General features: G+C 54.7%; 52 protein-coding genes, 1 tRNA gene, 1 pseudogene and 1 riboswitch (1 of these 55 running past the window's edge). Of the genes and pseudogenes, 16 read left to right on the forward strand and 38 right to left on the reverse strand.

What is annotated here, in order from left to right:
• The 3 genes and pseudogenes from ACP5OT_RS14100 to ACP5OT_RS14110 all read left to right on the forward strand — a co-directional run.
• Positions 1-237: pseudogene (locus ACP5OT_RS14100) on the forward strand (hypothetical protein); the annotation flags it as partial.
• A gap of 27 nt (positions 238-264) precedes the next feature.
• A complete protein-coding gene (gene hisIE / locus ACP5OT_RS14105; RefSeq protein ID WP_424677308.1) occupies positions 265-882 on the forward strand; it encodes a bifunctional phosphoribosyl-AMP cyclohydrolase/phosphoribosyl-ATP diphosphatase HisIE in 618 nt (205 codons plus the stop codon).
• Positions 883-907: 25 nt separating this feature from the next.
• Positions 908-2,908: a response regulator gene (locus tag ACP5OT_RS14110; RefSeq protein ID WP_424677307.1), complete on the forward strand. Its 2,001-nt coding sequence runs from the start codon at positions 908-910 to the stop codon at positions 2,906-2,908.
• A 25-nt stretch (positions 2,909-2,933) separates the two neighbouring features.
• Here ACP5OT_RS14110 and rimM read toward each other — a convergent pair whose 3' ends face one another.
• From rimM to ACP5OT_RS14160, 10 genes are all read right to left on the reverse strand, one after another.
• A complete protein-coding gene (rimM, locus tag ACP5OT_RS14115; RefSeq protein WP_424677306.1) occupies positions 2,934-3,443 on the reverse strand; it encodes a ribosome maturation factor RimM in 510 nt (169 codons plus the stop codon).
• A gap of 119 nt (positions 3,444-3,562) precedes the next feature.
• Positions 3,563-3,790: a KH domain-containing protein gene (locus ACP5OT_RS14120; RefSeq protein WP_015941398.1), complete on the reverse strand. Its 228-nt coding sequence runs from the start codon at positions 3,788-3,790 to the stop codon at positions 3,563-3,565.
• 22 nt (positions 3,791-3,812) lie between these two features.
• On the reverse strand, positions 3,813-4,082 hold the full coding sequence (rpsP, locus tag ACP5OT_RS14125) for a 30S ribosomal protein S16 (RefSeq protein ID WP_287905384.1): 270 nt from the start codon (positions 4,080-4,082) through the stop codon (positions 3,813-3,815).
• 145 nt (positions 4,083-4,227) lie between these two features.
• Positions 4,228-5,580 carry a signal recognition particle protein gene (gene ffh / locus ACP5OT_RS14130; protein WP_424677305.1) on the reverse strand — a complete coding sequence of 451 codons (1,353 nt, stop codon included), beginning with the start codon at positions 5,578-5,580 and terminating at the stop codon, positions 4,228-4,230.
• A gap of 78 nt (positions 5,581-5,658) precedes the next feature.
• Positions 5,659-5,964, reverse strand: a complete 306-nt coding sequence (locus tag ACP5OT_RS14135; protein WP_424677304.1) for a hypothetical protein — start codon at positions 5,962-5,964, stop codon at positions 5,659-5,661.
• 12 nt (positions 5,965-5,976) lie between these two features.
• Positions 5,977-6,774: a hypothetical protein gene (locus ACP5OT_RS14140; RefSeq protein WP_424677303.1), complete on the reverse strand. Its 798-nt coding sequence runs from the start codon at positions 6,772-6,774 to the stop codon at positions 5,977-5,979.
• A 97-nt stretch (positions 6,775-6,871) separates the two neighbouring features.
• Complete coding sequence (locus tag ACP5OT_RS14145) at positions 6,872-7,255, reverse strand: hypothetical protein (protein WP_428111039.1); 384 nt, start codon at positions 7,253-7,255, stop codon at positions 6,872-6,874.
• The gene (locus ACP5OT_RS14150; RefSeq protein WP_428111037.1) at positions 7,221-7,934 is read right to left on the reverse strand and encodes a hypothetical protein; all 714 of its coding nucleotides are present in this window, start codon (positions 7,932-7,934) and stop codon (positions 7,221-7,223) included. The genes ACP5OT_RS14145 and ACP5OT_RS14150 overlap by 35 nt, the downstream gene beginning before the upstream one ends.
• Entirely contained in the window at positions 7,903-8,265 is a 363-nt protein-coding gene (locus ACP5OT_RS14155) for a hypothetical protein (protein WP_428132483.1), read from the reverse strand. The genes ACP5OT_RS14150 and ACP5OT_RS14155 overlap by 32 nt, the downstream gene beginning before the upstream one ends.
• 209 nt (positions 8,266-8,474) lie before the next feature.
• A complete protein-coding gene (locus tag ACP5OT_RS14160) occupies positions 8,475-8,699 on the reverse strand; it encodes a helix-turn-helix domain-containing protein (protein ID WP_428111035.1) in 225 nt (74 codons plus the stop codon).
• A 597-nt stretch (positions 8,700-9,296) separates the two neighbouring features.
• Here ACP5OT_RS14160 and ACP5OT_RS14165 point away from each other — a divergent pair.
• From ACP5OT_RS14165 to ACP5OT_RS14175, 3 genes are read left to right on the forward strand one after another with little or no spacing between them, the layout of a single operon-like run.
• Positions 9,297-11,258 carry a PAS domain S-box protein gene (locus ACP5OT_RS14165; RefSeq protein WP_428132486.1) on the forward strand — a complete coding sequence of 654 codons (1,962 nt, stop codon included), beginning with the start codon at positions 9,297-9,299 and terminating at the stop codon, positions 11,256-11,258.
• A 38-nt stretch (positions 11,259-11,296) separates the two neighbouring features.
• Complete coding sequence (locus tag ACP5OT_RS14170) at positions 11,297-13,744, forward strand: hypothetical protein (protein ID WP_424677299.1); 2,448 nt, start codon at positions 11,297-11,299, stop codon at positions 13,742-13,744.
• 27 nt (positions 13,745-13,771) lie between these two features.
• Entirely contained in the window at positions 13,772-14,311 is a 540-nt protein-coding gene (locus ACP5OT_RS14175) for a hypothetical protein (protein ID WP_424677298.1), read from the forward strand.
• A 71-nt stretch (positions 14,312-14,382) separates the two neighbouring features.
• On the opposite strand, the gene ftsH is transcribed toward ACP5OT_RS14175, so the two are convergent.
• The 7 genes from ftsH to ACP5OT_RS14210 form a co-directional block, all read right to left on the reverse strand.
• Entirely contained in the window at positions 14,383-16,353 is a 1,971-nt protein-coding gene (gene ftsH, locus ACP5OT_RS14180; protein ID WP_428111030.1) for an ATP-dependent zinc metalloprotease FtsH, read from the reverse strand.
• Positions 16,354-16,706: 353 nt separating this feature from the next.
• On the reverse strand, positions 16,707-17,249 hold the full coding sequence (gene hpt, locus ACP5OT_RS14185) for a hypoxanthine phosphoribosyltransferase (protein WP_424675821.1): 543 nt from the start codon (positions 17,247-17,249) through the stop codon (positions 16,707-16,709).
• Positions 17,250-17,261: 12 nt separating this feature from the next.
• Entirely contained in the window at positions 17,262-18,722 is a 1,461-nt protein-coding gene (gene tilS, locus ACP5OT_RS14190) for a tRNA lysidine(34) synthetase TilS (RefSeq protein WP_428132489.1), read from the reverse strand.
• A 14-nt stretch (positions 18,723-18,736) separates the two neighbouring features.
• A tRNA-Met gene (locus ACP5OT_RS14195) sits at positions 18,737-18,811 on the reverse strand.
• A gap of 35 nt (positions 18,812-18,846) precedes the next feature.
• Positions 18,847-20,388 (reverse strand): hypothetical protein, encoded by a 1,542-nt coding sequence (locus ACP5OT_RS14200; RefSeq protein ID WP_428132491.1) that lies wholly within the window; start codon positions 20,386-20,388, stop codon positions 18,847-18,849.
• A gap of 44 nt (positions 20,389-20,432) precedes the next feature.
• Complete coding sequence (locus ACP5OT_RS14205; protein WP_424675818.1) at positions 20,433-21,512, reverse strand: STAS domain-containing protein; 1,080 nt, start codon at positions 21,510-21,512, stop codon at positions 20,433-20,435.
• Between the two features lie 67 nt (positions 21,513-21,579).
• Entirely contained in the window at positions 21,580-22,608 is a 1,029-nt protein-coding gene (locus ACP5OT_RS14210) for an STAS domain-containing protein (protein WP_428111027.1), read from the reverse strand.
• Between the two features lie 399 nt (positions 22,609-23,007).
• On the opposite strand from ACP5OT_RS14210, the gene ACP5OT_RS14215 reads away from it, so the two are divergent.
• Positions 23,008-23,859, forward strand: coding sequence for a UbiA family prenyltransferase (locus ACP5OT_RS14215; protein WP_428132493.1), 852 nt, complete (start codon positions 23,008-23,010; stop codon positions 23,857-23,859).
• A 111-nt stretch (positions 23,860-23,970) separates the two neighbouring features.
• Here ACP5OT_RS14215 and ACP5OT_RS14220 read toward each other — a convergent pair whose 3' ends face one another.
• From ACP5OT_RS14220 to ACP5OT_RS14255, 8 genes are all read right to left on the reverse strand, one after another.
• A complete protein-coding gene (locus tag ACP5OT_RS14220) occupies positions 23,971-25,395 on the reverse strand; it encodes a glutamine synthetase family protein (protein ID WP_424675815.1) in 1,425 nt (474 codons plus the stop codon).
• A 194-nt stretch (positions 25,396-25,589) separates the two neighbouring features.
• The gene (locus ACP5OT_RS14225) at positions 25,590-26,021 is read right to left on the reverse strand and encodes a hypothetical protein (protein ID WP_428132495.1); all 432 of its coding nucleotides are present in this window, start codon (positions 26,019-26,021) and stop codon (positions 25,590-25,592) included.
• Positions 26,022-26,087: 66 nt separating this feature from the next.
• On the reverse strand, positions 26,088-26,522 hold the full coding sequence (locus tag ACP5OT_RS14230) for a c-type cytochrome (protein WP_424675813.1): 435 nt from the start codon (positions 26,520-26,522) through the stop codon (positions 26,088-26,090).
• Positions 26,523-26,626: 104 nt separating this feature from the next.
• Positions 26,627-27,196 carry a hypothetical protein gene (locus ACP5OT_RS14235; RefSeq protein ID WP_424675812.1) on the reverse strand — a complete coding sequence of 190 codons (570 nt, stop codon included), beginning with the start codon at positions 27,194-27,196 and terminating at the stop codon, positions 26,627-26,629.
• 118 nt (positions 27,197-27,314) lie between these two features.
• Complete coding sequence (locus ACP5OT_RS14240) at positions 27,315-27,689, reverse strand: 2Fe-2S iron-sulfur cluster-binding protein (RefSeq protein WP_424675811.1); 375 nt, start codon at positions 27,687-27,689, stop codon at positions 27,315-27,317.
• 170 nt (positions 27,690-27,859) lie between these two features.
• The gene (locus ACP5OT_RS14245; RefSeq protein ID WP_428132497.1) at positions 27,860-28,867 is read right to left on the reverse strand and encodes a CheR family methyltransferase; all 1,008 of its coding nucleotides are present in this window, start codon (positions 28,865-28,867) and stop codon (positions 27,860-27,862) included.
• Positions 28,868-29,194: 327 nt separating this feature from the next.
• On the reverse strand, positions 29,195-31,156 hold the full coding sequence (locus tag ACP5OT_RS14250) for a PAS domain S-box protein (RefSeq protein WP_428132499.1): 1,962 nt from the start codon (positions 31,154-31,156) through the stop codon (positions 29,195-29,197).
• A gap of 362 nt (positions 31,157-31,518) precedes the next feature.
• Positions 31,519-31,983: a CBS domain-containing protein gene (locus tag ACP5OT_RS14255; protein WP_424675807.1), complete on the reverse strand. Its 465-nt coding sequence runs from the start codon at positions 31,981-31,983 to the stop codon at positions 31,519-31,521.
• 278 nt (positions 31,984-32,261) lie between these two features.
• Here ACP5OT_RS14255 and ACP5OT_RS14260 point away from each other — a divergent pair, with 278 nt between their 5' ends.
• The 3 genes from ACP5OT_RS14260 (at position 32,262) to menC (ending at position 35,177) form a co-directional block, all read left to right on the forward strand.
• Complete coding sequence (locus tag ACP5OT_RS14260; protein WP_428132501.1) at positions 32,262-33,239, forward strand: glutaminyl-peptide cyclotransferase; 978 nt, start codon at positions 32,262-32,264, stop codon at positions 33,237-33,239.
• Positions 33,240-33,354: 115 nt separating this feature from the next.
• A complete protein-coding gene (locus ACP5OT_RS14265) occupies positions 33,355-34,068 on the forward strand; it encodes an FKBP-type peptidyl-prolyl cis-trans isomerase (RefSeq protein ID WP_424675805.1) in 714 nt (237 codons plus the stop codon).
• Positions 34,068-35,177 carry an o-succinylbenzoate synthase gene (gene menC / locus ACP5OT_RS14270; RefSeq protein ID WP_424675823.1) on the forward strand — a complete coding sequence of 370 codons (1,110 nt, stop codon included), beginning with the start codon at positions 34,068-34,070 and terminating at the stop codon, positions 35,175-35,177. The genes ACP5OT_RS14265 and menC overlap by 1 nt, the downstream gene beginning before the upstream one ends.
• Positions 35,178-35,266: 89 nt before the next feature.
• Here the strand turns inward: menC and ACP5OT_RS14275 are convergent, their stop codons facing one another.
• The 6 genes from ACP5OT_RS14275 to ribD all read right to left on the reverse strand — a co-directional run bounded on the left by ACP5OT_RS14275 (position 35,267) and on the right by ribD (position 40,506).
• Positions 35,267-35,980 (reverse strand): hypothetical protein, encoded by a 714-nt coding sequence (locus ACP5OT_RS14275; protein WP_424675804.1) that lies wholly within the window; start codon positions 35,978-35,980, stop codon positions 35,267-35,269.
• Positions 35,981-36,344: 364 nt separating this feature from the next.
• Positions 36,345-37,469: a glutamine-hydrolyzing carbamoyl-phosphate synthase small subunit gene (gene carA, locus ACP5OT_RS14280; protein ID WP_424675803.1), complete on the reverse strand. Its 1,125-nt coding sequence runs from the start codon at positions 37,467-37,469 to the stop codon at positions 36,345-36,347.
• A gap of 136 nt (positions 37,470-37,605) precedes the next feature.
• On the reverse strand, positions 37,606-38,103 hold the full coding sequence (gene ribH / locus ACP5OT_RS14285) for a 6,7-dimethyl-8-ribityllumazine synthase (protein WP_424675802.1): 498 nt from the start codon (positions 38,101-38,103) through the stop codon (positions 37,606-37,608).
• A 9-nt stretch (positions 38,104-38,112) separates the two neighbouring features.
• A complete protein-coding gene (gene ribB / locus ACP5OT_RS14290) occupies positions 38,113-38,757 on the reverse strand; it encodes a 3,4-dihydroxy-2-butanone-4-phosphate synthase (RefSeq protein WP_424675801.1) in 645 nt (214 codons plus the stop codon).
• Positions 38,738-39,349, reverse strand: coding sequence for a riboflavin synthase (locus ACP5OT_RS14295; RefSeq protein ID WP_424675800.1), 612 nt, complete (start codon positions 39,347-39,349; stop codon positions 38,738-38,740). Before ACP5OT_RS14295 ends, ribB begins: the two co-directional genes overlap by 20 nt.
• Positions 39,277-40,506: a bifunctional diaminohydroxyphosphoribosylaminopyrimidine deaminase/5-amino-6-(5-phosphoribosylamino)uracil reductase RibD gene (gene ribD, locus ACP5OT_RS14300; protein WP_424675799.1), complete on the reverse strand. Its 1,230-nt coding sequence runs from the start codon at positions 40,504-40,506 to the stop codon at positions 39,277-39,279. The genes ACP5OT_RS14295 and ribD overlap by 73 nt, the downstream gene beginning before the upstream one ends.
• A 173-nt stretch (positions 40,507-40,679) precedes the next feature.
• A riboswitch (FMN riboswitch) is annotated at positions 40,680-40,842 on the reverse strand.
• A gap of 68 nt (positions 40,843-40,910) precedes the next feature.
• Here ribD and ACP5OT_RS14305 point away from each other — a divergent pair.
• A complete protein-coding gene (locus ACP5OT_RS14305; RefSeq protein ID WP_428111017.1) occupies positions 40,911-42,014 on the forward strand; it encodes a glycosyltransferase in 1,104 nt (367 codons plus the stop codon).
• Between the two features lie 8 nt (positions 42,015-42,022).
• Here the strand turns inward: ACP5OT_RS14305 and ACP5OT_RS14310 are convergent, their stop codons facing one another.
• Entirely contained in the window at positions 42,023-42,574 is a 552-nt protein-coding gene (locus ACP5OT_RS14310; protein ID WP_424675797.1) for a DUF2064 domain-containing protein, read from the reverse strand.
• 239 nt (positions 42,575-42,813) lie between these two features.
• Here ACP5OT_RS14310 and nifJ point away from each other — a divergent pair, with 239 nt between their 5' ends.
• From nifJ to ACP5OT_RS14325, 3 genes are all read left to right on the forward strand, one after another.
• Positions 42,814-46,392, forward strand: coding sequence for a pyruvate:ferredoxin (flavodoxin) oxidoreductase (gene nifJ / locus ACP5OT_RS14315; RefSeq protein ID WP_428132505.1), 3,579 nt, complete (start codon positions 42,814-42,816; stop codon positions 46,390-46,392).
• Complete coding sequence (locus tag ACP5OT_RS14320; protein WP_428132507.1) at positions 46,389-47,456, forward strand: dihydroorotate dehydrogenase-like protein; 1,068 nt, start codon at positions 46,389-46,391, stop codon at positions 47,454-47,456. Before nifJ ends, ACP5OT_RS14320 begins: the two co-directional genes overlap by 4 nt.
• 325 nt (positions 47,457-47,781) lie before the next feature.
• Positions 47,782-48,204: a cupredoxin domain-containing protein gene (locus ACP5OT_RS14325; RefSeq protein ID WP_424675794.1), complete on the forward strand. Its 423-nt coding sequence runs from the start codon at positions 47,782-47,784 to the stop codon at positions 48,202-48,204.
• Positions 48,205-48,612: 408 nt separating this feature from the next.
• On the opposite strand, the gene ACP5OT_RS14330 is transcribed toward ACP5OT_RS14325, so the two are convergent.
• The 5 genes from ACP5OT_RS14330 to pufB all read right to left on the reverse strand — a co-directional run bounded on the left by ACP5OT_RS14330 (position 48,613) and on the right by pufB (position 52,854).
• Entirely contained in the window at positions 48,613-49,878 is a 1,266-nt protein-coding gene (locus tag ACP5OT_RS14330; RefSeq protein ID WP_424675793.1) for a geranylgeranyl diphosphate reductase, read from the reverse strand.
• 30 nt (positions 49,879-49,908) lie between these two features.
• A complete protein-coding gene (chlG, locus tag ACP5OT_RS14335) occupies positions 49,909-50,832 on the reverse strand; it encodes a chlorophyll synthase ChlG (protein ID WP_428132510.1) in 924 nt (307 codons plus the stop codon).
• Positions 50,833-51,000: 168 nt separating this feature from the next.
• Complete coding sequence (puf2C, locus tag ACP5OT_RS14340) at positions 51,001-52,245, reverse strand: cytochrome c-554 Puf2C (protein WP_428132512.1); 1,245 nt, start codon at positions 52,243-52,245, stop codon at positions 51,001-51,003.
• Between the two features lie 249 nt (positions 52,246-52,494).
• On the reverse strand, positions 52,495-52,665 hold the full coding sequence (gene pufA, locus ACP5OT_RS14345) for a light-harvesting antenna LH1, alpha subunit (RefSeq protein WP_424675790.1): 171 nt from the start codon (positions 52,663-52,665) through the stop codon (positions 52,495-52,497).
• Between the two features lie 27 nt (positions 52,666-52,692).
• The gene (gene pufB / locus ACP5OT_RS14350) at positions 52,693-52,854 is read right to left on the reverse strand and encodes a light-harvesting antenna LH1, beta subunit (RefSeq protein WP_012257957.1); all 162 of its coding nucleotides are present in this window, start codon (positions 52,852-52,854) and stop codon (positions 52,693-52,695) included.
• Between the two features lie 302 nt (positions 52,855-53,156).
• Between pufB and ACP5OT_RS14355 the strand changes: the two genes are divergently transcribed.
• Complete coding sequence (locus ACP5OT_RS14355; RefSeq protein ID WP_428111003.1) at positions 53,157-54,908, forward strand: ABC transporter ATP-binding protein; 1,752 nt, start codon at positions 53,157-53,159, stop codon at positions 54,906-54,908.
• Positions 54,909-54,955: 47 nt separating this feature from the next.
• Positions 54,956-56,734: an ABC transporter ATP-binding protein gene (locus ACP5OT_RS14360; RefSeq protein ID WP_428132515.1), complete on the forward strand. Its 1,779-nt coding sequence runs from the start codon at positions 54,956-54,958 to the stop codon at positions 56,732-56,734.
• Positions 56,735-56,744: 10 nt separating this feature from the next.
• Here ACP5OT_RS14360 and ACP5OT_RS14365 read toward each other — a convergent pair whose 3' ends face one another.
• Positions 56,745-57,671, reverse strand: the 3' portion of a protein-coding gene (locus tag ACP5OT_RS14365; protein ID WP_428110999.1) for a hybrid sensor histidine kinase/response regulator. It continues 252 nt past the right edge of the window; the window shows 927 of its 1,179 coding nt (coding positions 253-1,179); its start codon lies off the right edge, out of view; it ends in the stop codon at positions 56,745-56,747.

Genomic DNA, 57,671 nt, shown 5'->3' on the forward strand with positions numbered 1-57,671 from the left:
CGCACCCGCCCGGCACAGCGCACCCGCCCGGCACAGCGCACCCGCACGGCAGTGCGCACCCGCCCGGCACAGCGCACCCGCCCGGCACAGCGCACCCGCCCGGCACAGCGCACCCGCCCGGCACAGCGCACCCGCCCGGCACAGCGCACTGCCGGGCGCATCAACAGCAAGGCGTACTGCCACGCATATCAACAGGGTCGGTCACACGTTTACAATCATCGTACAGCGACACCATAACACGACACACAAGGACAGCAACCTAATATGGCACAGACAAACGAACAAAAATTACTACCGGTCATCGTACAACACGCACGTAGTAGCGAGGTACTGATGCTCGGCTATATGAACGAGGAAGCCCTCATCCTGACCCGCGAGAGTGGTTTCGTAACCTTCTACAGCCGCTCGCGCCAATGGTTATGGCGCAAAGGCGAAACGAGCGGCCACACTCTCCGCGTCGTCGAATTACGCCAAGATTGTGATGGTGACGCTTTATTGATCCTTGCAGAACCGGCCGGTCCGACATGCCATACGGGTCGGCCTAGTTGTTTTTTCCGCGATCTCGATGGTACCGAAATGGTCAACCCTGTACCGCCAGTCGCCATCTTGGCCCGACTTGCCGACCGGATTCGTGCCCGTCGTGATACCGATCCGGCCGAGTCATACACGGCAAAGCTATTGCACGGTGGCGTCGACCGGATCGGCAAAAAGATTGGGGAAGAAGCAGCCGAGGTGATTATCGCTGCAAAGAACGGAAATCCGGCTGAAGTCGCCTACGAGCTGGCCGATCTGATGTATCATTGTCTGGTGCTGCTTGAAAACCAAGGAATGTCAGCCGAAGCAGTGTGGGCCGAATTGGCACGTCGCTACGCTTCCTCGTAATCAACGGAGATTGCGGGCTAACGCTATGAATAGTTGGGCAGGGCGAGTATTAGTCGTAGACGATGATCCACAGTTGCGCGATCTGTGCCGGCAGACGCTAGCGCGGGCCGGGTTTGTTGTCACAACGGCGGCTAATGCCACATCAGCCCTCGCAGCACTAGATCACGCTCCTTTCGATCTTATCATGATCGACCTGGCGATGCCGGAGATTGATGGTCTACAACTGCTAGAGTTAATCCGTTTACGCGATATTAGCGTACCGGTCCTGATCGTTAGCGGTGTAGCATCGGTTGATCAGATCGCCTATGCGATGCGCCTCGGTGCGCGCGGCCTGTTGATCAAGCCGTTCCGTGCCCAAGAACTTGCCGATATAGCCCGCGAACTGGTAGCGAAACGGCAAGCAGTTCAAGTACGTGACCGGGTCGCAGCCCTGCGGCCTGTCTTGCAGATTAGTCAACATCTGCTCACCGAACTTGATCTCACCCGCCTGTACGCCTTAATTGTTGAGACGGTACGGGTTGAAGTGCGCGCCGAGCGTGCCTCGTTGATGTTACTCGAACCTGATGAGCAAACGCTGCGGATCGTCGCCTGCACCGGCTTGCCGACCACCGTCGGGATCGGATCGCTTATCTCGGTCGCTCACAGCTTGTCGGGATGGGTCATCCGCCACCGCCAGCCGTTGCTGATCGATGATCAGGTAATCGCATCGCCATGGTTTGCCGAGCTTCGTCAGTATCTCCTGGCCTCCGAATTGACAACGGCTCTGTCGGTACCGATTATGGCCGGTGAGCGGGTGTTGGGTGTCCTCAATGCAGCAAAAGCCACACCGCACGCAGCTTTTACGATTGCTGACCAAGAGTTGCTGCAATTACTGGCCGGACAAGCGGCCGTGGCCCTAGGAAACGCTCGCCTCTACGATAAAGTATCGCGTTCGGAAGCACGCTACCGTGCCTTGTTGCGCCATGCCAACGATGCAGTACTGTTGCTCGATAGTACCGGGACGATGGTACTGGATGCCAATCTCGCTTTAGGTCGTTTATCGGGGTATTCGAACGAGCAACTGTTACAGCTTGACCCAAACCAACTCCTACCGGCGCTCAGCCAACTCTTGGCTACGGCAGTGAACGGACGCCACGAGCAGAGTGAGATTGAAACCATTCTCTGTACCGCTTCCGGTCATGAGACGGCAGTAGCAGTGAGTGTGAGTGTCGTACCCGATGGCGATCAGCACCTCTTTCTCGTCATTGCCCGTGATATTAGCGAACGTCAGCGGATGGCCCGTGAGTTGGCTCAAGCCGAAAAGTTAGCCGCAATTGGCCGCTTGTCGGCCTCGATGGCGCACGAGATTAACAACCCGCTCCAAGCCCTCTCGAATACCATACGGTTGTTGCGTAATCCTGATCTGCCATCAGAACGCCGCGACCTCTACCTCTCTAAGGCCGCTCTTGAACTTGATGGCCTGATCCACCGTGTCCAACGCATTCTCGATCTCTCGCGCCCCAATCTCGACGGCCGCCGACCCGTTGATCTGAATCAAGTTATCAACGACGTTATTGCGAACTTCCGGTCAACATTGACAGCGCGGAACATCCATTATGTTGGAGATTTTACGTCAAGCTTACCATGGGTGACGGCGGTCATCGGACATCTCAAGCAGGTCTGCCAAACGCTCGTACAGAATGCGATTGAGGCAATGCCACACGGTGGCACTCTCCATATTCGCACCTATCTGCGACCACCCGATGGGGAGCCGGATCGAGCGCTCTTTTGGCGAGCCGGTGGTGGATCACACCAACCTCTCCCCGATCCGGCAGTGGTGTTGGAGATCAGCGATACCGGGATTGGCATTGCTCAAGAGGATGTTCCCAAAATCTTTGAACCCTTTTACTCCACCCGTTTCGACGGCTTGGGTCTCGGGCTTCCACTGTGCTACAGTATTGTGGACTTTCACGGTGGGGAATTGTGGGTCCGTTCTCAACCCGATCAGGGAACGACATTCCGGGTCATCTTACCCACTGCTCAGTAGTACCGTATCGGTGCATTCGCGAGCGTTAGTCAAGCAGACCATCAATTGGCCGAATCACCAACCGACGCTCGACCAGATCGATTGCGACGATAAAGTCACGCACCATCGGCACCAACGCATCAGCGTGACCACGACGTGCAATCACAGCGATTTCACCGGCACCGGTTTCTAGCACATCGCGTACCTCGCCAATCAGATCACCGGTATCGGTAACAGCAGCCAACCCGATGAGATCGTGATAGAAAAACTCATCTTCACCGAGTGGCGCGGCATCGGCCGCAGCAATATAGACCTCAGCCCCCCGCAGATTGGACGCCGCATCACGGTCGGTCACGCTCTGCAACTGGATAATCAGCAACCCCGGTTTATGCAAAAAGAGGCGTGTCACCTGATGCGGAATGCGCTTGGGGCCGATAAATACCGTGCGCAAATGACGGATCAGGTGTTCGGGATGACTTGAGATCGAGTGTAGTTTAATTTGACCCCGAACGCCAAATGGCGCACCGAGTACACCTATGTAGAGCAGATCATCCATTGATTCGTTGCATATTGAACGTTGTCAAACCACAAAGCGCGCAACAGTCAGCGCAGCAATATCAGCCCATGATAAAGCAACCGGCCGGACCATCGACCAGCCGGTTGCAAACCCGACAACTATTCGATATCGACGTGCACCCGTTTCTTCTGGCGCGCCGCAGCCACTCCCATCAAATCACGGATCGCCTTCGCGACCCGCCCGTTGCGACCGATGATCTTACCGGTCTCGTGAGGAGCAACGCTCAAATGGTACGTAGTGGTAAAACGACCGGTGCGCTCTTTGATGCGAACGGCTTCCGGTTTATCAACCAGATTACGGGCGATATATTCGAGGAGCGCTTTCATCAAGCTCCCTCCCAAACTTGGCTTACGACTCGGCAACAACCTTGCCCTGCTCGTCGAGAATATTAACCCGCTTGAGCAGCTTCACCACGACATCGGTCGGCTGAGCACCGACACCGAGCCAATAGCGGGCACGATCGGCCTTTACCTCCAACACCTTGGGTTGGCGGGTCGGCAGGTAATAGCCAATCGTCTCAATAAACTTACCATCGCGCGGCGAACGCGAATCGGCAACGACGATACGATAGCTGGGCTGCTTGGTCTTGCCGGTGCGGCGCAGACGAATTTTAACCATAGATCGTAGTATTCCTCACACTCAGACCAATCTTACACACTAGCCACATAGTATAACACAAATTGGCGTTGACGTTGCAATTGCAAAGCTGAGCGAGGAGTACCCTCCACCCGCCCTCCAAACTCCATCCTACACACAACCAACGCTAACGCAAGCGTCGGAGCAACTCATTCGGATCGATACCACCACGCCCCTTGCCGGCTTTGCCAGCGATCTGCTTCATCATGCGCTGCGTCTGTTGGAACTGCTTGATCAACTGGCTTACTTCTTCTTCGGAAGTGCCGCTACCGCGCGCAATCCGCTTGCGCCGGCTGCCCTTGATAATTTCCGGACGGCGCCGTTCTTCCGGCGTCATCGAGTAGATGATCGCCTCGACCCGCTTGACATGCCGCTCATCGAGCAATTCTTCGTTGCGGGCCAATTGGTTAAGGCCGGGGATCATCGCAATAATCTGTTGCAACGGCCCCAACTTGCGCATCTGATGGAGCGAAGTGAGGAAGTCTTCAAAATCGAACTCGCCCTTGCTCAGCCGCTTCTGCATCTTCTTCGCCTGCTCGGCGTCGTAAAGCTGCTCGGCTCGCTCGATCAACGAGAGTACATCGCCCATGCCAAGGATGCGCGACGCCAACCGGTCGGGGTGGAAAACCTCCAGCGTATTGCCGTCCACCTTCTCGCCGGTGGAGAGAAACTTGATCGGCACCCCTGTCACGGCGCGCACCGACAAGGCCGCACCACCACGGGCGTCGCCGTCCATCTTGGTCATCACCACACCGGTCAGCTTAACCCGCTGGTTGAACGTTTCGGCGACGCGCACTGCTTCTTGGCCGGTCATGGCGTCAACCACCAACAAGCGTTCGGTTGGATGCACACGCATCTCGATCTGCTCCAACTCTTGCATGAGTGGTTCGTCAATTTGTAACCGACCGGCGGTATCAATAATCACCACATTGAACAGCTCTTTACGCGCATGTTCAAGAGCGTGCTCGGCGATGTCGGGCGGGCTAGCCTGCGTGCCCTCACTGTAGACCGGAATATTCAACTGGCGACCAAGGGCCTGTAACTGCGTAATTGCTGCCGGACGATACACGTCGGCGGCGACTAACAGAACGCGCTTGCCCTTCTTGCGCAGGTGCAGGGCCAGTTTTGCCGCCAACGTCGTCTTACCGGTACCTTGCAAACCGACCAGCATAATCACCGTTGGGCCGGGATGCGCTTCTTGTAAAGGAACATGTTCGGTCCCCAACAGGTTGATCAGCTCTTGATGGACAATCTTGATCACCTGTTGATGTGGAGTCAGGCTCTTCGTTACCTCTTCGCCAATGGCTTTTTCGGTAACTTTCGCCACAAAATCTTTCACCACTCGAAAGTTAACGTCGGCTTCGAGCAGGGCTAAGCGCACCTGCTTCATCGCCTCGCGCACGTCATCTTCGGTGAGAACACCTTTGCTGCCGAGTTTCTGGAATACTGCCTGTAACCGATCGGAAAGACTTTCAAACATAGCCGATGCTCGTTTCGCTCTTTACCTGTACAACGCTATTTGCATTGTACGAGTGAAGAACGAGAACGTCAATTGTGACTATTTCAAAAAGAAGGTTGCGTAGAGACCAACCAGTAAGAAGAAACCAAACCACGCACCTAGCATACCGGTTGCGATTGCACCAAACCGCTCTACTCGTGGCGACGGTTGGGTATCGCCGTTGCCACCACCTGACCGGTAAAGAACGAGGACAAGGTAGCTTATCACCATCACACCTACCACCGTGGTAACGCTAAAAATCACGACTGAACCCCAATCGATGCGGTAGGGATACTCAGCGACTGAATAGCCAAACCTTGCCAAGGAAACGGCGCGGATCACTTCGCGAATCACACCAACACTCAAGAGGGTTCCAATCTACACCAAGAGTGAACGAGGCGCGTGCCGCAACGGCTGTTTGAGCACGAAGAAGTAGGCGGTTAGGCCTGTGCCAAGGGCCGGTAGAATAATCCCCAGCATAAGACCGATGCCAAAAGCTCTGCCTTCAGTCATAGCCCAAAGTAGCCCGGCAATTGCATAAAGCGGGCTAATCACTAACCCGAGTCGCCGGACAAGTTCGGCGACCCATTGCATAAACGCGGTATCGGCTTCATGGTGGCGGAAGTACCAGCCAAAAAGCATCAGCACAACAGCCAAACTGAGTCCGGCTTGCAACGGCAGTAAGAAGAACAGCCGGGGCAAGTTATAAGCGTGAAACACTATCCCGCGTGTGTCGACAATGCCGTTCGGAGCATACCATTCTAGCCAACGCTCCGGGCGAATCGAAACGGCAGCCAGCACGTGCATCACCCAACCGGCAAAAAAGAGAAGGATGAACGACCCAATTGCCGACCAAAGCAGCTTCCCGTCAGGGCTGCCTTTAAGATAAAACAAATACGCAAGGCTATAGCCACCCATCACGACAAAGATAAAGAGCACCGACCAGAAACCGGTGAGGGTATTGGCAGCGTACCAGCTCGGATCGTAAATGGTCTGGACAAAGAGTAACGGTGCAATCCCGGTCACGATCCCCAGACCAACTGCATTAGGTGTCAGACGAGCCGCGACCCGGGCCAGCCGGAGCCGGTTCGGAGTCGGAAAGAGGAAGCCCCAGATCGACAAGCTACTCGAATCGAGAGCCAACGTGACGAAAAAGATGTGCAACACCCACGTCACGACTAGCAATACCTGCAACACCGGTGGAAAGAATGGTGCCCCTTACGGATCACGCATCATCCGCATTATGTCACCGACGTTCATATCAACCTCCTCATTATTTGGCACTATAAGCGGCAGTTTGTGGATTACGTTGCTGTTGCTGATAAAAATACTCGAGATAGAGTGCCATAGAGGCACGTTCCTCATCGGTACCGACGACCGGATGCATATACGGGAAGCCACCGATTGCTTTCAAGTAGTTCTCGATCTTGTCAGCCGTCGTTAGGTTACGCCGCTCAAGCAAATTAACCAAGGAACGCAACGCTAGCCGCTGATTAAAAACGGTGATCGCCGTTTGATGGCTCACGTTATGGCACGAGGCACACTGTTGAATAACCAATGTTCGCCCGATGGCAACTTCACGTGAAGGTAAACCGGTTGTGATCGGTAGTACCGCAACCGCGTCAGGTTTCGGCAAAAACGGTAATGAACCCAGCATACCACGTTCGTTCAGCCCTTGTTCTTCGCGTTGAATGCCACGGGCCAGGAGATCGGCGAAGACCAGTATAACCGGCGATAATATCGGGTTTACGCATCACTTCCCGGGTACGTTCGGCACCGAAGATAGCACCAAAGAGTACCAGCATCGCACCAAGGGCGATCAATTGATGTTGACGGCGTGGCAACCACAATGCAAAGAGGAGGCCGGCAAACGTAGCTATCAATCCACCGCCAATTACCGTGTAGGTAATCGCGGGAATCGCCGGTGAACGCAGGATGATCTTCGCATGTTCTGGCAAGACCGGCTCAAACCAGAAGAACCAGATGCCGAACGCGACACCCAAACCGCCTAAACCCATTGCTGCTGCCCGGCGGATAATGTATTCACGGGCAAAGTATCTTTTCGGCAAGCCGGTCGAAATGAGTAATGCCCAGGCAGCAGTGATGGTAAACATCAATGAGAAACGGAGTAAAATCTGAGGCCAGAATGTAGGATTGAAAAAACCGTTGAGGCTGTTACCGGTTTCTAGCCACAGACCCGGTGTTAATTTAAATGAGAGGATACCAACGATAATCGTGAGGGTACCGGTTCCGCCAAGTGCTAAGATCCACGCCAGCCGTAAATGGGTACGTGGACTAACCCGATCAATAGTAGTAGGCGATAATTCCCACAACATCGATCAGGAACATGGACCATTCTGCACCCCAGTAGAAGACAAAATTGTGGATCAAGGCCGAGATACCACGTGGGTTAGCCGCCGTCGTGGTTTGCCAAATACCCATCCCGGCCATCGCGCCAAACACGTAGGCAAACACGAGCAAGCCAAGCGCACTGTGCTTCAGGTACACGTACAATTCTGGTCGCTGTTCGTATACCGCCCGTCGTTTAAGGTAGAGATTAAACCATGCCGCTGCGACTGTCAGGTGGGGAGCTAGTACGTGGAAGGCTGAAACAATCGCCACGTACATCGCCGAGTGGATGAAGCGACCTTCCCAAATCGGATACATACATCCTCCTTCGTGACAAACATCACGAACAACCTAGATCGAGTATACGTCCAGGAGGGTGATACATACGTTGCGCTAGCGCAACATTTCTCTCAGAAGCGGTAGCAATGCGTGGTGAGGAACGTTATGCATCGAACCGAGCGGTGATCGCCGCCCAATCAACCATGAGTTAGGTGGGCCGATGGGAAGGCGACAAGACCCTGTTGTTGCTATTGATGGAGCAAGCGACTGATCGTATAGTGACTGACCCCGATCAAGTCGGCCAGATCACGTTGTATGATCGGAATGGTAATCCATCCATCTGCTTGTGATACACAATGGTATTGGTCGGCTAGTCTACGCAGCGCGTGGGCCAATTGTTGTTCAACCGGTTCGGTAGCCAGTTCGAGAACTTGTTGTTGAAGATCTTCTCGCAATTTGGTTAAGATTTGCAAACTATTTTGCTACAACTTGAGAAGCCTCACAACCGATCCCTTTGGTTTGCCACACCTTCTATACTTGTCATAGCAAGCGTCGCACGCTGGCTTACCGCCGGATTGCTCGCTGCGCTCGCAATGACCGGAGGGGCCGCCGGCGGTGACAGAGCAAACGCTGCGCGCCATCCTCCGCTCCGTGTCATCGCAAGCGGAGCACGCCATCCTCCGCTCCTTGTCATGTCGATCGAAACGAGCCATCTTCCTCATGCTGAGCGAAACGAGCCATCGTCACCGCTGGGTCGGACCTCATCATGCCAAGCGGACACGCCGACTTGTCAGATTGCTCGCTGCGCTCGCAATGACCGGAGGGACCGCCGGGCTGTGTCATCCGTCGCACCTTGGGCAGCCATCCCCAACCTATGCACTATTGGTCTGAACGTGATCAGATATTTTTACGTTTGTAACGATCTTTTTCCTTGAATTGTGGTGTTATCTATGCTACACTTGCCTAAATACTGCCCCGCCTACGCAGTTTCGCCCCGTCGCATTTCCGTAGTACCATCATCCTCGTCAACAAACCGATCGTATTCTCACCCTATCATAGGAGCCGATAGTATGACTACGCCCGATCTGGCGATGCTACAAGCTGAGTGTGAACAATTGCGTGCTCAAGTAGCCGATCTGCAAAGCCAATTGCAGCGCTTTCAGCGTATAGTTGAGGATACCGATCAACTAATGACCGAAGTCGATGCTGCTGGTCGCTTTACCTACGTGAACGCGGCAGCCAAACACTATTTTGGTATGCCACCGGAAGCTTGTTTAGGCCGATTATCACTTGAATTTCTGCACCCCGAGGATCAAGCGCCGGCACGACAAGCGCTCATCGAGTGTGTGCAGCGTCATGAACGCATGCTGACAATTGAGAATCGGATCGTGCATCGGTCGGGGCAGATGATTCCGATGCTCTGGACAATCACGATTCATTACGATGAGCAGGGCCAGTTTGTCAGTGCCACCTCGATTGCCTCAGATATTACGAGCATCCAGCGTTTACGCTTTGAGCTGACCGAAAGTCGCACAATGTTGCAATTGGTGATCGACAACTTACCGCAAGCTGTCTTTTGGAAGGATCGAGACGGTCGTTTTCTTGGCTGTAATCACCGGTTTCTTATCGATGCCGGCTTGTCATCGACAGCAGAGGTTGTTGGTCGTACTGATTTTGATATGCCTTGGCACGAACAGGCCGCGGCTTACCGTACCGACGATCTGGCGGTCATGCAGAGTGGGCCGAAATACTATCTTGAGGAACCGCTCAATCGGCATGACGGAACGCCGATCTGGCTCCGGACCAGTAAGATACCGCTGCGTCGCAACGGTGACGTGATCGGGGTGTTGGGTATCTATGAAGATGTAACTGCGCTCAAACAGCAAGAAGAAGAGCTGCGTACTTTTAAATTGCTGGTTGAAAATGCACCTGATGGGATTGCGATTGCCGACCCTCAATTGAAGTTGCAGTATACCAACCCGGCGCTGGCGGCAATGCTAGGATACGAGACGTTGGTTGGCATGACCGTGCACGACATCTTTTATCAACCCGATCTCCCGCTATTGGAGCGGATCGCTGAACAGGTGATGCAGGGGCTGACACCGCGCGAGACCGTGCGTTATGTCAATCGTGACGGCAGTTTGATCACGGTGCAAGCTTCGGCACTAGCCCTCCGTGATCGTCACGGTAATTTGACCGGCTATGCGTCGATCAACCGCGATATTACTGAACAACTGCAAGCCGAAGAGGAGTTACGCCGTAGTGAGCGCCGGAACCGCGCTCTCCTTGAAGCAATGCCCGATCTGATGTTTGTACTTAGCACTGACGGTGTGTTCCTCGATTACAAAGTCGACCGTAGTGGGCGGCTAATGCTCCCACCTGAAGCCTTTCTGGGTCGGCACGTAGCCGAGGTATTGCCACCATACTTGGCCGAACGGGTCGTGTACCACATTGAACAGTTGCGTCTGACCGGTGAGATGCAGCAGTTCGAGTACCAGCTTGATCTTGGCGATCAGGTTGAAGAGTATGAAGCGCGCATGGTACTAAGCAACAATGATACCCTCATCCTTTCCCGTAACGTTACTGAACAGCGCCGGATAGAACGTGAGCGCACTGCGATGCAAGAGCAGATCATCGCCGCCCAACAGGCGACACTGCGCGAATTGAGTACACCGTTGATGCCGATTGCCAACGGCGTGGTAGTGATGCCATTGATCGGTGTGATTGACACAACACGGGCGCAGCAGATTATGGAGACGCTGCTGTATGGGGTTGCCGAACATCGGGCACAGGTAGCAATCATTGACATCACCGGCGTGAAGGTGGTTGATACGCAAGTCGCCGGGGCATTAATGCGCGCCGCCCAAGCGGCGCGAATGTTGGGAGCACAGGTGCTTTTGACCGGTATTAGTCCTGAAATAGCGCAAACCTTGGTCTATATTGGGGCTGAACTGCGTGATCTGGTGACGAAAGCAACGTTGCAAGAGGGGATTGATTACGCTTTGAAGCGACAGGTGGCAGTCCGGCGCTGAACAAGCATCCATCTCGCTTCTGGTATAATCCCTATAGTATGCAACCGCTAGAGATTCATACCGGCGTGCAGGTAACAGTAGCCGGGACAACCTATTCAAACAGCACACGGACGCTCATCGTCACGCCCGCCCTTCACCAACCTGAGGCGATGAACCGCGGGCAGTTGTTCGTGTTGTGTGAACCGGTTGGTCCGGTTGACCGCAGCGAACACGCTTGCCAGGTTGTTACTAAAGCGATCCGACAGACGTTTTATGAGTGTGAAGCAACGAGTGCTGCTTCAGCCCTGCGCCTGGCGATCATTGCCGCCAACAAAGCCTTGTACCAAGACAATATGCGGTGTGCGCCGGCCCAACGTATCACTGTCGGTATTACGGCCCTTGTCTTGCTCGGTAACGACCTCTTCATCGTCCAAATGCAACCAACACAGCTTTTTTTACGCTGTGGCGGCAAATTACGCGCTATCCCAACCCATCCAAGCTGGGATCCTGCACAAGTGAATGTAGCCCAAGTTGCCCTTACCGGTTCTTTGGGAGCAAGCCTCTTTGTCGAGCCGGAGTTTTTCCGCGCCGTCTTGCAACCGGGAGATGCGCTCCTCCTAAGCAGTAGTACGTTAGTGACGCGGTTCGATCCGCCAACAATGACTGCGTTGCTCGCTCAGGCCGATGTCAGCACGATATTGGCTACCGCTCAGGAACGGGCCACCGACGTATCGTCGATTGAATTACTGGCGTTGACGGTGCATGCACCTTCTCCTAAACCGATTGCCGTGCCTTCACCTACACCGACACACCGTTTGTTGCCTTGGTTCCACCGTGAGCCACCACCACCCCGCCCAACCGAACCGGACCCCGAACGGATTTTCACCCCGCCACCGCAACCGGCGCTTTCCCCGAATCCAATACCACGACCGGCGCCGATCGATCTTGGCGAGCCACTTGCCGAGCGGGTTGTTCGCCAACCGACACCCTTGCCACCTTCAAGCACGCTCGGTGAAGACCCACCACCATCACCGCCTATCGATCTTGGCGATCCTATCCCTGCTGCGTATCCGTATGGGGTACGCTATCGGTTACGTCCGCGCTACGAACAACATTGGTACGAACGATTGGCCTGGCCATGGCAGATACTGAGTGATTGGGTCCGTGAATGGCAACGCGAACGAAACTTACGCCGTAAAGCGCTAACAGTCAGTAGTTATGTACCACGAGGACGCGGGCTGACCTACCGCCGCACCAATCCCCCCTTTCCGTGGCCGCTGATACTTATCACCGTGCTGGTGGTGAGTGGTGTTATCCTCTACGGCATGAATCTTACGCGCAGCAATGAAGTCCAACTCGCGCTTGAGTATCTGACGGCTGCCGAAGAGCGTGTTGCCGCAGTACGTACTGCACCCGATGAAACGGCTGCGCGCGAAGCCTTACAAAGTGCCCAACAAGCTATCGAGATAGTCCGGACTAGCCCTGAAATAACGACCACCAACCCAGGGTTATGGCTGCGTTACAATGAACTCGAACGGGAGTATGAGCGGTTGCTTGCAGCGATTGACCGTATCTCGTTTATCGAGCCAACCGTATTGGCGAGCCATCCGTTACCCAATGGTATCTTCACAACTATCATCGTCCCACCGGCAATGAGTGGTGTGACCGACCCCGATCAGCTTGAAATGCTCCGTTACATCTATGCGCTCGACGGCAATCGTGAAGCAGGCCGGCTCTATCGCATCCCCCGCGATGGCGGCATACCAGAACCGTATCTCGAACCGGGCCAGATCATAGGTTCGGCGATTGTTGGTCCACTCCGGGCTGCTCTCTGGCGGATCGATCAGGTAGTTGCCATCGATCAGGCACTCAACGGTTTTGGTTACTATTTTCGCCAAAACAATACATGGAACTATTCAAAATTGGGTAGTTCGGAGATCTGGATAACTCCAGAACGTCTTGATGTGGAGGAGTACGCCGGTAACCTCTACGTATGGGGAGCTGAGCCCGGCGAGGTACTGAAATTTGCTTCGGGCCGCTACGGTGACACACCGGAATTTTGGCTCAACCCCGGTGTGACCCGCGATGCAACGGTGTTGTCGGCCATTGATATGGCAGTAGACGGCAGTATTTACTTGCTCCAACCCGACGGGACAGTCCTCGTTTTTAGTTTTGGTCAATTGGTTGGTCAAATCAAGCCGGATAATGTCTCACCACCAATTGCCGAAGTTACGCGGTTTATCATCACCGGTCCACCTGACGCCGGCTTCATCTTTATGCTCGAACCGGCTAATGAACGGATTTTGCAATTGGATAAGCGTACCGGTGCCTTGATTCAGCAAATCCACGTGCGCGATGGAACGGGAGTCGATCTCGGTCAACTGAGTGCGCTGAGCATTGATACAAGCGGTAGCCGCCCGATGCTCTATTTCGCCGGTGGCAACAGTATTGTGCGAGCAGAACTACCCTCACCACCACGTAGTTTCCGTGAGGCGTCGACACCGTAGACTCGATACGAACGCCGACCGATGCGTATGAAAACGTTTCATTATCTTTTCATCATATGGTCAGTCCTCCTCTGGCTGCTGGTCGGATGTGGAGCCGCAGCTTTGGAGGAAGATATTGGCTTGGGTGGTGTAACGCCGGAAGCTGTCGTCGAGAGCTTTCTCGAAGACGTAAATGCGGCTCTTACCGATCCATTGCTCAGCGAGGCGATGGCACGAAACGTGTGGGCCAATCGGCTGGCAAGCTATTTTGCGCCCGGCGAGCGCGCCGATCAGCGCCTCGTTATGCAGGAAATGCTCGATGGATTTGCACGTGCAAACACCCAGCCGGCACGTGGCAGCCGGGCCGAAGTAGTCATCACCTACGACCGCACGCGCGTGTTGCAAATAAGGGAGAATACGGCATTGGTCGACGTCGTCAATGCAATTATGACCGTGCGTTGGCGCGATAACGACGGTAATGTGGTTCTTGAACGCAGTGGTGCCTTGCTCCAACTGATCGGACGTGAAGCGAGTGGGTTGCCGGTCATTCGGGTCGATGGACGCTGGTATTTAACCGAGGCGGGATAACAAACGTACATTCATTCCAATGCAGAAGGGGCGGGATCGAACCCCGCCCCTACCAACGATAGCGATGCACATTACGCCGGCAACGGGCTTGGACCGCTCAAACCCATCTGCGGTGTATCCGGCTGTACCGGTCGATCCTCGGTACGGCCGTTCGGTATCGCATTACCGCTCTTACTCAGATCGAGAGTTAGCGGCTTCACCCGCCGAATCAACTCTTCGAGCTGCTCACCGTCAAGCGTCTCATACTCAATCAAGGCATTCGCCATATCATCGAGTACTGCCCGGTTCTGGAGTAGGATCTGCTGCGCCGTTTCGTAGGCTTCGCTTACGATCGCATGCACCTCTTCATCGATTTGGCGGGCAACCTCATCACCATAGTTGCGCTGCTCGCTAATCTCGCGACCAAGGAAGATCAGCTCTTCCTTCTCACCAAAGACGATCGGGCCGAGACGCTGGCTCATACCGTAGCGCGTCACCATCGCACGAGCGATACGGGTCACCTGAACCAGATCACCGGAGGCGCCGGTTGTCACCTCTTCGTTACCGAAAACAATCTCTTCAGCAACTCGTCCACCCAATGAAACAGCTAGTCGCGCTTTAAATTGCGAAACAGTGCGCAAATTGAGGCTATCCTCGTCAGGCAAGAAAAGTGTATAGCCACCTGCCTGACCACGCGGGATAATTGTCACTTTTTGCACCTTATCGGCTTTGGGCAAAGCAGCACCGACAATTGCATGTCCAGACTCGTGGTACGCCACCACCAGCTTCTGGCGATCGGTCATCACCCGCGAGCGACGCTCAGGACCACCGATAGCCACCCGCTCGACCGCATCTTGGAACTCGGCCATGCTAATCTTGCGCTTCGAGCGACGTGCTGCCAGAATTGCCGCTTCATTCACCACATTCATCAGGTCAGCACCAGAGAAACCGGGGGTCTGGCGGGCGAGAATCTCTAGATTCACATCCTCGGCCAGTGGCTTACCCTTAACGTGAACCTTCAGGATCTCGATCCGCCCACGCACATCGGGCGCATCGAGCACTACTTGGCGGTCAAAGCGGCCGGGGCGAACGAGCGCCGGATCGAGCACATCAGGTCGGTTCGTGGCAGCAATCACGATCACGTTGGTATTGGTATCGAACCCATCCATCTCAACCAGAATCTGGTTGAGTGTCTGTTCACGTTCGTCGTGTGACCCACCGAGACCGGCACCACGCTGACGACCGACAGCATCGATCTCATCAATGAAAACGATACAAGGTGCGTTACGCTTAGCCTGATCGAATAGATCGCGAACGCGAGAAGCACCAACACCGACGAACATCTCGACAAACTCGGAGCCGGAGATGCTGAAGAAAGGTACACCGGCCTCACCGGCAACCGCTCGCGAGAGCAGCGTTTTACCGGTACCGGGCGGGCCAACCATCAGTACACCGCGCGGAATGCGGGCGCCAAGAGCGGCGAACTTATCCGGGAACTTGAGAAACTCAACGATCTCGGCCAAGTCTTGCTTAGCCTCTTCCTGACCGGCAACATCGGCAAACGTAATGGTCGGCTTATCGCCGGCGAACATGCGTGCGCGGCTTTTACCGAACGACATCGCCTGATTGTTGCTTCCTTGGGCTTGGCGCATAAAGAAGACAAAAAAGCCGATCAGCAATAGGGTTGGCAAGAGGATCGTAAAGATACTCAGCAAACCGCCCCACGCCGGCGCTGGCTGCACAATAACGTTAATCGTGCGCTGCCCTTGTTCGTTGCGCAGCGGCACACCGTAATCGGCCAACAACCGCATCACGCTATCGGCCGACTCAAGCCGGGAGCGATATTTCTTGCCGTCATTGTAGGTAACGATAATCTGCTCGTCACCGGCTTGCGCCTGAATCTCGCGCACCAAGCCGGCTTGGGCATCGGCAATCACATCGGCGATGCCTTTCTCTTCCGTCTGGCTGGCCCCTGGACCAAGGTATTGGAAAAAGAGCGCAAGAGCCGCAACCAGAATGATCAGATAGACAAAACTATTTTTCAACCAACGGTTATCACCCATACATCTTCTTTCTAGAGGGGTTGCCTCACGATTGCATCTTGGTGTGATAACGAAATCAACCGATGCAGAGGAACAGTGCCCCGACTATCAAGGAGGCTCCGATTACAAAATGGCAGCATGCCCATGTGCATGCTTGCCGTATTGGAATTATAGCATCAGCCGATCGGCAGAGGCAAGGGAACAGATCACAGTCAAAATGTGATCTGGATCACATGCCTACGGATGCGCAGCCCGGTTGGTGAACAAACGTGTTCCGTTATCAGGAGCCGCATGGCTGTGCGGCGCTACAGTTTAGATATTCTGGCGCTTTACGACAGGAGCCGTAGCCGTTCGGCGCTACAGTTTGCGGCGGTTTACGATAGGTAGACTTCAGGGCGGAGGACACCGATAAACGGCAGATTGCGGTAGCGCTCGGCATAGTCGAGGCCATAGCCGACAACAAACGCATTGGGAATATCAAAACCGACATAATCAACCGGCACGTCAGCAGTGCGACGTTCGGGCTTGTTGAGCAGGGTGCAGATGCGTAAACTAGCCGGGTTGCGGCGCAACAATTGGGCACGCAGGTACGCCAGGGTCAATCCACTGTCGATAATATCTTCGACGATTAGCACATGGCGGTGCGAGATGTCGGTGTCGAGATCTTTCATCAGACGCACCACACCTGATGACTCGGTACTGGCCCCATAACTGGCGACGGCGATAAAATCTATCGCAAGGGGAAGATCGATGGCTCGAGCGAGATCGACCATAAACATCGCGCATCCCTTCAGGACCCCAACCAGCAACAGATCACCGATTGCACGATAGTCGTTGGTGATAGCGGTACCAAGTTCGGCAACGCGCTGTTTGATCTGCTCTTCGCTAATTAAGATATAGTCAATATCTTGGCGCATACTTACTCCTGGTCAGTTACGTTTGGGGCCAACCATTCCGATCCACATTGTAGCCTGATTCGGGTCGGCTGCGGCAACACCGGTCGCGACCCGCAATCCGACTAACCACAAGATCCGATCGGTCGCGTCTACCAGCACCGGCCAATGATCGCGCAGCACGCGCGGTAGATGGAGGTCAACGAAGATATCCTGCAAGCGACGACTACCGGGGGCACCTGCCGGACGCATCCGGTCGCCGGGACGACGCGAACGAAGGGTGAGCGGACCAACGGGTGGATGGGCGAGTGGCAACCACCAATGGTCCGGCATCGTTGGCGGATCGACCTGCACCACGCAATACCACCCGTTAGGCAGAAAAACCTTGCCGCTTGTCGGTAACAACATCGGTTCATAGACTTGAGGTGCTAGTGGCGGTTCAGCATCAGGCAAGGCAACGGTCACTGTCAATTGATCGCAGGTTAGAACGAGTTGTGGCGTCAGCCGCATCTGCCGACCTGCCTGCCCTTTGAGCATCTGTAGGGCAGCGTTGATCTGGGCCAAGCTTGGTTCTTCTGCGCCGAGTTCGGCGATTGCGCGTCGAAGCGCATAGCGCTGTAATGCCGGATGCAGTACCCGCAGCGCGGCGCGGTCGAAGGCAATGAGTCCGCGCCGCCGTTCGGCGATCAGCGTCGGCCACTGCACTGCGAGCATCTGCTGGATGTAATCGTAATCTTCGGCACAAATACGAGCGGTGCGGTTCAGCGCAGCGTAGATTTGTGGGTTTTCGGTAGCAAGTTGTGGTAGAAGCTGATGACGGATGCGAGCACGTAGATAGTGGAGATTACGGTTGGTCGGATCGTCGCGTGGGGTCAGGGCGTGCAGCTTACAGTAGTCGGCCAGCGTCGTGCGGCGAATCGTCAGCAATGGACGGAGCAGTGGCGGCCCAGAAGAGGGTACTACGCCGGCAGCAATCGCCGGCGCAGCCCATTCCGACCACACAACCCGCTCACGCATCCCGCGTAATCCAACCGGCCCGGCACCACGCAGAAGATGCATCAGCACCGTCTCTGCTTGATCATCGGCCTGATGCGCAACCAGGACAGCATCAACACCCTCGGCGATGGCAGTTCGCGCAAGGAAGGTATAGCGAACCATCCGCGCAGTGGCTGAAGTCGTACCGAGTGGTAAGTGCGCCTGCTCAATAACTGCGCGCAAGCCCCATTCAGCCGCGAGCGAGGCGACAAACGCCGCATCTGCTGCCGATTCGGCCCCGCGCAGGCCATGATCGAGATGGGCCACAATCGGAACAGGACCACCCTCGGCTTGTAGGGTAGTGAGCATATGCAGCAGGGCGAGCGAATCGCTACCCCCAGAGACAGCGACCAGCAAGCGAGCAGTAGCCTTCCCGACCCCTTCAGCGAGTAAGAACTGGCGTAGGTAGTTGATCATCGACATCCCTATTGTGGAAGCAAGGAATGCAAAGCCGGTGAGCATTGCTCACCGGCTATTGGTGCCGGAGGCGGGATTCGAACCCGCGACCTAACGATTATGAGCCGTTTGCTCTACCGCTGAGCTACCCCGGCACAGCTCCACAGTGTACCACTGAACCGGCGATTAGTCAAGGTTTCGCCGGTCGGATGAATCCAGCCAACGCTGCCAGCGGGAGCGCGGTACGCGGCAAGAAACCGTTGTGCCACAGACCGCCATGGTTTGCTTGTGTACAGAGCAACTCGAGTGGATGATCAATTGCCACCCCAGGATCGGCAAAACAGTTGCGACAGCGTAGATCGTGAACCCACAACGCTGCCATCAACGCACCGGTCGTTTCAGGAGCGAAAATCTCGACGCCGAAGAGGTGTGCACCATTGTAACCGGCTCTCAGCGCAGGATTCTTGATCACCGAGCGTGTCATCGTGGAAGGTGCGACATTGATCGAAACCCGCTGACCGCTAGCCCGCGCGATGATGGCACGCCACTGCTGAATCCGCTTGGCAAGGGCGTAGTTGGGACCTTGTTCAAGAAAGAGACAATCAACAATCCCGTACCGTTTGCCATTGATACTGGTGATCAGTTCACGGATATGCGGCTGTAACAACTGCCCGGCACTCAGGACACGTAAGATCGTGGCAGGTAGCTTTCCAAGTGGACGGGCCGCAGCAGCATTGGCCATCGCTGCTAGCGCGGTAGCTTCCGGTACGGCAAAGACATCGGTTGGGGTAGCCATTGTCATGAGCGTTGTATTGGGATAGGCCGCACTCACCGTCGCAACGATAACATCCATCGCTAAAACTACACGTACATGACGCTCACCGTCGAGGTAGGCAAGCGTCGCAATATCGAGTGGCCGCATCAACGACAGCAACCATGCTGCAACCTCCGGCGCGTGGGTGAGCAGATCAACCCCGGCTATCGAAAGCCACTGTTCAGGTGGAGCGTCGGCGGAAACCGGTTGCGAAACCGGTACAAATAGCTTTGCATTACCGGCTGAAACCAGCTCGATGATCCGTTGCCAGCGAGGCGGATCGGGAACATCGACTGCAATGATATTAGCTCGCCACCGGGCCAGCGCCGCCAACGGTCCGGCTTCCGAACCGGCGCCGAGCAAGACTAGTGTGCGGTCGGAGAGATCGAGCCATTCTGGGTGTTCCATTACCTCGATCAAGGCCCGAGCGCAACCGGGTTCGATAATCCCAGTACTTTCCCAATGGGCAATCTGTGCGTGCAGAGCTGCACCATGAAGCCATTGGCCGCGATAAGGGATAGCAAAAGGGGCGATAGTATCAGGCCCCCTACCGCGTAGCATTGCTGTAAAGAGGGTTGCCGGACGTGGATGCCGCATCGCCTCGATCAACGGCATCGCCATACCATCACGCACCCACTCGACCTGCTGCCAAGCCGCAGCGATCCCATCGGTAGCAATAGTCAATGCCTGCGTCGGATCGGTGATGGTAGCCGCCGTTAATGCGCGAAAATACCGCGGATAGGCACGGCGCCAGTTGGGTTCTTGGTTAAGAGCTGCCACCGTCTGTGCATCAATTCCACTCAACGCGGCCCTGATAATCGCCCGATTAGATTGGGTCGAGCTACGCTTTCCATCGGGTCCGGCAACGAACTGCAATCCCTCTGCTACCTGTACTGCCTGCAAGCTCAGATCACGCATATCACTCCCGCATATATTGCCAACGCATATCGCCGGTCGACGCTCTACGAACGCATCGCCAACGCTGCTTGCAACGTCGCCGCAGTACGAATCGCAGAGAGATCGGCGCCAAGACTCACAAGCGTCTGTGCGACTTCGGGGCGAACGCCGGCTAAAACCGTTACCGTTCCCATTAAACGTGCCGCTTGAGCAACCTGAAGCAAACCGGCGGCAGCGTGGGAGTCGATGATCGCCACTCCGGTCACATCGATCACCAGCACGCGGGCATTCGTCTGCTCAATGGCGGTGAGGGCTGCTTGCAGCAACTGCTGGATCCGCGTTTGATCAAGTTGACCGATGATCGGTGTCACCAGGGTCTCATCGTTAATCGGAATCATCGGCGCCGAGAGATTGATAATCTGCTGGTTAAGTTGTTGTTGAGCCGCGAGTGCCGCTTGCAATTGTGCCATCGTCGCCTGCTGCTCGGCAGTCAATCGCTCTAAGGCAGCAGTGCGTTCGATAACCCGCCGCTCGAGATCGGCATTTAGTTCGGCCAGCCGGCGATTAGCCGCTTCAGCTTGCTGACGTAGCTGACGCGCCTCCTCGAGGGCTGTTGCCAAACTACGCGCGCCGATGAACGTAATCAACGCACTGACGGTCAGTAAGACTGTTAAATGAGCAGCGGCCAGATCAAGCGAAATTATGGCACGCTGGCTAGATGGCAAGCTGAGGATAACACCACCAAGAGCCGCGAGCGCCAAACCGAGCACAACCCAGATCTGATTTGGTCGCAGAAGTACGCTGGCGAGCAAGATGCTTAGCAGCAAGTAGAAGAGATTAAAGGGCGAGTTAGGATTGAGAAACATCCCACTCAGCGCACCGATACCGCTCACCACAATCAGAACATATGAGCCGGCGGTGACAAACCCCTTGCGACCGAGCCATGCGGCGGTGGCAAAGACCAAAGTAGCCAAACCAAGATTGATAAAACGACCGGGGGTTGGTTGGAAGAGTGTCAGCAAGATCCCAATCGTCAGTAAAATCACGACAGTACCTAACGACAACGTAACGAGAATCTGACCACGACGCTGTTCGTCAGGTGTCCGAGCTTGCATAGTGATGAGGGGTGCAAGATATTTTATCATCAGTTTAACCTCCCAAATGGTTGGGATATTATATACCGTAGAAAACCGATTGGGAGACACGATAGAATCATATGGTAGCCAAGCGACGACTCAGCATGAGCGCCATTTGGGGGTTAGGAGCAGTTGTAATATCGGTCAAACCACTATTGAGATGAACGAGTGTCTGAGCCACAGCAGGACGAATGCCGCTGATAATAGTGCGTGCACCCAGCAAGCGAATCGCAGCAGCCGTATCGATCAGGGCCTTAGCGACGGCAGTATCAATGATGGTAATGCCGGTAATATCAATAATCACGGTATGAGCACGTTGTTCAGCGACCAAATCGAGAATGCGACGGCGCAACTGTTCGGCCCGACGGCTATCGAGATTACCAACGAGCGGAACCAACAATACCTGATCGTCAATCTTGAGCACCGGCAACTCGAGGGCAGCAACCAACTCGAGCAGACGCTGCTGTTCTTCCGCCCGCTGTGCAATCTCACACCGGGCAGTTTCAGCAACCTGTCGGGCAGCCTCAGCTTCAGCCGCACGTTGATCGGCAAGATCGAGAGCTTGCACCTGGGCCACAACAATCTGATCGAGAAAGGCCCAAATCGCGATCATCAGGGCAGCTAGACTACTCGCCTGTAAAAAGCGCAGTAATTCGAGCGGAATCGATTGTTGTTCAGTCGTTGGCCCAAGGATAACAATCGCTACAATCAAGAGCGCGCATGTGATCATCACTCCAATCGTAAACGCACGCCGTCCATGTAATCCGGCCAACAAAATGACGACAGCCAGAAACGGAGCAACAGCCAGCCGCAATTCGGGCATCCAAACGGCAATGACCATCTCATTGACGATGACAGCCAAGCTAAAGGGAAGAATAACTTGCCAGATGGGACATTCGTGAGTTAACAACCATAACGTCGCCAGACAACCCAAACCGGTAACCAGAGCAACGACAATAACCAGACCGATAACGAGATGTGTTGTAAGTACATACACGATCAGCGTTAATAGTATAGCAACAGCAGCAATGATGAGAGTGCTAAGCGCGATATTACGGATGATGCGGCGATAGAACCGATCAAGAAACGCTTGTGACGTACTCATCACCACCTCCTAAGTATGGATAACACCGACCACCCGCACTCATATACGTTTAACAATACCACACTACACTCGATTTTGACTGGCACGTGTGAATTATATTTTGCAAACGCACCTACGGGTGGTCAAAGACTTCGAAATAACCAATTATGCCATGGTGTGTCGTGAGACCAGTAATCTTTTTCGCTCTCGCATCAGCCGGCCAACTTTCGAAATAACCGATTATGCTACGGTGTGTCGTGAGAACCGATGTGAGTCGTTCTAACATTAATTTTGAACATGGAGCGGGGTTTATATATAATGTACGATACATCGTCGTAGGATTGCACTTCAGGAGAATAACCCATGCATCTCTCCACTACTACTCTACGATCAATCCCCGTCGCAAACTGGTTTCGCGTTTTGAAGCATGAAATCCATCTCTACTGGCGCTTCACCCGTTACGATATTTCAGCGACAGTTATTCCGGGGGTGGCATTCGCTTTAGCGGCATGGCACCAAGGCCAACCCAACTGGGCTGCTTTACCCGGTCTTATCGGGTGGGGAGTAGTGTACTTTTGGCTTTATTCCGTCTGTTTTTGTATTTCCAACCAATTGGCCGGCGAATCGGAGGATCGTCTTAACAAACCAGATCGCCCCTTAATCAGTGGACTGGTTTCACGTCAGGGTGCGATGGTCCGCTGGATTATCTTTATGGCCCTCTTCGCACTGGTAGGTTGGTACTTAGGTGTGCTTGAATGGACACTCCTTTGGCAAATAACGCTTACCCTCCACAATTTTGGACGTTTTGCGGGCCACTATTGGGGTAAGAACCTCTCGATGGTTTTTGGCGCGATTGCCCAATTGGCCGCAGCTTGGCAGATGGTACGACCGATTACGCCAGCAGCGTGGGTATGGTTGCTGGTACCTAGCATTACGCTGCTCTCGAATGCCTCACTCCAAGATTTACGCGATATTGACGGTGATCGAATGAACGGTCGCCGCACGATGCCAATCGTATTTGGTGAAACATTTACGCGCATCTTTGTCGCTATTGCATTCGGATGTGTTGCTTTACTTACCCACTTCGCTTTGTTCGTACCTGCCGGTCTCAATACCGGTACCCTCTTGCTTGATGGAATACAGGCCGGTATTTGTTTGGTCATCGCCGGGCGAGTGCTCTTCTTTCGCACACCTGCCGCCGATCATGTGTCGTATATAATGTATACTTACTGGTACAGCTTCCTGCTCGCGGCTGCCATTGTCGTACTGTAACGATTGATCAGAGGTCTGTATCGATCAACGGTAGACATTATTCAGACTTCTACACCATGCAGATCCGAGGTACGCTGGAGCGTACCTCGGCTTACCTTGCGCATATACCGATTAGAATCGGCTCCACAAATACTGATTCGTCACCTCATGGTGAAACTGGACTTCAGCCCGCTTGATCAAGGTACCGAGCCGGCGCGGGCAGCGGTCGGCTACCGTCGTCTTCAGATCGGCAAAGCGGGCATGCACGCTCTCACCCATGATTTGGGCCATAAAGGCGCTTTGACGGAAGTTAGCAATCGCGTCGTAGATATTATCCGGCAATAGCGCTGTACTATTCCGTACATCGGTTGTGGGCAACGGCCCTTCAAGACCGGTACGCAGCAGGGCATAGATAGCCAAATAGGGATTGGCATCGGGCGCGATTGAACGTACCTCGATCCGCGCTGAACGTGCATTTCCGATGGGGATTCGGATCATCGAGCCACGGTCGGTCGGTGAAACTTTAATCTGGTTGGGTGCCTCAAAGTGCGGATCAAGCCGCCGGTAGGCATTCACACTCGAGTTCAGAATGAGGCACAGATCCTGCGCACTATTGAGAATGCGGTCAATGAAACTCCACGCCAGTTCCGAGAGCCGTTCGGGGCCGTTGGCATCGTAGAACAGATTTACCCCTTGCCGCGACAGCGAGATGTTGGTATGCATCCCATTACCGTTCACGCCGGTAATCGGTTTTGGCAGAAAACTCGCTGTCATATCGAGTTTACTGGCAACTTGGCGGCAGATCAGCTTATAGAGGAGGATTTGATCGGTAGCAATCGTTGCCTCGGTGTAGCTATAGTTCATCTCGAACTGCGAGGGTGCGACTTCGGGGTGATCCTTCTCGTTCTCAAATCCCATCGCGCGCTGTGCTTCGGCAGCCATATCGATGAACTGGCGCAGTGGATCGCCCGGCAGCGAGTGATAATAGCCGCCGGTGCTGACCATCGTAAATTCACCAGTCTCGCGGTAGCGCTGTTCAGCATTCCGTCCTTTGAAAAGAAAGCCTTCGATCTCGGTAGCAACATTGCACGTCAAGCCATCGCGCTGATACAGTTCATTCACATACCGGTGCAGCCGACCTCGCATATCAGCTTCATAAGGGGTCCCGTCTTGGTTCAGCACATACCCAAACACCAACACCTTACCGGGCCCAAAGATGTCGGCCGGAAGCCAATAAAAAGCCGACCAGTCGATGGCGAGACGGAGATCCGACTCGGCCTGCACCGAAAAGCCCCGCACCGATGAGCCGTCAAAGGTGAGATTATCGGCGGAGGATAACAGAAACTTCTTGTCGTAATCGAGCATGTGCAGGCGACCTTCGAGATCGGTAAAGCAAACCGTGACCGCTTTGATCCGACGCTCGTCGGTTAGATAACGCATCCGTTCCTCGCGCATAACATCCGGCGCGACCCGCGCCAAGCGCTGACGCTTCACACTTAAGTTCAGCTCTTCTAATTGCTCGTAGGGGATTTCGAGAAAGTCGCGCAATTCGCTCATGGTTTTTTCCTTTTCACTGCGGAGTGTGCAATTATTGAAGCATATTATACTCTGAAGCATAACATTCTCTGTTAACGCTGTTGCGTGACGAGCCTACGGCAAGCTATGTGCCAAACATACGTGCGCCGTTGCCGTGATACAGGAAGCAACGGCGCAGCATACCGAACAATGGTTAGGTTGGTCTTCCCACCTCTTCACTGTGACGACCGAATCTCGTACACCTGCCAGCCCAACGGCGTAAACACAACCACAACATCTAACCGAATCTGACCACGATGACAGGCAAACCGCAATGGAATCACCAGCTCCATACCGAAGATCGGCCAGTCAGTCGGTCGACGGTACGGTCCTAACACAAAGCTTGGCGGGTGATCCGCGTGCTGCCATTCCGCCAGTAGCAGATGAAGCGATGCCGGTCGCTGCATATGGCCGGCAAAGGCGACAACGGCAGTTTGTGGATCGTGCTCGACCGCATCAAGCAACTCGCGGATGATGAAGGTCGGTTCGCGGTAGGGACGAGTTAGGGTAGCAACCGATTCACGCAGCGATGGCCAGGTGTGACCTAGCCCCAGACCAACAACCAGACTCGTCAGACAACATAAACACCCGAACAACAACGAGCGCATAGTTTTTCTCCACGCTTGCCGATAGGCAAGGCAGGTGGCGTTGTTACCACCTACCTGTGCGCTGCGTTATTTCAAGGTGCGCAGATACGCCATCAAATCAGCCATCTCCTGATCGGTCAGATTATGTGGGGGCATATAACCGATCCGACCGGTGCCACCGGTACGAATCCACTCGGCAATATTCACTTCGCTGCGCTCTTTGCCATTGGGCAACATCCCCTTATAATCTACACCCTTCGGCAACACCGGCCCAGAGGCGCTAAACAGACCGGCTAAACCGGGACCGACAAGCACTTCTTTAGAAGTGGTATGACAAGCCGCACAGGGACCAAACAGTTCCTTTCCGTGCTTAGGATCACCCTTCGATGAAAGTGACGTATCGGCCAACGCCGCCGGCAATTCGGCTACCGACATCGATGAGGAGGTTTGTTGGTTACCGCCACAGGCGGTCAACAGCCCGATCAACAGCAGAGTAAACGTCCACGCAATAGTGCGGTTCATCGCTCCACTCCTTGTGCATCAAAATCTCGTGACCGGTCAATGGTAAAGTAGTCGGACGATTCGGTGATAATGACCCAGATTCACCGTCCTGTGTCGACAAACGTCTAGGCCAAGCACAAGGAGTAAAGGCGAGGTGGCGGTGTGGGTGGTGGAAGTGAAAAGGTAACCGGTAGAGGAAAGCGGATGCCCGGCAATACGGTTATCAACGGCACAACGAATAGGACCGCGAGCAGCAGTGGTGGCAACATTTCGTAGACTGCACGCGGCTGGATTCCGGCCAGCGGCGCCGGTGTATCAGGCATCGGTTGCACACCCTCATCACCACGAGACACATCACAGAGGAAGAAGTTCTGGGTTGCGTCTTGCCGTAACCAATCGTGGATGAGACAGTGCAATACACAACTGAGCGGGCTGAGTACACCTAGCTCAAGGGCGACAAGGATAGTGAGGAAACGTACTATCCACCGACCACAACTATTAACTTGCCGGCTAAGCCGGCTATGACAAAAGATTGTGCCGTTTTTCACAACACTTATAGTATCGTGCAGGATAACTCCTGTCAAGAGGATGAAGCTGCGCAAGAGGCGGGCAAGACTTGGATACAGGGCAAACGGATGGTAAGGAACAATTGCCAAGCTGGTGGTTATCGTACCGGCTTGGCAACCGCTTTGCAACTTTCCACCGACAAGCTGGGCGTGTAACTGTGAAGCGGTTTATCCATTGTGGTGTGGGGAAGGGAGCGCAGCAGGTTGACAAAGACAAAGTCTACCCTTGTCGGCGCAACGTGGTCATCTAGGCCGATTCAAGTTCGGCGCGTGGATGCATCATCGGATCGGGAGTTACCGTCGGTTCAGGAGTCGGGCCGGTGTCCGTCCAGCCTTGACTTTCAAGGGTAAACGGTACCTCGGCAATCACCATATCGTGATCGCACACGATCTGGCACGCTAGCCGATATTCGCCTAGTAGACCACGCTCTTTCAACTTGGCATATTCTGGCGCAGTCATCACGTCTGGCTCGCCCTCGGCAAATTTCACCCGACACGTTGTGCAGCGGGCATAACCGCCACAACGGTGACCAATCGCAATACCGGCTTGTTCAATTGCCAATACCAAACGGGTCCCTGCTTCAACCGTAATTGAGCGTTCACCAACGGTAACAGTCGGCATATGTCCTCCGTAGGATGCCCAGAAAAGAATAATAGGAGTACGTATTCAAACTACCACACCTTGCACAATGTCGTCAATGGTAAACGATTCAGCGGTTGACCTGCTGCCACAGCAACGCGACATAGCTGCGTAGATCGCCGGCTGTACCACCACTCAACGGATCGACAACGTCATCGTTCGCACATTGCGCTAGCAACCGGCTGAGCTTGTTTGAGCGAGTGACGGACGGTGTCCATCTGGTTGAGGCGTATCGCTACGCCTGCCATCTCAATCAGCCCTATGACAAAATGCGAGTCGAGATAGAGGCTACACCGATAATTAGCCAAAGCCTCTTCCAAACGGCCATGATGTTCGGCAATCTGGGCAAGGAGGTAATACGCCGGCGCATAGAGCGGATTGATTTCCAACACCTGTTGAACATAGGTTTGGGCCGCGTTCCAATCACCATGATCTGCTGCCACTCGCGCCTGGCGGAGACGTTCTTCCGGCGATGGTGTTGGTGCCGGTACCGGCGCCTGTGCTGACAGTTGCACGGTGAGCACCGGTGAAGATTGGGGAGGTGGTAAGGGTAAAGCGGGGAAATTGGTGGAAGGCATCACAAAGGGAGGCGCCTGCAACGGCTTGAGGTACAACACGGTACCCGGAGCGTTATACGTTTCAAATTGGCGAAACCGTTCGATATGGGGCTCAGCATGATCGACCACGAGCCAACCACCGGGCGTCAAGGCATCGTAGAACCGTTGCACGATCTGTTGCATCGTTCGATCATCGAAATAGATCAGAACATTACGACAAAAAATCAAGTCAAATGCAAGAATTCCTAACTGTGGTGAAGGGTAGGTCGGTTCGACCAGATTCAGTTGGGCGAAGATCACATCATGTTTCACCTCATCATGCAAACGCCAACGACCGTTTTCAGGAATGAAGTAGCGATCCCGCACAGCGGGCGGCATTTCGCGAAACGACCAATTCCCGTACACAGCTTCACGTACCCGTTCGAGAAAACGCCGATTAATATCGGTAGCGAGGATGTTGAACTGCCATGGCGGATCGGTTGGTAACGCTTCACGCAGCGCAATCGCCAACGAATACGGTTCTTCGCCGGTTGCACAGCCGGCACTCCACACCCGCAGATAACGAATCAGATGACGACGCTGAAGCAAATCTGGTACGATCACATCGCGTAGGGCAGCAAACTGAGCAGCATTGCGAAAAAAGTACGTCTCCCAATCGTTAGCTCATTCACCAACTCATTCCACGCCACCGGTGAATGCTCAAGGAGATCGAGTAATTGCGCCGCTACCGATATTCAAGCAACCTTAAGTTAAGAATAGGAATCCGTCCGTTTTTGCCTCCTGTGACCACTCGCCGCACCAACCGTACCGTCGTCTACCGGACGACATCTTTTTGTACCGACAACCACTACTCCGCTAACCAAAAGCGATTGTCTGATAGCAGCACAACGTGTTTACAGCTCAGCCAACAGAGAGTAGCTATGACAGACCCTACCGTGCCATCTTCATGATCGTCGAAGCAGGTCTGATGCGTGACTGCTGCCTGCTCAAGGCATACGCAATACCATCCTGCAACGTCGCCTTGGTTACGATACCGGTGAGATCGATACCAAGCTGCACTAACGTCTGCGCAATCTCCGGGTTAATCCCACTCAACACCACCTGCGCACCTAACAAGGACGCCGCCTGTGCAGTTCGGATCAGAGCACCGGCAACTTGCGTATCAACGACCCTCACGCCGGTAATATCAATGATGGCTACCGTTGCATGATACCGATTAACTCCATCGAGTAAGGTTTCCATCACCTGCTGCGCGCGTGATGAGTCAATGGTTCCGATCAGCGGTATCACGACCACACCATTGGCAATCGGCAGCAGCGGTGTGCTCAACTCACGCAGCACCGCATGTTGGGCTTGAATAATCTGCTCTTGCAATACCAACGTCTGCCGCTCGCGTTCGGCGCGACGCTGCTCGGTTATATCACGTACCAGCACCAGCACATTCTCGCCACTTGGGTGCATACGCGCTTCATAATCGCGCAACTCGCCACCTATCTCCAATTGATATTCGTAGCGCTGCGGCTGACCGGTTTGATTCACGATCTTAAGATGGTGTCGCGTCAGCTCAGCGAGTACGGGTGGTAATACTTCGTCAAAACGGCGATGGAGAAAGACTTCTGGCGGCGCAGCTAGTTCATCACTGCTATCGGCTTTGTACTGCAAAAATATCCCGTCGCGACTGAGCAGAAACATCAGATCGGGCAAAGCTTGCAACAACGCTCGCTGCTGCTGTTCGCTCGCCTGCAAACGGGCCACCGCTTCGAGTTGCTCGGTCAGATCGTGATTGATGATACCAAAACCCATCAGTTTGTCGGTACGGTCGCGTAACACCGGAAGCGCTACTTGCACCGTCAAGAGTGAACCATCGCTGCGGAGGTAGCGCAAGGTACCGTGCGCAGCCGCCTCGGTTGTCGCCTGTCGTACCATAGAGGTAAGGTTTTCTCGATCATCCGGGTAAACCAGATTGGGCCACGCTATGCCGACCAATTGCTCATAACCGAGCAGCTCAAGAAAAGCAGAGTTGGTGTAGGTCAACTGCAAGTCCGGATCAACGATACCAATCCCGTCGGGAGCATTTTCCATCAGCAACCGGAGTGTGCGCAGATATTCGGTTTGTTGACGTTGTTCAGTAATATCTTCATAAAACCCGAGTACACCGATCACCTCACCCTGACGACGCAAGGGTAGCTTAGTCGTGCGGATCCAGATTTGCGTCCCGTCACCGCGGATGAGAGACTCTTCAATATTCGTCTGCGGACCAGAGGCCATCACCACGCGGTCACTGTACTGATAGTGGGCTGCTTGTCGACGCCACGGCAACTCAAAGTCGGTCTTGCCGATAATGTCTTTAAAGCTGCTCAGACCCGCATCTTCTAGAACACGTCGGTTGCAGCCAAGAAAGCGCGATTCTTTATCCTTCCAAAACACACCGAGCGGTAAATGATCGATGACCGTATACAACATCTCGCGCTTCTCGTACAGCTCGCTACGCAGATGGTGTAGGGCCGATATATCGTGCCCAATCGAGGTAAAACTGATAATAGTCCCTTGCTCGTTATAGTGGAGCACTACTGACCACAGGAAATGAAACACCGAGCCATCGCGATGCAGTATCCGGCTCTCAATCTCAGCTGCGCGCCGACCATCCCGCACCCACTCGATCACTGCTTGCTGCAAACGATCACGGTCATCAGGATGAGTCAATTCGAGCACCGTTTTGCCGATACATTCGGCAGGATCATATCCGAAAAAGCGTTGGGCCGTCGGGTTAACGAAGGTGATCACACCTTGTGCATCAGCTTCAGTAACGAGGAGTGATGCACGTTCCATCGTCGCGAGCAGGTGCTCGGAAAGCTGACTACTGCCGGACATCGATGAGGGATCGGGATGCATTAGTTGCCTCTCTAACGCACAGTTGAACAACTTTCATAAATAATTATAACCTAAAACTATGAAGCGAATATTAAGTTCAGATTATTAAACCGTTGTACAAGCTAAGGGAAGGTAGTGGCACATAGGCTGGTGCGGTGGAAACAAGAGTAGCGAGCATGTAGAGAAGGTAGTGTCGGTCAATCGGAAAGTTTTTCTGGGAAAACCGGTGTGAACTACAAAAACAACACAGATGAGCTCCGACAATCAGCCTCGCTTACGATGAAGTGACACCAACGATAGGCATCCCCGATAAGCGGGCGCAACGTTCTCGCTTATCGGGGTGCCATCAGCATTCCCAAGCCATCTACCGAGCATAGATACGCCTAGAAATGGGGGTGTGACTCAAGCTGCTGTACCAACGCCTCGAACAGATCGCTCTCGGTGATAATTCCAATCACCCGTTTGTGCTCATCAATGACCGGTAAGCCACCGATCTTGTTCTCGATCATCAACAGCGCCGCTTCGCGCAAACCGGTCTCCGGCGTCACTGCAATCGGATTGTCGGTCATCACTTCATACACCTTAACATTACGCAATGCCTGCGCAATATCGACCGGATCCAACCCGGCAACCCGCATCACATCAGCACCACGAATATCGCCTTGGGTAATGATGCCCCGCAATTCACCGGTATCAACAACCACCGGCAAACGGCGAATATCATGCTCGCGCATCAGGGCTAAGGCTTCGCTAAGTGGTGCCGCGAGATTCACGGTAATGGCTGGGGTGCGCATCCAATAGCGAATCTCCTGCTCGGCCGGCACAACCGGTTTAGATTTGTTCGTCATAATGCGCCTCCTTGCGCTCATACAACATGCTATGGTTATTATGATCGTAACAGGAACTTAGCAGGATCGCTGTAAAAAGTTGCAGGATTGTAGTGATTATCCGACAACCGGGTTGTACCACAGGCTCATCATCACGGGACGGCAGCGTGAGCAACATCCTATGCCTGAGGCCGCGAAAGCCCGTACAGGCGCACCAGCCCCAAAGGAGTAGTTATGTCCTCACACCATTACTCGCGAAAGTGGTACAATACCGCTACCGGCGAAAGACGAGGTGGGCAATGCAGTGGCGAAGAGGATTGATACTGACCGTACTCCTGGGGTTAATTGCGTGCAATAGCCTGACCCAGAGTCGTCCAACCGTCACCCCAACGAACATCATATCCGTTGCCCTGACGCCGGTGCCAACTGCAACCCCGATCATCGTATCCTTACCACTTGTCAGTGCTGCCGAGACGACACCGACATTACCTGCACCACAATCACTACCATCGCTCCCGTATCGAATTGTAGCGACCTACCCACACGATGCACAGGCGTGGACGCAAGGCCTGATCGTCGCCGGGCCAGGACGGCTCTACGAAGGAACCGGCGATTACGCCAATTCATCACTACGAGAAGTTGATCTCGTCACCGGTGACGTGCTCCGCAGCGTCTCGCTTGGCGATCCAGCTCTCTACGGCGAAGGCATTGCCCAAGTTGGTGACCGAATTTTTCAGCTTACATGGCAAAACGGGCGCGGTTTTATCTACAATGCTGCAACATTTGAACGAACTGGAACATTCACGTATCCAACCCCACCGGCAACGATGCCCCGTGAAGGATGGGGCCTCACCTACGATGGTACCCACTTGATCATGAGCGATGGCACCGCCACCCTCTATTTCATCGATCCCGAACAGACGGTTGCCACCGGGCAATTGAACATTGTTCGCACAGTCACGGTCACGATTGGTGACCAGCCGCGTGACCGATTGAACGAATTAGAGTATATTGACGGTCTGATCTTTGCCAATGTCTGGTATAGCGATCAGATTGTCCTGATCAATCCGACCGATGGCCGCGTTGTGGGCGTACTCGATATGAGTGGACTATTGTCACCTCAAGAACGGGCGACCGCCGATGTCCTGAACGGGATCGCGTATGATCCGGCCAGCAGACACATCTTCGTCACCGGGAAATACTGGCCGCGTCTCTTTGCGATCACACTTGATCAGCAAGTTTACCTGCCGCTGATCTCCAACCGTGACGATCAGTAGCACAATTACCGGCGTTTTTCAAAAGGTATGCCTCAACTACACTACTCAGCGGCATACTTTTTTGGGAAACACAATATCTGCGCCTAACCATAGGCTTATCAGACAGGAGTTTCTTATGACCACATCCAGCGGCCTACAGTATGTTGAAGTCCAGCCCGGCTACGGCGAGCAGCCGCAACCCGGCGCTATCGTTTCAGTCCACTACCGCGGTATGCTCGCCGATGGTTCGGTATTCGATAGTTCGTATGAGCGCGGTGAGCCGATCAGCTTTCCACTTGGTGTCGGTATGGTGATTCCGGGTTGGGATGAGGGAATCGGGATGATGCGAGTAGGCGGTAAGGCGCGGCTTATCATTCCACCCCATCTGGCTTACGGAGAACTCGGCTATCCACCGGTGATCCCGCCGAACGCTACCTTGACGTTCGATGTCGAGTTGGTTGAGATTTTACCCGGACCACCGGAAGCACCACAAGACTTGCCGGCCGACCGCTATACCACCAATCCCAGCGGTCTCAAGTTTGTCGATCTGACCGTAGGCGATGGTACCGTGGCCAAAGCTGGCCATACCGTCACCGTTCACTACACCGGTTGGTTGACCGACGGCAGTATGTTCGACAGTTCCCTCCTCCGTGGTGAACCGTTTATCTTCCCGCTTGGCGCCGGACGGGTCATACGAGGCTGGGATGAGGGTGTCGCCGGAATGCGGGTTGGCGGACGACGTCAGTTGATCATTCCGGCAGCGCTGGCCTACGGTAATCGTGGCGCCGGTGATGTCATACCACCGGGAGCGACCCTGATCTTTGAAGTGGAGTTGCTGGAGGTTGTTTGATGCGGATCGAAGCGATTGAACTGCGCCGGATCCGGCTACCATACCGGTCACCGTTCGAGACGAGCGGCTGGCGCGAAGAGGCGAATCACTCGGTGATCGTTACGTTGCATAGCGAAGGGGCAGTTGGCTGGGGCGAAGCCCCGGTCGGTGCTGGACCATGGTACAATGAAGAGACGCAGACAACGGCGTGGGTGATGATGCGTGAGATTTTGGCCCCACTGCTTCTCGGCCGTGATCTCAGCTACCCTGAGGAGGTCGATACGATATTCGCCCGTGTCCGCGGCAATCGTATGGCACGGGCTGGGCTTGAATTCGCTGCTTGGGATTTGTTCGGACGGGCAAGTAGGCAGAGTCTGAGTGCGATGCTCGGTGGTACTCGGCAGCGCGTCGAGGTTGGCGTGAGCGTTGGTGTACAACCTTCCATCGAAGCACTTCTTGAAGTGGTTGAAGGGTACGTCAGTGCAGGTTATCAACGGGTGAAACTAAAGATTAAACCAGGCTGGGACGTTGAACCAACCCGTGCTGTGCGCGAGCGTTGGCCGGATTTACGCCTACAGGTCGATGCCAACAGCATTTACACCCTTGATCAGGCTGCCCAACTTGCCAAACTCGATGAGTTTGATCTGCTGCTGATCGAGCAACCGCTCGCTCACGACGACATCATCGATCACGCGAAACTGCAACGTCAACTGCGTACCCCTATCTGTCTTGACGAGAGTATCGTATCACCCGCTCATGCGCGTTGGGCTATCGAGTTACGCGCTTGCGGAGTGATTAACATCAAACCGTCACGGGTCGGTGGGCTTCACGCGGCGCGCCAAATCCACGATCTGGCCCAAGCTGCCGGTATTCCGGTCTGGTGTGGTGGTATGCTGGAAACCGGGATCGGACGCGCCGCTAACGTTGGCTTGGCCAGTCTACCCAACTTCAGCTTGCCCGGTGACATCAGCGCCAACGACCGCTACTTCCACCAAGACATTGTTACCAACCCCTTTACCCTTAATCCCGACAGCACCCTCACGGTGCCAACCGGGCCGGGTAACGGAGCTGAAGTCGATCTCGAACGATTACAAGCGGTAACTATCGATTACGTAATGTTACGGATCTAATCTGACGCAGCCGACTACCTACGAGCGGTTACTGAATGAAGAGGTAGATGTTACATCTACCTCTTCTGCTTATAGCACCGACACCGTCGTTACTGTTCAGATAGTAACCGTGCTCCGAGCAAAAACCCATACCCACGCACCGGCTGAATAATGCCAGGCAGCTTCCGGCGCAATCGAGCGAGTCGGGCTTTCACCAGTTCACGTGCTTCACAATATTGCATTTTTCGCTTGTAAATCAGATCGGCCAATGACTCAAACGAAGCTATCTGACTCGGTAATTGCGACAGATAGTGAATAACTTCAAGCTCGCATTGATTAAGCGGAATCTCGCGATTGTTGAACAAGGCCCGTGCTACGGCTGCATTTACCATCAAGGTTGGCCACGACGATGTATCTACGACCAGCGCTTGAGGATGAGGGGAGGGTTTCGTTGCGATGTCGGGGGAGATGTGTGCAGGTTTCGTCGACCGCTGCCACAGACACGAAAACCGCTCGGCAGAACATGTCGGGACAAGCTTGACCAGTTGATCGTGGTGGTTATCAAGCCAGTGACTATTGAAAATACGAGGGATTCGACTGGCAATCAGTGCGTAATCGCGAAGTGAGGCATTGATCCGATCGATAATCAGATAATCAAACGCCATCTGGTTCACATCATCATAGGCTGAACGAACATCACTGACTGCCACTACTGCCCAATCCAATCGGTTAAGTAGCTGGGTTAAGCGGTTGCGGCGGTCAGGCTCATGCTCCACGAGGAGGATAATCCCTTTTAGCATGGCGCTAACCCCTGTACTACTCATATGGATATGCCAACTAGTATAGAGAGCCGTAGAAGAAAGTCACAATCACCCTTTATTCCTAGTAACAGTTAGTACTTTTACAACGATGAGAGAAAAATTTATACGTATTGATACTTCTCTTAAACCGTCTACTTTCACAATATCGTACTATTGTATATCAATATTCGATACCATCCATTACAAAAAACTGAACAAAAAGCGGTCTGTCATATCAAAACAAGAAATCCATGCTTGAACAGGAGCAAGTTGGCACACAGCCAACCAGGTAGCTCCGCCTAGCATGGAATTCGGTTAGAGAATTGAAACCGTTATTCTGTATCCCCCGCTTCGTCTAGAGCAAGACGAGCAGCAGATCGAGTGCATCCTACCGCTTCGCAGCAGCCATCATCGCGGTAAACTGGGCAAAGAGATAGGTCGCATCGTGTGGACCAGGCCCGGCTTCAGGGTGATACTGTACACTGAAGCAATGCAGTTCTGGATAGCTAAACCCTTCCAACGTCTGATCGTTCAGGTTGATGTGGGTCAATTCAACGCCTGCCGGTAACGAATCCGGATCAACTGCAAAGCCGTGATTTTGCGAGGTAATCTCCACCCGCCCCGTTGGCAGATAGCGTACCGGATGGTTCGCCCCGTGATGACCAAACGGCAACTTGTACGTGCGTCCACCTAATGCCAGCCCCATCAGTTGGTGACCGAGGCAGATACCAAAGATCGGCAATTTACCCAGCAACGCGCGCAACGTCGCCACCGCATAGGTCGCCGCCGCCGGATCACCCGGCCCGTTTGAGAAGAAGATGCCATCAGGTTGGAGCGCCAACGCCTCAGCCGGTGATGTCGTCGCCGGAACGACGGTCACCCGGCAACCATGATCGACTAAGCGCCGTAAGATGGTGCGCTTGATCCCAAAATCGTAAGCCACCACATGGTACGTAAGCTCTTTGGCGGGGCCGTTGGGGTAGGGCGGGGTAAACGGCTCGCTGTTCGTTGTCCAATGGTACGGTTCGGGACAAGTCACCACCTGCGTTAGGTCTTGGCCTTCCATCGGTGGTGCAGCTCGACACTTTGCTAACAGGGTTTCAATCGACTCGCCGGTGGTTGAGATAATCCCGCGCATCGCACCGGCAGTACGAATATGGCGCGTCAAGGCCCGTGTATCGACCTCGCTAATCGCGACAATCCCGTAGTCACGCAACAATTGGGATAGGCTCCCTCTGGCCCGCCACGAACTATAGTGTTCGCTATAACTGCGCACGATAAAGCCCGCTACTTGCGGCTGGATCGATTCAGGGTCAAAATCGTTGACGCCGGTATTTCCAATATGCGACGCAGTCATCGTGACAAGTTGACCACAGTAGGAAGGATCGGTCAGAATCTCTTGGTAGCCGGTCATGCCGGTGTGAAACACCACCTCACCGATCCGCTCACCGGGAGCACCAAACGAACGACCGGGAAACACACGACCATCTTCAAGCACAAGTATTGCATCCATTGTCATGTTCTCGTGGTGGGGCTTGGGCCAATAGCCATTGCCTGCCGAGTCATTTGCGGTATTGTATCATAAGCGTTCGCGCCGGTGGTGGAGAACCGACGCGCTGATGATAGTTTTATTATGTCAACTACCGATACTACCTGTTCCACGCAAACGACCGCAGCAGAGTAGCCATTTCAATTGCGGCTAATGCGGCGTCACTCCCACGATTACCGGCTTTTGTCCCGGCGCGCTCGATAGCTTGTTCAATTGTATCGGTCGTGAGTACCCCAAAAATGATCGGTACGCCGGTGGCTAAGGCACTGGACGCAATGCCGTTTGCCGCCTGCCCGGCGACGTAATCGAAATGGCTGGTTGCTCCTCGAATCACGACCCCTAAGCAGATGATGGCGTCGTAATACGGGCGATCATCGGCAGCACGTTTGCGCTCGGCCATGCGTTTGGCGACCAACGGGATCTCAAACGCACCTGGCACCCACGCAATATCAATATCATCAGTGGCAACACCGTGCCGCGTCAAAGTATCGATTGCACCACGCAACAGCTCACGCCCAATCGTATCGTTGAAGCGCGAGATGACAATCCCACAGACTAAACCGGCGCCGACCAGTTGACCTTCAAAGGTTTGCCCCATTGCTCGCTCCTATGCAGTTACTATCATCGGCTCAACTTGCTCGATGCGCCGGCGGTACGCGATGAGATCGGCAATCGATAGCAGGGTGAGTCCATGACGAGTAGCAAATCGCTCCAGATCGGGTAAACGTGCCATCGTACCATCAGGATTCATAATCTCGCAGATAACCGCCGCCGGATAGAGACCGGCCAAGCGGGCCAGATCGAGCGATGCTTCGGTTTGACCGGGTCGGACGAGCACGCCGCCGTCTCTGGCCCGTAATGGAAAGACATGACCGGGCCGCACGAGATCTTCAGGACGAGTTGCCGGATCGATCAATGTCCGAATAGTCGTCGCTCGATCAAAGGCCGAAATACCGGTCGTGACTCCGTAGCGTGCTTCAACCGAAACGGTGAACGCAGTGCCAAAATGGTTCGTGTTATTGGTGGGTGGGACCATGAGCGGTAGCTGTAGCTCATCAAGCCGCTCACCGGTCATCGCGACACAGATCAGGCCACACCCTTCGCGCGCCATAAAGGTGATCGCCGCCGGTGTGACAAACTCGGCGGCAATCGCTAAATCGCCTTCGTTTTCACGGTCGGCAGCATCGACGATAATCACAAACTTACCGGCACGAAAATCGGCAATTGCGGTTTCAACGCTGGCGAACGGCATATGGCATCTCTCCGATGAACTTTTCAACATACTTTGCTAACACATCAACTTCGAGATTGACGCGACTGCCAACCGGCTTACGTGGCAACGTGATATGCTGTTGCGTGTAAGCAATTAACATAAATGTGAATGCATCAGGCAGTACCTCAACCACCGTCAGGCTCGTTCCGTCAACGGCGATGTATCCCTTTGGCACGATGTAGCGTAACAAGTCGGGGGTAGTCGCTACCGTCACCCACAGCGAATCGCCTTCAGGGTGAAACGCTGTGATGACCCCGGTCCCATCAACATGACCCTGCACAAAATGCCCGCCGATGCGCCCATTGACGGCCAGTGAACGCTCAAGGTTCACCCCATCCCCAACTCGCAGATCGCCCAGATTGGTGCGACGAAGGGTTTCGGGTGAAAGACCAACCGTAAAGGTGGAGTTGGTCAGCGCCGTCACCGTTAGACACGCACCGTTTACCGCAATACTGTGTCCTTGTTCCGTACCTTGTAACACGGTTGTTGCCTGAATGGTTAACGACCATCCGCCATCGATTTCAGCAAGTGATTCGACTGTACCAATTTCCTCGATAATACCGGTGAACATACCTCTTCCTCTGGATAAGATACATCGGCTTGTATCCACATATCGGGGGCCGCCGATTCATCATCGTCAGCCGGAATGAGTTCAACATGTATCCGACCTAAACGGGCTGCGTGCGATAAGAGGGTATATCCGCTCCCCCCAACTGGGCAAGGGGCCTGTTGACCACCGATAATCAGTGGTGCAATAAAAACCCACACCCGGTCGATCAAGCGTTCGCGAAAACATGCGCCCAGCAATTCACTCCCCCCTTCCACCAGTACCGTGAGTATCCCGCGCCGACCGAGTTCATCGAAGAGGGCTGACAGTCTCACTCGACCGTCGTCGTTGGCAGGCAAGAGCCAGACATCCACACCACGTTCGACCAGCGCACGCCGATGATCGGCAGGGATCAGCTCTGTTGCTGCCACAACTGTCTGACCGGGTAAGTCCGGATCGAACACCTTGGCCGATAACGGGACCCGTCCGCGGCTGTCAGCCACAATCCGCAGGGGGTGACGGATGCTATCAGGCGACAGATCGGGTAGGCGAGTAGTGAGACTCGGATCGTCTGCAATGACGGTACCCGCTCCAACGAGCACCGCATCGGTACGGTTGCGTAAGTGGTGAACACGCCGGCGAGCAGCAGCATTACTGATCCAGCGCGACTGACCGGTAACAGTCGCAATTTTTCCATCGAGGCTCATCGCGAACTTGGCCGTGACAAAGGGACGTCCGGTGGTGATGTGCTTGAAGAAGGGGCGATTAAGTTCAAAGGCTTCCGCTTCGCACACACCGGACTGGACCCGAATCCCGGCAGCGGCGAGCTGCGCATGCCCCTTGCCGGAGACGAGTGGATTGGGATCGGCAATGGCGTAATACACCTCGGCAATACCGGCAGCGATAATCGCATCGGTACACGGTGGTGTACGTCCAACATGCGCACAGGGTTCGAGGGTGACATACATCGTTGCGCCGCGAGCCGCTTCTCCGGCCACACGCAACGCCTCGACTTCGGCATGCGGCTCACCGGCCCGCCGGTGATAGCCTTCACCGACGATCCGACCATCTTTGACGATCACGGCGCCGACCATTGGGTTGGGACTGGTGCGACCGGTAGCCTGTTGAGCAAGCACCAATGCGCGACGCATGTACGTTTCGGGATCAGGATGCTGACACATACAAAAACCCCAAAGGAACGTAGTACCAATACTGTTCCTTCGGGGCAAAGCGATCGCAAGCGCTCGACCATCTACCAATTGCCGCGCTCATACAAAAACCCCGAACAGTGAATTGTTCGGGGTAGGTAAGCAAACCAAGACAATCCTCGTCGTCACGAGGACAGCACGGTATGCTCAACCTTCTTTCATCCCGACTGTACGGTCGGCTCCGGAGTTTCACCGGATCGTGCGAGGTGTCGGATGTGACCACCCGCTCGTGGGCTATACCACCGATCGGGAATTGCCCGGTCTTGAGTTGAAACTCAATTCCAGACTCACCCTGCCCCGAAGGTTTACTAAGTTGTCTTTTCTATTATACACGAGAACGGTTGTCTCAGGGTAGTCATTCGATTATCATAGATCGTATGCACATTCTGCAACTCTACAAAGACTACCCACCGGTGAAAGGCGGTATCGAAGGCCACGTGCAACTACTCAGTGAAGGGTTAGTAGCACGCGGTCATCGGGTAACGGTGCTCTACGTCGCACCCGACCGGCGTGGTTGTCATACGTGGCGCAACGGGGTCGAACTAATCGGTGTGCCGCGCCTGGTTACCCTGGCTCGCACCCCATTAAGCCCAGCCCTGCTCTGGTATGCGGCACGCTTACGCCCCGACGTGATCCACGCGCATCATCCATACCCTTTTGGCGATCTGGCGCTCCTCGTCACGCGGGCCCCATTCGTGATAACCTACCACAGCGATATTGTGCGTCAGCGCATGCTGGGCCGCTTGACGGCTCCCTTGATCAATCACACCCTCCACCGTGCCGCCTGCGTGATTGCCGCCAGCCCACAATTAGCCGCGACATCACCGTGGCTACGGCGCCATCGGGAACGGATACAGATTATCCCCTTCGGCCTTCCTCCATTGCCGTTACCCAATCCAACGTTAGTGGCTGCATTACACCGGCGCTTTCCCGGTCCTAATGCATTGTTCGTCGGACGGCTACGCTACTACAAAGGCGTGGAGTACCTGATCCAGGCTATCGCACGATTACCGCGTGGTCATGCCATTATCGCCGGTGGGGATGCAACGGTGCGTGGTTACGATCTCGTGAGGCTCGCCGCCGCGTTAGGCGTTGAGTACCGGGTGCATGTGTTAGGGGAAGTTGATCAGATGACGTTACGCGCGCTCTACGCGCTCGCCGATGTGTTTGTATTACCGTCGGTGGCACGCAGCGAAGCCTTCGGTATTGTCCAAATCGAGGCGCAATTGGCCGGCCTACCGGTGATCTGTACCGAACTAGGTACCGGGACCAGTTTCGTGACCCAACACGGACGAACTGGGTTGGTGGTTCCGCCCGCCGATCCATCGGCACTGGCACAAGCGTTAGCAAGCCTCTTTAACAACCCTAACCGAGCACGCGCGCTTGGGCTGGCCGGGAGAGAACGAGCAATGACCGAATTCCGCCTTTCTCAGATGGTGGAGCGCATTGAGCAGGTGTATCGCGAGGTTGTAGACTCATGACCGTTACCTCAGGCGCCCCACTCTCGCGCCAGCATACCATCGTTGTTGCCGAGTAGACGGCGCGTTGCCGGGGCGTAGGTAGCCGGCATAGTCCGCAAAGCGGCAGCTAGCGTTGTGAGATCGGATGGTAAGGTAACCCGAAACCAGAACGGCAATTGCTCTACACGCAGCCTCTGGTGGCGTATCTGCTCCAGCCACGATAGTACTGACGTAGAGGGAAGATACGCAGCCAAAGATGAGGAACGTATCCCCAGCACATACCACCCACCCCGGTCACACGGTCCCAGCACCAGATCGGCTCCCGCCTCTAATAGCGTAAAAGCATCGCGGAGGCGCGTCTCCGGCAGATGCGGAGTATCACCACTGATTACCACCAGTGGTCCATCAACCGACTCGGCAGCAATGTGTACCGCACTTGTCACGATAGCCGTCACTCCGGTGACACGCATCGTCAACGTTTGCAAATCGGCGATAAAGGCACTCGACCACCAGCTCGCTTCAATACCGAATGACTCGCGTAACATGGCGGTACGGTCGAAAATGAGAGTTGTGCGCTGCATGCAACGCTCCATCTTTGTCGCGTGAGATCGTTCCCTATTATAGAACGTCGTAATCGCCCCCTGATCAGGAAACGGGTTCAATAGTTAAAAAATAGATGAATCTTTGCTGGTCGAAATAGTTACAGAATGAATTTATCATCACCGAGAGTTGCCTGAGTTTCATCTGACGCTTTCCCACACTGCTTCTATACTGATGAAAGCAGGCAGCGCGTTTCCTGCATACAGCCAAGGAGGCAGCTATGGGATCACGGCATGTAACGCTGGATGGCAATGAAGCAGTTGCTAACGTTGCCTATCAACTGAGTGAAGTGATCGCAATCTATCCGATAACCCCTTCCACTCCGATGGGTGAGCTTGCCGATGCGTATGCGGCCGCCGGTAAGCCAAACCTGTGGGGTGTCGTACCAACCGTGTATGAAATGCAGTCTGAGGGTGGAGCTGCCGGTGCATTACACGGTGCTATGCAGACCGGCGCTTTGACCACTACCTTCACCGCCTCGCAAGGACTGCTGTTGATGATCCCCAACATGTTCAAGATGGCCGCCGAGATGACGCCCGGTGTGTTCCACGTTGCGGCGCGCGCTGTGGCAACCCAAGCGTTATCGATCTTCGGCGATCAATCTGATGTGATGGCCGCCCGTACCACCGGTGTTGGCATGATCGCGTCAGCGTCGGTTCAAGAGGCGCAGGATCTAGCCCTCATTGCCCACGCCAGTTCACTGGCCGGTAAGCTACCGGTGATCCACTTCTTCGACGGATTTCGCACCTCGCACGAGGTGAATACGATTATTCAGCTCGAACCGGAGGAGATTCGGGCTATGATCAAGGACGAGTGGGTCTACGATCAGCGTGCTCACGCCCTCTCCCCCGAACATCCGGTGATTCGCGGTACGGCGCAGAATCCAGATGTCGCATTTCAAGCTCGTGAGCGCATCCAACCCATTCTCGATGCCTTTCCCAACGTCGTGCAGGAGCAGATGGATCGTTTCGCGGCCATCACCGGTCGCCATTATCATCTCTTCGACTACTTTGGCGCACCCGATGCCGAACGGGTGATTGTGATAATGGGATCGGGTGGTGAGACCGCCCGTGAGACGGCATTCTACCTTCATCGGCAGGGTGAGAAGGTCGGGGTGGTGATGGTGCGCCTATTCCGGCCCTTTGCCGCCGAGGCATTCCGCGCCGTCCTTCCGCCAACCGTAAAAGCCATTGCCGTCCTCGACCGCACCAAAGAGCCAGGCGCTTCTGGAGAGCCGCTCTTCCTCGATGTGGTAAGCGCATTACGCGATCAGCCGATCACGATTATCGGGGGACGCTACGGCCTCTCGTCCAAAGAGTTTACACCCGGTATGGCGGCAGCCGTCTTTGCCGAGTTGGCAAAACCCCATCCCAAAGAGCACTTCACCGTCGGGATCAACGATGATGTCAGTCATAGCAGTTTGAGCTACGATCCCGATCTCTGCATCGATCCCCCCGGCACGGTACGTTGTGTATTCTGGGGACTCGGCTCAGACGGCACGGTCGGAGCGAACAAGAACAGTATTAAGATCATCGGCGATAGCAGTGAAGGTGAGGCCGAACGCTACGCTCAAGGGTATTTCGTCTACGACTCGAAGAAGTCAGGGTCGGTGACCATCTCGCATTTGCGCTTTGGCCCCTCGCCACTGGCAACCCCCTACCTTATCGGCAAGGGCCAAGCCCAATTCGTCGCTTGTCATAACTTTAGTTTCCTCGAGCGGTTTGATGTCTTGCAATACGCTGCTCCCAACGGGGTCTTCCTACTCAACAGTCCTTACGGTCCCGATCAGGTCTGGCATCAATTGCCGACCGTCGTCCAGCGCAAGATTCGCGATCTAAACCTGCGCTTCTATGTGATTGATGCAACGGCAGTAGCGAACGAAGTCGGTATGCGTGGTCGCATTAACACCGTTATGCAAACCTGCTTCTTCGCCATCAGTGGCGTGTTACCGCGCGAAGACGCCATTGCCGCCATTAAGCAATCGATCAAGAAGACTTACGGTCGGCGTGGTGAGGCTGTCGTGAAGCAGAATTGGACTGCCGTCGATCGCACCCTTGATCGCCTCTACGAAGTACCTATTCCGCCGCCAAGTGAAGATAACGGCTTACCGATGCGTCCTCCGGTGCCTAAGCATGCACCGCAGTTCGTGCGTGAGGTGCTCGGCCCGATGATTGCCGGGCGCGGCGATGAACTGCCAGTCAGTGCTATTCCCATTGATGGCTCCTTCCCCACCGGCACCACCAAGTGGGAGAAGCGTAATATCGCAATCGAGATTCCAGTGTGGGATCCGAACATCTGCATTCAATGCAACAAGTGTGTGTTTGTCTGTCCGCACGCAACCATCCGGGCGAAAGTCTACCCTGAAGAGGCGCTCGCCGGCGCTCCCGAAGGTTTCCAGAGCGCACCGGCCCGCTTCAAAGAATTCCCAGGCCAACGCTATACACTGCAAGTCGCACCGGAAGACTGCACCGGCTGTGGCTTGTGTGTCGAGGCGTGCCCGGTCAAAGATAAGCGTGCAGTCGGACGCAAGGCGATCAATCTGCAACCGCAAGCCCCCATCCGCGCTCGTGAAACCGCGTACTGGGACTTCTTCTTAAGCCTACCCGACGTAGACCGCACGCTCATCCCATCCGGTAGTGTTAAACATACGCAGTTGTACGTGCCGCTGATGGAATTTTCGGGCGCATGCGCCGGGTGCGGCGAAACACCCTACCTCAAGCTGCTCAGCCAACTGTTTGGCGACCGTGCGATCATTGCCAACGCCACCGGCTGTTCGTCCATTTATGGTGGCAACCTACCGACCACCCCGTGGACGACCAACGCCGAGGGGCGTGGGCCGGCATGGTGCAATTCACTATTTGAAGATAATGCCGAATTTGGTCTTGGTATGCGGCTAAGCATCGACCAGCAACTTGCCCATGCCCGCATGCTCCTCAACCAACTCCGCCCTATCCTTGGTGCTGAGTTTGTCGAAGACCTGCTCAACGCCGATCAGCACACCGAAGTTGGTATTCGCGAACAGCGTGAACGAGTAGCCATCCTCAAGCAGCGGCTCCGTGAACTGATCGACAGCAACCCGCCAGAGGTGAACGCGATGCGTGAACTGCTGGCACTAGCCGATGTGCTGATCAAACGCAGCATCTGGATTGTTGGTGGCGATGGCTGGGCCTACGACATTGGCTTTGGCGGTCTCGATCACGTCTTCGCCTCAGGGCGCGATGTCAATATCCTCGTGCTCGACACCGAAGTCTACTCCAATACCGGCGGGCAGGCGAGCAAATCTACTCCAACCGGCGCCGTTGCCAAGTTCGCTGCAAGCGGTAAAGGCGGAGTTAAGAAAGATCTGGCCCAAATCGCGATAACTTACGGTGATGTCTACGTAGCGCGCGTTGCCTTCGGCGCCGACGATGTTCAAACCTTACGCGCCTTCCAAGAGGCTGAGGCCTATCCCGGCGTTTCACTCATTATTGCCTACAGCCACTGTATCGCCCACGGCTACGACCTACGTCGCGGTCTTGAGCAGCAACGGCTCGCGGTTGAAACCGGTATCTGGCCGCTGTACCGCTACAACCCTTCCATCCACGAAGGCTCACCATTAACCATCGACTCGAAAGCGCCGAGCCTCGATCCCGAAGTCTACCTACGTCGTGAAGGACGCTTCCAAATGTTGCAACAGGCGAATCCAGCGCGCTACGAGCAGTTGCTGAATAGCTTGCGTCGCCAAGTGGCGCTCAAGTGGGCACATTTGCAGTGGATGGCCAACGAGCTGGTCACTGAGACGAAGGAGGGGCTGCGATGATCGACTTTAGTACCACCTATCTGGGCATGAAGCTGCGTACACCAATCGTGGTCGCAGCCTCACCCATCAGCCGCAACGTCGAACTTGTCCGCCAACTGGAAGAGGCCGGACTAGGGGCAGTGGTGATGTACTCACTCTTTGAAGAGCAGATCATCCAGCAGAGCCTCGAACTGGACCGTATGCTAAGCCATGGGGCCGAGAGCTTTGCCGAAGCCCTCAGTTATCTGCCCGAACACGGAACGTATAGCACCGGCCCCGAACGCTACCTCGAGCATGTAGCAGCCCTGAAACAGGCCCTGAGCATTCCGGTCATCGGTAGCCTCAACGGCGTCTCAAGGGGGGGTTGGGTGCATTACGCACGCTTGATCCAAGAAGCCGGTGCTGATGCGCTCGAACTCAACATCTACTTTGTACCAATCGATACCAACATCACCAGCTCCGAGCTTGAAGACATCTATGTTGATTTGGTTAAAGCAGTGCGTGCCGAGATCAGCATCCCACTGGCGGTGAAGATCGGACCCTACTTCACCGCCCTCCCCAACTTCGCATGGCGACTGATGGAAGCGGGGGCGAATGCATTGGTGTTGTTCAACCGCTTCTACCAACCTGATTTCGATCTCGAACAGCTCTCGGTGCGGCCCAATTTGCAACTGAGCACTTCGGCAGAATTGCGGCTACCATTGCGTTGGATCGCCCTCCTCTACGGACGCATCCCGTTAGAGTTTGCCCTGAGCAGCGGTGTTCACAACGCTATCGACGTACTCAAGGGCCTGATGGCCGGGGCCAACGTAACGATGATAGCATCGGCATTATTACGCGGTCACGCCCCCGATGTCCTCCGCACTATCTTGCACGACATGGAGTTGTGGCTTACCGAACACGAATACGAATCGGTAGCACAACTGCACGGCAGTATGAGCCAGCGCGCCGTCGCCGAACCGGCCGCCTTTGAGCGCGCTAACTACATTCGGGTCCTCGATGATTATCGTCCGCCTTACGCCCTTGGGAGCCATACCGATCTGACCGGACGGATGTTGTATCCGTTCCTCGCTGATGAAGGATAAGACAACACGACACTCTTCCCCGCTTCTTTACGCGAGAAGCGGGGAAGCAGACGATACATGCACGTACCCTCCACAGTCTTAGTAACATGGATAATATTCAAATATTTATACATATCTCTTGACAAATAAGCAAATAAGGAGTATATTTCAGGCATTGGTATCAGTCTTTTCAAGCATAATTACAGCGTGCAAAAACTGCACGTGGGTAGAAGCTTATCGCGCCTTTTTCATTGACGAAGCATGGTTGATGTATATTTGCCTTCTTCCCAATACCATTGCGCTACCGGATGATACGTTTAACCAAATCAAAGTAATGAGGAAGTCTATGCGACGAAGGTGGATGCTGGTGTTCGGGTTCGTATTGGCACTCGCAGCACTGAGTGCGTGTAGCCGCCAACCAACTGCTTCTACAGAGCTTAACGTTGTGTTGACCGACTATAAGTTTGAACCGGATAAACTCATTATTCCGCCCGGTCAAGAGATTACGCTGCACCTGACCAATAAAGGCGCCATCGAACACGAGCTGGTGATTATGAAATACGGAACTACTGTCGGTGATAGTTTTGGCGCTGAAGATGAAGAGAATATCTATTGGGAAATCGAAGTGAAACCCGGTGAAAGTACCACAGTAACGTTTACGTCACCTGACGTAGCCGGTCAGTACCAGTTTGTCTGTGGCATCGAGGGTCATTTCACCGCCGGGATGCATGGCACGCTGACGATTGTCGAAACCGTTGCCCAGCGCTAATCGGTGCCCCAATTGTCCGTGCTGTGAGCTGCCTCAGATGCGGTTCGCATATTTTTATGTTGCGGTTTGACTTGACAACAAGCCAGCAGATCGTCTACACTTAAAATACCGATCACTTGATGGAATACGATTACGCAATGATGTGGGCAACGGGGAGCGAAAGGTTCGCCACCTTGATTAAGAATTCTTGCAATAGCGAGACGGTCTGCGTGCTGCACTTCATTATTGCTCTGTACTGAAGTGAGAGATGGCCGTTCTTTCCCAAACCGTCGGACGAAACCGATTCAGGCATCGTTAGCAACGACAACGGTATCACATCTGTATAACAGCCAGAAGCGCATCTTACAACCGGAGCACAACGAAGAGGCAGCCGATATGGCTGCCTCCCGCAATACCCACCATCGTTACCTAATCTGCTGCTGCAACCCGCTGCCTTTGCTTCTCGACTACCGTCAAACCGAGTTGCTCACGGAGCGGTGTTCGTGGGCGAGCATAGTTACGAACTTCGCTGGCGATGATTTCGGCAGTCATCCGCAACTGAGCTAACCATGGCGCCGGTGCCATTTGCTTGTGCATGTAGCTATCGAACGTTAGACGTTGCACATCGTAGTTGCGGCACATCTCGGTAAATACCTCCATCTGCCGCTCATTACCATACCCCCAGACCTGCAAAAAGCGGAGAAAACGGTACATCGTGCCGTACCGCTTCCACCACCGTCGCTCGTAGGTGCGTAGGTTGGCCGCACTCGGCACATCGAGATACTCAGCCAGTGTTTGTGCAGCCATTTGCCCACTCTTCATCGCCCAATAAATCCCCTCACCGGAGGTATGCACCACTAAGCCGGCGGCATCACCGATGAACATCGCCCGATCGAAGGCTAAATGCGGACGTGGCTCCATCGGCAAGGCATGGGCTTCCCGCAAGATAACTTGTCCACCATCGAGGGCCGAACCGAGCCGCCGCTTGAGATTGTTCAGCAACTGCCTAGCAGCCGAGCCATGGCCGGGGCCAGCACCGATCCCGACGGCAATGTGGTCACGTTTGGGGAAGGCCCATGCGTACAAATCAGGGCTGACTTCGTGCCCAAGATACAGATCGGCCGTCTCTTCCCAGCGAGCCATCTTACCGGGTGGCAGTTTAATCCGCTCTTGTATTGCCACTGCGCGAGGCAGATTCGGCAAACCGAGAAACTTAGCCGTCGGCGAATAGGCTCCATCAGCTCCGATCACTACATCGGCCCACACAGACCCTTCATGGCCGGAGGGCGTGCGGTACGTCGCCTCAACACCACGCCGATCAACTCGCAGGCCGATCAGTTGGGCATGGATCAGCTCAGCACCACGCTCTTGAGCGCGCTGGCGCAAGAAGCTATCGAACACTTCGCGCCGCACCATTGCCACATAATCATCCTCACTCGGAACCGTACCCGCCACCGGGACACGGGTCTCTTGGCCGGAAGGCGACACGATCAGACACTGGCGCACCTTACGATCGATCAAACTCGTCGGCAAATCAAACTCGCGAAACGCGGCCGGCGGCACTGCACCACCGCATGGCTTTGCCTTGACCAGCTCCTTCTCGATCATAATCGTCTCGATACCGAACGACCGCAGCGTAATTGCTGCGGTCGCCCCGCCCACCGATGCGCCAACAACCAGAACTCGTGGAGCCATTACCATCACACTTCTAGGGGCAACTGCCCATCATGCTGCCAAACCAATTGCTGCTGCCAGCATACCCCAGACATAGAGCATAATTGCCGTGGCATTGAAGAATACTTCATTGTGTTCGGGGTCACGGATGAAGTGAGCATTTGGAATGCTCTGTGCCGCAAGCAACAGAAAGACCACCGTTGCCGCTACGGGATGTCCCCAATGGTAAAGTAAACCGATCACGGCGATCTGAGCGACACCCATGGTAATGACGACCATTCGTGCGGCCATAACCTTACCATACTGCACCGGGATCGAACGGATACCCATGAGCGTATCGCCCTTTATGCTCTTGAAATCATTGACGGTCATAATACCGTGCGCACCGAGCGAATAGAGCAGGGCAATCGTCACACTCTCACCGGTCAGTGGCGCAAACGCGGCATGCCCGGCCATCCACGCCAATCCCTCGTAAGAGATCGCTACCAACGCATTCCCAATCCACCCGTTGCGTTTACCGCGGATCGGACGCAAGCTATACGCCAACGCAAACAACAGCCCCAAAGCGACGAAGAACGCCACTTCACGACCCAGGAACAGCGCAATACTCGTGCCGATCCACGTCAGCACTGCGGTTAGAATATAGACATGGCGTAGCGAGACCTGACCGGATGGGATCAAGCGGTGGGGTTCGTTAATCGCATCAACCTCACGGTCGGCGTAATCATTCACCACCTGCGACAACCCACATAAAATCGGCCCGGCCATAAACATACCGAGCAACAAGCGACCGATCGACTCGTTCCAGCCGACAGCACCGCTCGCGATAGCGCCACACATAAACGCCCACGTCGGTGCGAACCACGTTACCGGTTTCATTAATTGGATCGAGTTACGAAGCCACGACCAGCGTGATTGGGATCGATCGGTTGCCGACAGTGGCGAAGGTACAGTTACGCTGGTGCGGTCGCTCATGTCGCTCATAGCGCGTACTCTCTAGCTCAGCAAGATCGTTACCTGACGCTCCACAATAAATGGGCAAGCGTCCAGATTGGCTATCGCCTAAACGGGGCAATCCGTTGATACGGTAGAAACGGGAGGGGCTAGTACCCCTAGCCCCTCTATGAAACAACTGTCGTGTCGCTAATTCCCACGAATTTGCGGCGGCAACACTACAACACCGGCATCACCGGCCGGGATATTGGCCTGATTAATCGAGGCGAGCGGGATATTATTACCACGGTGACACGTATAGCAACCGGGGATGTTGTACACTTGCCCATCACCGAGGCGGCGATACGAGTAAGGGCTTGCCGCATTCTTACCGGTTGGCACTTCTGCCTTACCAATCGCACCGTAGCGCGGCCAATTCTCGGCCAGCCACGTTGTCAGTAACAACATCCGTTGTGCCTTCAACTTATTGTAGGCATACGCCGGATTGAGCACATTGTCACCAGCAGGGTTCAGCTCATAGGCAACAAAGTTACGCGAGTTGTGGCAGAAGGTGCAACCGACCCCAAGCGACCACGACTGATAATTCATCACATTCTGATTGATCGTCACCTGATCTTGCGTGCGTCCACCCTCGTAGGTCAGTGCCAGCGAACCACGCCCACTTTCCGGGTCGGCCGGATCGAACGGTTTCCAGACCTGATAGTTGTAGACATAGTACAAGATAGCATCCTTGAGCAGTACCTGCCCGCGGATCTCTTCCGGCTTCTGGGCCGGATCGAGTATCAGCTGCCCGTTGGCATCGAGCGGATCGACGGTCACCTTAATTGGTGGCACCGAATTGATAAACTGCGCGCCAACCGCCTCCATATTCACCGGTGCATTGTTATGACAGGTCGCGCACTGGACGTAATTCCCTTCCCACGCCGGCAGGTTCACGATAAATTGCGCGTTAATATCACGCACGAGGCGCAACATATTACGCGCTGCGATCTTCTGAGGATACTCATCGCTGGCGAAATTGTTGATATTATGGCAATACTGACAGCCAACCCCCAACCCACCGGAGACGTACTGCTGCATGTACGTCCAGATCTGGGCCGAACTCATCCCAACGAGCACTTGCACGTTAACGGTATTCGGAAACTGCTGTACCCACGCTTGCCCGGCTTGGACACCTTCATTCCAAGCTTGCTGGCCCAACCAATTCTGCCGGCCATCCGTGGGCGTGATCGGTTGCGACTCAGTGATTACCTTGATACCGTCACTTGGGCTCCAACGCGCGCCGGCCGTCTGTGCTGCCGCCCGTTGTGCGCGGCCCAATGTCAGATCGTAGACCCACCAGAAGGTTGCAGTGGTTATGACCGCGACAATAATTCCCACCGCCACCGAAACAACGATCGCCAGTTGTCGATCACTTGGTCGTGACGATTGCATGGGTCTCTCCTGCTCCAGATCGGCTGCCTGACAATACCGGCGCCGATGTAACCATGTGAGCGCGGCGGAAGGGCTACGCCGCCACTAACAACTCTCTCGCTCTAGTATACACGAATTGTTTTGAAAGGTCAATTTTTTATCTATGTGCAAAAAGAGCAGCGTAACCATCGTCCTTGCGAACAATAACCGCCAGCAGAGGCGCTGCTGGCGGTCGCCGTCTCACGCGAGCCGTGGCCGGCCCGCCATTCATCAGATTCCAAACAATGCACGTGCTGTGCTGAGCAACAGTGCGCCACCAGAATCCGATAGCCAGTTGTACTCCGGGCTGCTTAGGACAATGAAGTGAATAAGCAACGCCATGACAAAACCAAGAATGGTAAAAATGACGATATTTGTTCGTACCGGGCTGCGAGGCTGCATGAATTATCCCTCCTCACACTCAATTGCTTAGGGAAGCCACGGTTTCCACAGATAAACCAGCAGGTGTGCAATCGCTGCAATGACACCGAAGCCATAGAATGACTTCACGACGATGTCGTGGAGCAGCCAGTCCTGATTGTTAAACAACGGGCGCCATTTCGGTGGTACCAGATCGTCATCGTCGCGCATGGGCGAACCTCCACTCTGCTATCGCTTGAACCTTCTTGCGACACCCAGCCAGCCTTTCGCACACAATGCCGCTCGCTATTTGCCCTTCAGCGGTCTGCTACGAAGACTGGACAGCGTTGGTGTGTTGATTAAATTATATAGAAGTCAATGAAAAATGTCAATCCGTTGCTTTTAAGAAAAAAGACAATTGTAGGTTGCGATTCTCTCCGCATGCCTCGCGTTACTTCCATCTTACGACCGACGTTGTGCCATCGCAAATCAAGTATACTACTCTGACGATATTTGATTTGTCAGGAGTTGCTATGCATCACCTGCGTGTCTTATTTCCATACTTACGCCGCTACCAGCGTCGTCTGCTCCTCGGCTGTTTGGCCGCCGCGCTCGGTGCCACCGTCAGCGCACTCGGCCCACTGGTGTTGCGCTTCGCCGTTGATAGTCTGAACGGTGGTGTGATCAACCCACGCCAATTACTTATCTTTGGTGGTGTGTTGATTGGGTTGACCATCCTCGATGGGACACTCAAGTTTGCGCAACGGATGCTGATTGCCGTCACTTCCTACCGGATCGAGAAAGATATGCGCACCGATCTGTTTGACCGTTTGCTCAGCCTCGATCAGGCGTTTTACCAGCACCACTACACCGGCGATCTGATGGCCCGCCTGACCAATGACCTGAGCGCCGTGCGCCAGTTCCTCGGTCCCGGTCTCAACGGTGCAGCGACTGCATTGCTTACCTTTTTGGCGGCCGCCGTGCTGATGGTCGTGACCCAGCCGTTACTTGCCCTGTTAGTCGTGCTCTTGTTACCAATGGCGACCGTCATCTTTGTAGTGATCGGTAGCCGTATGCGCCAGATTTTTCACCGAGTGCAAGATCAGTTCGGTGTCCTGTCAACCCGTGCCCAAGAGAGTTTTGCCGGTATTCGCACGATTAAGGCATTTGCCCAGGAAGAAGCTGAGATCGCCGTCTTTACAAACGATAACGAACGCTACCGCGACCTGAATCTGCGCTATGTGTTGTTGTCAGGCGCGCTCTGGCCAGCAATGACCCTCTGCCTCGGTCTGATCTCGGCGTTGATCTTGCTCTTCGGCGGGCAAATGGTTGCTGCCGGTACGTTGACCATCGGTGAGTTGGTTCAGTTTAACGCCTATTTGGCCTTACTTGCGTTCCCCATGATTATTTTAGGATGGATGGTCAATTTATATCAACAAGCTACTGCGTCACTCGAACGGTTGAACGAGATCCTGCGCTGCCAACCCACCATTACCTCACCGCCAACCCCACGGCTACCGACCGGTCATGGGGCCATCGAATTTCGTGGTGTCGGTTTACGCGCCGATAGTAATGACCGCTGGTTGCTACGCAATCTGTCGTTTACCGTTCCCGCCGGTAGCTCGCTGGCAATTGTTGGTGCGACTGGCGCCGGTAAAACGACGCTGGTTAACTTGATCGGGCGAGTGTGTGACCCCGATGAAGGGCAGGTGCTTATCGATGGAGTTGATGTGCGCGCCCTCGATTTGGCCGCTCTCCGCCGGATGATCGGGTATGTGCCACAAGAGAGTTTTCTGTTCAGTCTACCGCTGCAAGAAAATATTGGGTTTGGTGTTTCCGACATCGATCCACTACGCCTGAAGCGTGTCATCGAGGTATCACGGTTGGTAAACGATCTCGACCAGTTTCCCGGCGGCCTCGCGACGATGGTCGGTGAACGCGGGGTGACGCTGTCGGGCGGGCAGAAGCAGCGTGTGGCAATCGCTCGTGCGCTTATGCGCGATCCACGCATTCTGATTCTCGATGATGCGTTGAGTAGCGTCGATACTCACACCGCAGCCCAGATCCTGACCAGTTTGCAGACTGAGATGCGTGGACGAACAACGATCATTATCGCGCAACGCATCGCAACAGTACGCGATGCCGATCAAATAATCGTACTTGAAGATGGTCAGGTCGTTGAGCAGGGGTCACATCAGACGTTACTTGCCCTCAACGGTCGCTACGCCGCGATGTATCGTCGGGAGTTGCTCACTGCCGAACTGGAACAGGAAGAGGACAACTAAGCCGAATCATATGGTGTGTGCGTTAATCTGACAGCAGGGAGCGATGAATGTCACACGGGTTTGATGACGATACTATTCTGGGAAAAGCTTACGATGGCCGGCTGGTGCGCCGCTTGGCCGGTTATGTCATCCCATATTGGGGTCGGTTGAGTTTGGCCATTGGATTACTGCTTGGGGCAATTCTGACCGATCTGCTACCACCGTTGCTCATCCAACAAGCTATCGATGGCCCGATCAGTGCCGGCGCCGTCGATGGGGTCTGGCCTTATTTTGTGGCGTTTCTCGGTGCGTTGCTGACCAACTTTGCGTTTCGTTATAGTCACTCCTATTTCATCAACAGCGTCGGGCAGCAGGTCATGAAGGATCTGCGCGTGGCAATCTTTCGCCATATTCTGTCACTGAGTCTCTCCTTCTTTAACCGCAATCCGGTCGGACGCTTGATTACCCGGATTACCAACGATGTCGATGCCCTCAACGAGTTTTTGACGCAGGGCGTGGTGATGATCATCGCCGATCTGCTCACCCTGATCGGGATTATCGTTGTCATGTTCGTTCTCAATTGGCGACTGGCCCTGATTAGTGTGGCGATATTGCCGATATTGGCCCTGATTGTGGCGATTTACCAGCGGTTTATGCGCACGACCTATCGGCTTGTGCGGCAGCGCTTAGCCCGGATCAACGCCTTTCTCAGTGAGCAAATTAGCGGTATCCTCGTAACTCAGTTGTTCAACGGCGAAGATCGCAGCCGCGCACATTTTGAGCGTCTCAGTGACGAATATATGCAGGCTAACATTCGTTCGGTGCTAATCTTTGCCATTTTCATTCCGTCGGTCAACCTCCTCGCTACCATTGGCACCGCCGGGTTACTCTGGGGCGGAGGTAATGGCGTACTGGCCGGCTGGGCCTCGCTCGGCACACTCGCCGCGTTTATCCAATATCTCGAACGCGCCTTCCAACCCATCCGCAACCTCGCCGAACGCTACACTGTCCTGCAATCGGCCATGGCCTCTGCCGAGCGCATCTTCACCGTACTCGACACCCAAGCCGAAGTGCGCGATCCGGATCGACCCCGTCCACTCCCGCAACCGGTACGTGGCGAAATCGCGCTACACAATGTCGTCTTCGGCTACGATCCGGCAGAACCGGTCCTACGCGGTATTACGCTGCACATTCCCACCGGGCAGTCGGTGGCGATTGTCGGGGCAACCGGTGCCGGCAAGAGTTCGTTGGTCGGATTACTCGCCCGCTTTTACGATGTGCAATCCGGTCAGATTACACTCGACGGCATCGACATTCGCGAAGTAGCCCAAGCTGAACTACGCCGCCATATTGCTGCCGTCCCTCAAGACCCGGTCTGCTTTAGCGGCACGATTGCCAGTAATATTCGCCTCCACAATACGGCAATTAGTGATGATCAGGTTCGAGCCGCTGCCGAACTGGTCGGCGCACACCGTTTCATCGAGCGCCTCCCCGGCGGTTACGAGTACGAGGTACGTGAGCGTGGCGCCAATCTCTCGATCGGCCAACGCCAATTGCTTGCGTTCGCACGCGCTATTGCCTTCAATCCAGAGGTATTGCTCATTCTCGACGAAGCAACCAGTAGCGTTGATACCGAAACCGAGACCCTGATCCAAGAGGCACTCACCCGCTTGATGCGTGGTCGTACCAGCATCATCATTGCCCATCGGTTGAGCACGATACGGCATGTTGATCGGATTATCGTGTTACACAAGGGGCGAGTGGTCGAAGACGGCACTCACGAGGATCTGCTGGCCCGACGTGGTTACTACTACCGACTATATCAATTGCAGTTTACCGAGGCCTAACATCGTATCGTCACAATCGGCGGGGCAGCGCTACGGTGAATGCACTCCCTTCACCGAGGGCGCTGCGCAACGCAATATGCCCTCCATGGGCATCGACGATATGGCGCACAATCGCCAACCCCAATCCGCTACCGGAATAGCTACGGGCGAGCGAATGATCGACTTGGTAGAAGGGGAGGAAGATTTTTTCGTGCTCGGCAGGAGCAATCCCGATGCCGGTATCTTCAATCCGGATAATCAACCGCGTCGGCTCATCACGCACAATCAAACGCACCCGCCCACCCGGTGGTGTGTACTGGAACGCATTATCAAGCAAGTTCCGTACCATCTGTTCAAACGCCGAGCGGTCGATTTCAATCGGCTTTATCTCCGACAGAACCACGTCAAATTGCAATTGGGCCTGGGCAGCCCGTTCACGAGCCGCTGCGATCAGCGGACGCAAAATATCGAGTGGCTGTAACTGAACAAAACTCAATGAACGGCTACGAACTTCCTGAAAATAGAGCAGATTGTTCAACTGACGGGCCAAAATCTCGCCGCTGCGCCGCATCACCCGAATAGCCTCTTCTTGCTGGGGATTGAGCGGACCGAGCATCCCACGGTCAAACAATTCGAGATAGCCAAGCAGCGAGGTGAGCGGGGTACGCAGCTCGTGCGAGAGGGTAGCAAGGAACTGGTCCTTCATGCGGTCGAGGTCTTGCAACTGGGCGTTGGCAATGGTCAGCTCACGCACCCGCGCCTCGAGCCGCTCAACCAACTTCTGGTTGTACGACCGCAGCAGCTCCGTCTCCATGGTAGCGGGCAACCGCTCACGCCGTCCATCGATAAACTCGGCGATCTGGGCCGGTAACGCGCGGGCGTCAATCGGTTTACTGAGATAACCATCACATCCGGCAACAAGCGCTCGTTCACGCGAACCCGGCGAAGCATCGGCAGT

Origin of the sequence: Chloroflexus sp. (assembly GCF_049970315.1) — a bacterium.
Classification (GTDB): Bacteria; Chloroflexota; Chloroflexia; order Chloroflexales; family Chloroflexaceae; genus Chloroflexus.

Excerpts from the sequence above, each read along its gene's own strand:
- hisIE (WP_424677308.1), top strand. The coding sequence starts at position 265 with ATGGCACAGACAAACGAACAAAAATTACTACCGGTCATCGTACAACAC.
- ACP5OT_RS14110 (WP_424677307.1), top strand. The coding sequence starts at position 908 with ATGAATAGTTGGGCAGGGCGAGTATTAGTCGTAGACGATGATCCACAG.
- rimM (WP_424677306.1), bottom strand. The coding sequence starts at position 3,443 with ATGGATGATCTGCTCTACATAGGTGTACTCGGTGCGCCATTTGGCGTT.
- ACP5OT_RS14120 (WP_015941398.1), bottom strand. The coding sequence starts at position 3,790 with ATGAAAGCGCTCCTCGAATATATCGCCCGTAATCTGGTTGATAAACCG.
- rpsP (WP_287905384.1), bottom strand. The coding sequence starts at position 4,082 with ATGGTTAAAATTCGTCTGCGCCGCACCGGCAAGACCAAGCAGCCCAGC.
- ffh (WP_424677305.1), bottom strand. The coding sequence starts at position 5,580 with ATGTTTGAAAGTCTTTCCGATCGGTTACAGGCAGTATTCCAGAAACTC.
- ACP5OT_RS14145 (WP_428111039.1), bottom strand. The coding sequence starts at position 7,255 with ATGCTGGGTTCATTACCGTTTTTGCCGAAACCTGACGCGGTTGCGGTA.
- ACP5OT_RS14150 (WP_428111037.1), bottom strand. The coding sequence starts at position 7,934 with ATGTTGTGGGAATTATCGCCTACTACTATTGATCGGGTTAGTCCACGT.
- ACP5OT_RS14155 (WP_428132483.1), bottom strand. The coding sequence starts at position 8,265 with ATGTATCCGATTTGGGAAGGTCGCTTCATCCACTCGGCGATGTACGTG.
- ACP5OT_RS14165 (WP_428132486.1), top strand. The coding sequence starts at position 9,297 with ATGACTACGCCCGATCTGGCGATGCTACAAGCTGAGTGTGAACAATTG.
- ACP5OT_RS14170 (WP_424677299.1), top strand. The coding sequence starts at position 11,297 with ATGCAACCGCTAGAGATTCATACCGGCGTGCAGGTAACAGTAGCCGGG.
- ACP5OT_RS14175 (WP_424677298.1), top strand. The coding sequence starts at position 13,772 with ATGAAAACGTTTCATTATCTTTTCATCATATGGTCAGTCCTCCTCTGG.
- ftsH (WP_428111030.1), bottom strand. The coding sequence starts at position 16,353 with ATGGGTGATAACCGTTGGTTGAAAAATAGTTTTGTCTATCTGATCATT.
- hpt (WP_424675821.1), bottom strand. The coding sequence starts at position 17,249 with ATGCGCCAAGATATTGACTATATCTTAATTAGCGAAGAGCAGATCAAA.
- tilS (WP_428132489.1), bottom strand. The coding sequence starts at position 18,722 with ATGCTCACCGGCTTTGCATTCCTTGCTTCCACAATAGGGATGTCGATG.
- ACP5OT_RS14200 (WP_428132491.1), bottom strand. The coding sequence starts at position 20,388 with ATGCGTGATCTGAGCTTGCAGGCAGTACAGGTAGCAGAGGGATTGCAG.
- ACP5OT_RS14205 (WP_424675818.1), bottom strand. The coding sequence starts at position 21,512 with ATGATAAAATATCTTGCACCCCTCATCACTATGCAAGCTCGGACACCT.
- ACP5OT_RS14210 (WP_428111027.1), bottom strand. The coding sequence starts at position 22,608 with ATGAGTACGTCACAAGCGTTTCTTGATCGGTTCTATCGCCGCATCATC.
- ACP5OT_RS14220 (WP_424675815.1), bottom strand. The coding sequence starts at position 25,395 with ATGAGCGAATTGCGCGACTTTCTCGAAATCCCCTACGAGCAATTAGAA.
- ACP5OT_RS14225 (WP_428132495.1), bottom strand. The coding sequence starts at position 26,021 with ATGCGCTCGTTGTTGTTCGGGTGTTTATGTTGTCTGACGAGTCTGGTT.
- ACP5OT_RS14230 (WP_424675813.1), bottom strand. The coding sequence starts at position 26,522 with ATGAACCGCACTATTGCGTGGACGTTTACTCTGCTGTTGATCGGGCTG.
- ACP5OT_RS14240 (WP_424675811.1), bottom strand. The coding sequence starts at position 27,689 with ATGCCGACTGTTACCGTTGGTGAACGCTCAATTACGGTTGAAGCAGGG.
- ACP5OT_RS14250 (WP_428132499.1), bottom strand. The coding sequence starts at position 31,156 with ATGCATCCCGATCCCTCATCGATGTCCGGCAGTAGTCAGCTTTCCGAG.
- ACP5OT_RS14255 (WP_424675807.1), bottom strand. The coding sequence starts at position 31,983 with ATGACGAACAAATCTAAACCGGTTGTGCCGGCCGAGCAGGAGATTCGC.
- ACP5OT_RS14260 (WP_428132501.1), top strand. The coding sequence starts at position 32,262 with ATGCAGTGGCGAAGAGGATTGATACTGACCGTACTCCTGGGGTTAATT.
- ACP5OT_RS14265 (WP_424675805.1), top strand. The coding sequence starts at position 33,355 with ATGACCACATCCAGCGGCCTACAGTATGTTGAAGTCCAGCCCGGCTAC.
- menC (WP_424675823.1), top strand. The coding sequence starts at position 34,068 with ATGCGGATCGAAGCGATTGAACTGCGCCGGATCCGGCTACCATACCGG.
- ACP5OT_RS14275 (WP_424675804.1), bottom strand. The coding sequence starts at position 35,980 with ATGAGTAGTACAGGGGTTAGCGCCATGCTAAAAGGGATTATCCTCCTC.
- carA (WP_424675803.1), bottom strand. The coding sequence starts at position 37,469 with ATGGATGCAATACTTGTGCTTGAAGATGGTCGTGTGTTTCCCGGTCGT.
- ribH (WP_424675802.1), bottom strand. The coding sequence starts at position 38,103 with ATGGGGCAAACCTTTGAAGGTCAACTGGTCGGCGCCGGTTTAGTCTGT.
- ribB (WP_424675801.1), bottom strand. The coding sequence starts at position 38,757 with ATGCCGTTCGCCAGCGTTGAAACCGCAATTGCCGATTTTCGTGCCGGT.
- ACP5OT_RS14295 (WP_424675800.1), bottom strand. The coding sequence starts at position 39,349 with ATGTTCACCGGTATTATCGAGGAAATTGGTACAGTCGAATCACTTGCT.
- ribD (WP_424675799.1), bottom strand. The coding sequence starts at position 40,506 with ATGTGTCAGCATCCTGATCCCGAAACGTACATGCGTCGCGCATTGGTG.
- ACP5OT_RS14305 (WP_428111017.1), top strand. The coding sequence starts at position 40,911 with ATGCACATTCTGCAACTCTACAAAGACTACCCACCGGTGAAAGGCGGT.
- ACP5OT_RS14310 (WP_424675797.1), bottom strand. The coding sequence starts at position 42,574 with ATGCAGCGCACAACTCTCATTTTCGACCGTACCGCCATGTTACGCGAG.
- nifJ (WP_428132505.1), top strand. The coding sequence starts at position 42,814 with ATGGGATCACGGCATGTAACGCTGGATGGCAATGAAGCAGTTGCTAAC.
- ACP5OT_RS14320 (WP_428132507.1), top strand. The coding sequence starts at position 46,389 with ATGATCGACTTTAGTACCACCTATCTGGGCATGAAGCTGCGTACACCA.
- ACP5OT_RS14325 (WP_424675794.1), top strand. The coding sequence starts at position 47,782 with ATGCGACGAAGGTGGATGCTGGTGTTCGGGTTCGTATTGGCACTCGCA.
- ACP5OT_RS14330 (WP_424675793.1), bottom strand. The coding sequence starts at position 49,878 with ATGGCTCCACGAGTTCTGGTTGTTGGCGCATCGGTGGGCGGGGCGACC.
- chlG (WP_428132510.1), bottom strand. The coding sequence starts at position 50,832 with ATGAGCGACCGCACCAGCGTAACTGTACCTTCGCCACTGTCGGCAACC.
- puf2C (WP_428132512.1), bottom strand. The coding sequence starts at position 52,245 with ATGCAATCGTCACGACCAAGTGATCGACAACTGGCGATCGTTGTTTCG.
- pufA (WP_424675790.1), bottom strand. The coding sequence starts at position 52,665 with ATGCAGCCTCGCAGCCCGGTACGAACAAATATCGTCATTTTTACCATT.
- pufB (WP_012257957.1), bottom strand. The coding sequence starts at position 52,854 with ATGCGCGACGATGACGATCTGGTACCACCGAAATGGCGCCCGTTGTTT.
- ACP5OT_RS14355 (WP_428111003.1), top strand. The coding sequence starts at position 53,157 with ATGCATCACCTGCGTGTCTTATTTCCATACTTACGCCGCTACCAGCGT.
- ACP5OT_RS14360 (WP_428132515.1), top strand. The coding sequence starts at position 54,956 with ATGTCACACGGGTTTGATGACGATACTATTCTGGGAAAAGCTTACGAT.